52 protein-coding genes and 1 tRNA gene (1 of these 53 only partly in view) are annotated in these 56,751 nt (G+C 72.4%); 17 read left to right on the top strand and 36 right to left on the bottom strand.

The genetic code is table 11. The features are described 5' to 3' along the window. The 3 genes in view from galK to galT are tightly spaced (each overlapping or abutting the next) and all read right to left on the bottom strand, a layout consistent with a single transcriptional unit that may run on beyond the window. On the bottom strand, positions 1 to 1,145 hold the 5' portion of the coding sequence (gene galK / locus ACN6LD_RS26970) for a galactokinase (protein ID WP_445044529.1). Its footprint begins 10 nt before the window's first position; 1,145 of the gene's 1,155 nt are visible here — the first part of the coding sequence; it begins with the start codon at positions 1,143 to 1,145; its stop codon lies beyond the left edge, outside the window. Then, positions 1,145 to 2,128: a UDP-glucose 4-epimerase GalE gene (galE, locus tag ACN6LD_RS26965; protein WP_445044528.1), complete on the bottom strand. Its 984-nt coding sequence runs from the start codon at positions 2,126 to 2,128 to the stop codon at positions 1,145 to 1,147. Before galE ends, galK begins: the two co-directional genes overlap by 1 nt. Beyond that, a complete protein-coding gene (gene galT, locus ACN6LD_RS26960; RefSeq protein WP_319194281.1) occupies positions 2,128 to 3,210 on the bottom strand; it encodes a galactose-1-phosphate uridylyltransferase in 1,083 nt (360 codons plus the stop codon). The genes galE and galT overlap by 1 nt, the downstream gene beginning before the upstream one ends. A gap of 149 nt (positions 3,211 to 3,359) precedes the next feature. Here galT and ACN6LD_RS26955 point away from each other — a divergent pair, with 149 nt between their 5' ends. Together ACN6LD_RS26955 and ACN6LD_RS26950 are read left to right on the top strand one after the other, a co-directional pair. Next, positions 3,360 to 5,039 carry a sodium:solute symporter family protein gene (locus ACN6LD_RS26955; protein ID WP_319194279.1) on the top strand — a complete coding sequence of 560 codons (1,680 nt, stop codon included), beginning with the start codon at positions 3,360 to 3,362 and terminating at the stop codon, positions 5,037 to 5,039. Between the two features lie 34 nt (positions 5,040 to 5,073). Beyond that, positions 5,074 to 5,454 (top strand): hypothetical protein, encoded by a 381-nt coding sequence (locus tag ACN6LD_RS26950; protein ID WP_319194277.1) that lies wholly within the window; start codon positions 5,074 to 5,076, stop codon positions 5,452 to 5,454. A gap of 167 nt (positions 5,455 to 5,621) precedes the next feature. Here the strand turns inward: ACN6LD_RS26950 and ACN6LD_RS26945 are convergent, their stop codons facing one another. The 8 genes from ACN6LD_RS26945 to ACN6LD_RS26910 form a co-directional block, all read right to left on the bottom strand. Beyond that, positions 5,622 to 5,894, bottom strand: a complete 273-nt coding sequence (locus tag ACN6LD_RS26945) for a hypothetical protein (RefSeq protein WP_319194275.1) — start codon at positions 5,892 to 5,894, stop codon at positions 5,622 to 5,624. A 125-nt stretch (positions 5,895 to 6,019) separates the two neighbouring features. Then, positions 6,020 to 6,784: a GNAT family N-acetyltransferase gene (locus ACN6LD_RS26940; RefSeq protein ID WP_445044527.1), complete on the bottom strand. Its 765-nt coding sequence runs from the start codon at positions 6,782 to 6,784 to the stop codon at positions 6,020 to 6,022. A gap of 40 nt (positions 6,785 to 6,824) precedes the next feature. Then, on the bottom strand, positions 6,825 to 7,025 hold the full coding sequence (locus ACN6LD_RS26935; RefSeq protein ID WP_445044526.1) for a hypothetical protein: 201 nt from the start codon (positions 7,023 to 7,025) through the stop codon (positions 6,825 to 6,827). Between the two features lie 13 nt (positions 7,026 to 7,038). Continuing rightward, a complete protein-coding gene (locus ACN6LD_RS26930; protein WP_319194269.1) occupies positions 7,039 to 7,572 on the bottom strand; it encodes a hypothetical protein in 534 nt (177 codons plus the stop codon). A gap of 5 nt (positions 7,573 to 7,577) precedes the next feature. Further along, entirely contained in the window at positions 7,578 to 8,282 is a 705-nt protein-coding gene (locus tag ACN6LD_RS26925) for a helix-turn-helix transcriptional regulator (RefSeq protein WP_319194268.1), read from the bottom strand. Between the two features lie 282 nt (positions 8,283 to 8,564). Next, positions 8,565 to 10,712 (bottom strand): outer membrane protein assembly factor BamB family protein, encoded by a 2,148-nt coding sequence (locus tag ACN6LD_RS26920; protein WP_445044525.1) that lies wholly within the window; start codon positions 10,710 to 10,712, stop codon positions 8,565 to 8,567. Positions 10,713 to 10,871: 159 nt separating this feature from the next. Next, positions 10,872 to 12,656: an outer membrane protein assembly factor BamB family protein gene (locus ACN6LD_RS26915; protein WP_319192215.1), complete on the bottom strand. Its 1,785-nt coding sequence runs from the start codon at positions 12,654 to 12,656 to the stop codon at positions 10,872 to 10,874. 189 nt (positions 12,657 to 12,845) lie between these two features. After that, complete coding sequence (locus tag ACN6LD_RS26910) at positions 12,846 to 14,654, bottom strand: ABC-F family ATP-binding cassette domain-containing protein (RefSeq protein ID WP_445044524.1); 1,809 nt, start codon at positions 14,652 to 14,654, stop codon at positions 12,846 to 12,848. Positions 14,655 to 14,771: 117 nt separating this feature from the next. Between ACN6LD_RS26910 and ACN6LD_RS26905 the strand changes: the two genes are divergently transcribed. Beyond that, positions 14,772 to 14,921 carry a hypothetical protein gene (locus ACN6LD_RS26905; RefSeq protein ID WP_445044523.1) on the top strand — a complete coding sequence of 50 codons (150 nt, stop codon included), beginning with the start codon at positions 14,772 to 14,774 and terminating at the stop codon, positions 14,919 to 14,921. Between the two features lie 37 nt (positions 14,922 to 14,958). On the opposite strand, the gene ACN6LD_RS26900 is transcribed toward ACN6LD_RS26905, so the two are convergent. The 6 genes from ACN6LD_RS26900 to rsmI all read right to left on the bottom strand — a co-directional run bounded on the left by ACN6LD_RS26900 (position 14,959) and on the right by rsmI (position 21,050). Continuing rightward, a complete protein-coding gene (locus ACN6LD_RS26900) occupies positions 14,959 to 15,858 on the bottom strand; it encodes a 4-(cytidine 5'-diphospho)-2-C-methyl-D-erythritol kinase (protein ID WP_445044522.1) in 900 nt (299 codons plus the stop codon). Beyond that, positions 15,855 to 16,730: a 16S rRNA (adenine(1518)-N(6)/adenine(1519)-N(6))-dimethyltransferase RsmA gene (rsmA, locus tag ACN6LD_RS26895; RefSeq protein WP_319192210.1), complete on the bottom strand. Its 876-nt coding sequence runs from the start codon at positions 16,728 to 16,730 to the stop codon at positions 15,855 to 15,857. The genes ACN6LD_RS26900 and rsmA overlap by 4 nt, the downstream gene beginning before the upstream one ends. 241 nt (positions 16,731 to 16,971) lie before the next feature. Then, a complete protein-coding gene (locus tag ACN6LD_RS26890; RefSeq protein ID WP_445044521.1) occupies positions 16,972 to 18,381 on the bottom strand; it encodes a ubiquitin-like domain-containing protein in 1,410 nt (469 codons plus the stop codon). A 112-nt stretch (positions 18,382 to 18,493) separates the two neighbouring features. Continuing rightward, on the bottom strand, positions 18,494 to 19,387 hold the full coding sequence (locus tag ACN6LD_RS26885; protein ID WP_445044520.1) for a TatD family hydrolase: 894 nt from the start codon (positions 19,385 to 19,387) through the stop codon (positions 18,494 to 18,496). Positions 19,388 to 19,444: 57 nt separating this feature from the next. Beyond that, on the bottom strand, positions 19,445 to 19,864 hold the full coding sequence (locus tag ACN6LD_RS26880) for a hypothetical protein (protein WP_445044519.1): 420 nt from the start codon (positions 19,862 to 19,864) through the stop codon (positions 19,445 to 19,447). A 313-nt stretch (positions 19,865 to 20,177) separates the two neighbouring features. After that, entirely contained in the window at positions 20,178 to 21,050 is an 873-nt protein-coding gene (gene rsmI / locus ACN6LD_RS26875) for a 16S rRNA (cytidine(1402)-2'-O)-methyltransferase (RefSeq protein WP_445044518.1), read from the bottom strand. 63 nt (positions 21,051 to 21,113) lie between these two features. On the opposite strand from rsmI, the gene ACN6LD_RS26870 reads away from it, so the two are divergent. The 3 genes from ACN6LD_RS26870 to ACN6LD_RS26860 all read left to right on the top strand — a co-directional run bounded on the left by ACN6LD_RS26870 (position 21,114) and on the right by ACN6LD_RS26860 (position 26,452). Then, positions 21,114 to 22,865, top strand: coding sequence for a dolichyl-phosphate-mannose--protein mannosyltransferase (locus ACN6LD_RS26870; RefSeq protein WP_445044517.1), 1,752 nt, complete (start codon positions 21,114 to 21,116; stop codon positions 22,863 to 22,865). Positions 22,866 to 22,991: 126 nt separating this feature from the next. Beyond that, entirely contained in the window at positions 22,992 to 24,626 is a 1,635-nt protein-coding gene (locus ACN6LD_RS26865; RefSeq protein WP_319192198.1) for a penicillin-binding transpeptidase domain-containing protein, read from the top strand. A 143-nt stretch (positions 24,627 to 24,769) separates the two neighbouring features. Beyond that, positions 24,770 to 26,452, top strand: a complete 1,683-nt coding sequence (locus ACN6LD_RS26860; RefSeq protein ID WP_445044516.1) for a penicillin-binding transpeptidase domain-containing protein — start codon at positions 24,770 to 24,772, stop codon at positions 26,450 to 26,452. A 119-nt stretch (positions 26,453 to 26,571) separates the two neighbouring features. Here ACN6LD_RS26860 and ACN6LD_RS26855 read toward each other — a convergent pair whose 3' ends face one another. Then, positions 26,572 to 26,955, bottom strand: a complete 384-nt coding sequence (locus ACN6LD_RS26855) for an SsgA family sporulation/cell division regulator (RefSeq protein ID WP_319192194.1) — start codon at positions 26,953 to 26,955, stop codon at positions 26,572 to 26,574. A 263-nt stretch (positions 26,956 to 27,218) separates the two neighbouring features. Between ACN6LD_RS26855 and ACN6LD_RS26850 the strand changes: the two genes are divergently transcribed. The 6 genes from ACN6LD_RS26850 (at position 27,219) to ACN6LD_RS26825 (ending at position 32,300) form a co-directional block, all read left to right on the top strand. Beyond that, positions 27,219 to 28,286: an energy-coupling factor ABC transporter permease gene (locus tag ACN6LD_RS26850; protein ID WP_445044515.1), complete on the top strand. Its 1,068-nt coding sequence runs from the start codon at positions 27,219 to 27,221 to the stop codon at positions 28,284 to 28,286. 5 nt (positions 28,287 to 28,291) lie between these two features. Continuing rightward, on the top strand, positions 28,292 to 29,053 hold the full coding sequence (gene cbiQ, locus ACN6LD_RS26845; RefSeq protein ID WP_445044514.1) for a cobalt ECF transporter T component CbiQ: 762 nt from the start codon (positions 28,292 to 28,294) through the stop codon (positions 29,051 to 29,053). Next, complete coding sequence (locus tag ACN6LD_RS26840) at positions 29,041 to 29,862, top strand: energy-coupling factor ABC transporter ATP-binding protein (RefSeq protein WP_319192188.1); 822 nt, start codon at positions 29,041 to 29,043, stop codon at positions 29,860 to 29,862. The genes cbiQ and ACN6LD_RS26840 overlap by 13 nt, the downstream gene beginning before the upstream one ends. Then, complete coding sequence (locus tag ACN6LD_RS26835; protein ID WP_319192186.1) at positions 29,859 to 30,329, top strand: MarR family winged helix-turn-helix transcriptional regulator; 471 nt, start codon at positions 29,859 to 29,861, stop codon at positions 30,327 to 30,329. The genes ACN6LD_RS26840 and ACN6LD_RS26835 overlap by 4 nt, the downstream gene beginning before the upstream one ends. Positions 30,330 to 30,619: 290 nt before the next feature. Continuing rightward, the gene (locus ACN6LD_RS26830) at positions 30,620 to 31,024 is read left to right on the top strand and encodes an organic hydroperoxide resistance protein (RefSeq protein WP_057579357.1); all 405 of its coding nucleotides are present in this window, start codon (positions 30,620 to 30,622) and stop codon (positions 31,022 to 31,024) included. A 106-nt stretch (positions 31,025 to 31,130) separates the two neighbouring features. Next, entirely contained in the window at positions 31,131 to 32,300 is a 1,170-nt protein-coding gene (locus ACN6LD_RS26825) for a serine hydrolase domain-containing protein (protein ID WP_445044513.1), read from the top strand. Positions 32,301 to 32,426: 126 nt separating this feature from the next. On the opposite strand, the gene ACN6LD_RS26820 is transcribed toward ACN6LD_RS26825, so the two are convergent. The 3 genes from ACN6LD_RS26820 to ACN6LD_RS26810 form a co-directional block, all read right to left on the bottom strand. Continuing rightward, positions 32,427 to 32,714, bottom strand: a complete 288-nt coding sequence (locus tag ACN6LD_RS26820; RefSeq protein ID WP_445044512.1) for a DUF1876 domain-containing protein — start codon at positions 32,712 to 32,714, stop codon at positions 32,427 to 32,429. A gap of 129 nt (positions 32,715 to 32,843) precedes the next feature. Beyond that, a complete protein-coding gene (locus ACN6LD_RS26815; RefSeq protein ID WP_445044511.1) occupies positions 32,844 to 33,689 on the bottom strand; it encodes an EamA family transporter in 846 nt (281 codons plus the stop codon). Further along, the gene (locus ACN6LD_RS26810) at positions 33,686 to 34,177 is read right to left on the bottom strand and encodes a YbaK/EbsC family protein (RefSeq protein WP_319192178.1); all 492 of its coding nucleotides are present in this window, start codon (positions 34,175 to 34,177) and stop codon (positions 33,686 to 33,688) included. Before ACN6LD_RS26810 ends, ACN6LD_RS26815 begins: the two co-directional genes overlap by 4 nt. Positions 34,178 to 34,482: 305 nt before the next feature. Between ACN6LD_RS26810 and ACN6LD_RS26805 the strand changes: the two genes are divergently transcribed. After that, entirely contained in the window at positions 34,483 to 36,360 is a 1,878-nt protein-coding gene (locus ACN6LD_RS26805) for a YncE family protein (protein WP_445044510.1), read from the top strand. An 87-nt stretch (positions 36,361 to 36,447) separates the two neighbouring features. Here the strand turns inward: ACN6LD_RS26805 and ACN6LD_RS26800 are convergent, their stop codons facing one another. The 3 genes from ACN6LD_RS26800 to ACN6LD_RS26790 form a co-directional block, all read right to left on the bottom strand. Then, the gene (locus ACN6LD_RS26800) at positions 36,448 to 37,041 is read right to left on the bottom strand and encodes a lamin tail domain-containing protein (RefSeq protein WP_445044509.1); all 594 of its coding nucleotides are present in this window, start codon (positions 37,039 to 37,041) and stop codon (positions 36,448 to 36,450) included. A gap of 307 nt (positions 37,042 to 37,348) precedes the next feature. Beyond that, positions 37,349 to 39,559 carry an MMPL family transporter gene (locus tag ACN6LD_RS26795; RefSeq protein ID WP_445044508.1) on the bottom strand — a complete coding sequence of 737 codons (2,211 nt, stop codon included), beginning with the start codon at positions 39,557 to 39,559 and terminating at the stop codon, positions 37,349 to 37,351. 149 nt (positions 39,560 to 39,708) lie between these two features. Continuing rightward, positions 39,709 to 40,317, bottom strand: coding sequence for a TetR/AcrR family transcriptional regulator (locus ACN6LD_RS26790; protein ID WP_319192062.1), 609 nt, complete (start codon positions 40,315 to 40,317; stop codon positions 39,709 to 39,711). A gap of 196 nt (positions 40,318 to 40,513) precedes the next feature. On the opposite strand from ACN6LD_RS26790, the gene ACN6LD_RS26785 reads away from it, so the two are divergent. Continuing rightward, the gene (locus ACN6LD_RS26785; RefSeq protein WP_319192061.1) at positions 40,514 to 43,822 is read left to right on the top strand and encodes a S41 family peptidase; all 3,309 of its coding nucleotides are present in this window, start codon (positions 40,514 to 40,516) and stop codon (positions 43,820 to 43,822) included. 134 nt (positions 43,823 to 43,956) lie between these two features. Here ACN6LD_RS26785 and ACN6LD_RS26780 read toward each other — a convergent pair whose 3' ends face one another. From ACN6LD_RS26780 to ACN6LD_RS26765, 4 genes are all read right to left on the bottom strand, one after another. Next, positions 43,957 to 44,229 (bottom strand): hypothetical protein, encoded by a 273-nt coding sequence (locus ACN6LD_RS26780; protein ID WP_319192059.1) that lies wholly within the window; start codon positions 44,227 to 44,229, stop codon positions 43,957 to 43,959. A 92-nt stretch (positions 44,230 to 44,321) separates the two neighbouring features. After that, the gene (locus ACN6LD_RS26775) at positions 44,322 to 45,206 is read right to left on the bottom strand and encodes an SDR family oxidoreductase (RefSeq protein WP_445044507.1); all 885 of its coding nucleotides are present in this window, start codon (positions 45,204 to 45,206) and stop codon (positions 44,322 to 44,324) included. After that, positions 45,203 to 46,078 carry an alpha/beta fold hydrolase gene (locus tag ACN6LD_RS26770; protein WP_445044506.1) on the bottom strand — a complete coding sequence of 292 codons (876 nt, stop codon included), beginning with the start codon at positions 46,076 to 46,078 and terminating at the stop codon, positions 45,203 to 45,205. The genes ACN6LD_RS26775 and ACN6LD_RS26770 overlap by 4 nt, the downstream gene beginning before the upstream one ends. Further along, positions 46,075 to 47,586 (bottom strand): flavin-containing monooxygenase, encoded by a 1,512-nt coding sequence (locus tag ACN6LD_RS26765; RefSeq protein ID WP_445044505.1) that lies wholly within the window; start codon positions 47,584 to 47,586, stop codon positions 46,075 to 46,077. Before ACN6LD_RS26765 ends, ACN6LD_RS26770 begins: the two co-directional genes overlap by 4 nt. A 134-nt stretch (positions 47,587 to 47,720) precedes the next feature. On the opposite strand from ACN6LD_RS26765, the gene ACN6LD_RS26760 reads away from it, so the two are divergent. Further along, positions 47,721 to 48,395 carry a MerR family transcriptional regulator gene (locus ACN6LD_RS26760; RefSeq protein WP_445044504.1) on the top strand — a complete coding sequence of 225 codons (675 nt, stop codon included), beginning with the start codon at positions 47,721 to 47,723 and terminating at the stop codon, positions 48,393 to 48,395. Positions 48,396 to 48,489: 94 nt separating this feature from the next. Here ACN6LD_RS26760 and ACN6LD_RS26755 read toward each other — a convergent pair whose 3' ends face one another. Further along, positions 48,490 to 49,293 (bottom strand): exodeoxyribonuclease III, encoded by an 804-nt coding sequence (locus tag ACN6LD_RS26755; protein ID WP_319192051.1) that lies wholly within the window; start codon positions 49,291 to 49,293, stop codon positions 48,490 to 48,492. Positions 49,294 to 49,426: 133 nt separating this feature from the next. Here ACN6LD_RS26755 and ACN6LD_RS26750 point away from each other — a divergent pair, with 133 nt between their 5' ends. Beyond that, on the top strand, positions 49,427 to 49,909 hold the full coding sequence (locus ACN6LD_RS26750; RefSeq protein ID WP_266721177.1) for a GNAT family N-acetyltransferase: 483 nt from the start codon (positions 49,427 to 49,429) through the stop codon (positions 49,907 to 49,909). 165 nt (positions 49,910 to 50,074) lie between these two features. On the opposite strand, the gene ACN6LD_RS26745 is transcribed toward ACN6LD_RS26750, so the two are convergent. The 7 genes from ACN6LD_RS26745 to galU all read right to left on the bottom strand — a co-directional run bounded on the left by ACN6LD_RS26745 (position 50,075) and on the right by galU (position 55,959). Further along, positions 50,075 to 50,148 (bottom strand) — tRNA-Ala (locus ACN6LD_RS26745). An 80-nt stretch (positions 50,149 to 50,228) separates the two neighbouring features. Further along, entirely contained in the window at positions 50,229 to 51,689 is a 1,461-nt protein-coding gene (gene sepX / locus ACN6LD_RS26740) for a divisome protein SepX/GlpR (protein ID WP_445044503.1), read from the bottom strand. 278 nt (positions 51,690 to 51,967) lie between these two features. Further along, positions 51,968 to 52,588: a GNAT family N-acetyltransferase gene (locus ACN6LD_RS26735; RefSeq protein ID WP_445044502.1), complete on the bottom strand. Its 621-nt coding sequence runs from the start codon at positions 52,586 to 52,588 to the stop codon at positions 51,968 to 51,970. A gap of 17 nt (positions 52,589 to 52,605) precedes the next feature. Further along, the gene (locus ACN6LD_RS26730) at positions 52,606 to 53,163 is read right to left on the bottom strand and encodes a MogA/MoaB family molybdenum cofactor biosynthesis protein (protein ID WP_319192047.1); all 558 of its coding nucleotides are present in this window, start codon (positions 53,161 to 53,163) and stop codon (positions 52,606 to 52,608) included. Then, on the bottom strand, positions 53,160 to 53,639 hold the full coding sequence (moaC, locus tag ACN6LD_RS26725; RefSeq protein WP_266721171.1) for a cyclic pyranopterin monophosphate synthase MoaC: 480 nt from the start codon (positions 53,637 to 53,639) through the stop codon (positions 53,160 to 53,162). Before moaC ends, ACN6LD_RS26730 begins: the two co-directional genes overlap by 4 nt. A gap of 86 nt (positions 53,640 to 53,725) precedes the next feature. Further along, entirely contained in the window at positions 53,726 to 55,051 is a 1,326-nt protein-coding gene (gene glp, locus ACN6LD_RS26720; protein ID WP_319192046.1) for a molybdotransferase-like divisome protein Glp, read from the bottom strand. Continuing rightward, a complete protein-coding gene (gene galU / locus ACN6LD_RS26715; protein ID WP_057578796.1) occupies positions 55,048 to 55,959 on the bottom strand; it encodes a UTP--glucose-1-phosphate uridylyltransferase GalU in 912 nt (303 codons plus the stop codon). Before galU ends, glp begins: the two co-directional genes overlap by 4 nt. Positions 55,960 to 56,085: 126 nt before the next feature. Between galU and ACN6LD_RS26710 the strand changes: the two genes are divergently transcribed. Next, positions 56,086 to 56,700 (top strand): 5-formyltetrahydrofolate cyclo-ligase, encoded by a 615-nt coding sequence (locus ACN6LD_RS26710; protein ID WP_445044501.1) that lies wholly within the window; start codon positions 56,086 to 56,088, stop codon positions 56,698 to 56,700. Positions 56,701 to 56,751: the final 51 nt, after the last annotated feature.

The raw sequence follows: 56,751 nt of genomic DNA, 5'->3' as shown, positions 1-56,751 counted from the left end.
CGGCGGGCACCTGCCGACGGCACCGCCTCGAACACACGCGGGGCCTTGTACCCGGCGGCCGCGAAGGCCTCCTCGACGGCCTTGGTCAGGGTGTCGACGTCGGCGGCGTCCGCGAGGACGATCGCCGAGCCGCCGAAGCCGCCGCCGGTCATCCGCGCGCCGAGGGCGCCGGCCGCGACGGCGGTCTCGACGACCAGGTCCAGCTCGGGGCAGGAGACCCGGAAGTCGTCCCGGAGGGAGGCGTGGCCCTCGGTGAGGACCGGGCCGACGGCGCGGGTGTCGCCCGACTCCAGCAGCCGCACCACGCGTTCGACGCGCTCGTCCTCGCTGACCACGTGCCGGACCAGCCTGCGGACCTCGTCCTCGTCGCCGAGGCGGGCCAGTGCCGCGTCGAGTCCGTCGAACGGGACGTCGCGCAGCGCGTCGACGCCGAGCAGGGCCGCGCCCTTCTCGCAGCCGGCCCGCCGCTTGCCGTACTCGCCGCCGCTGTGCGCGTGCGTGACCTGGGTGTCCACCACCAGCAGGCGCATGCCCTCGGCCGCGAGGTCGAGGGGGATCTGCTTCTGGGAGAGGTCGCGGGTGTCGAGGAACAGCGCGTGGCCGCTCTCGCAGCAGGCGGAGGCGGTCTGGTCCATGATGCCGGTGGGCGCGCCGACGTAGACGTTCTCCGCGCGCTGGCACAGCCGGGCCAGTTTCCAGCCCGGCAGCCCCAGTGCGTACAGGTCGTTGAGCGCGAGCGCCACCACGACCTCCAGGGCCGCCGACGAGGACAGGCCGGCGCCGGTCGGCACCGTCGAGGCGAGATGGACGTCCGCGCCGGTGACGGGGTGACCGGCCTCGCGCAGCGCCCAGACGACGCCGGCGGGGTAGGAGGCCCAGCCGGCGTCCGACCCGGGCGTCAAGGACTCCAGCTCCAGCTCGACGACGCCGCCCTCGATGTCGGACGAGTGCAGGCGCAGCCGGCCGTCCGTACGCCGGGAGACCGCGGCGACCGCGGTGTGCGGCAGCGCGAAGGGCATCACGAAGCCGTCGTTGTAGTCGGTGTGCTCACCGATGAGGTTGACGCGGCCGGGCGCCGCCCAGACGCCCTCGGGCTCCGCGCCGTACAGCTCGACGAAGCCGTCCCGTACCCGCTGTGCCCCCATTACCGCTCCCTCGTCGTGCTGTCGGCGATCTGCTGGGCGAACGCCCAGGCGTCCGCGACGATGCCCGCGAGGTCCGCGCGGGACGGGTTCCAGCCCAGTTGTTCGCGGGCGGCGGCCGCCGAGGCGACCAGGACGGCCGGGTCGCCGCCGCGGCGCGGGGCCATGACCTCGGGGATCGGGTGGCCGGTGACCTTGCGGACCGTCTCGACGACCTCACGGACGGAGAAGCCGTTGCCGTTGCCGAGGTTGCAGATGAGGTGCTCGCCGGGCTCGGCGGCGGCGACGGCGAGGAGGTGCGCCTCGGCGAGGTCGGCGACGTGGATGTAGTCGCGGATGCAGGTGCCGTCGGGGGTCGGGTAGTCGTCGCCGAAGACGGAGACGGCCTCGCGGCGGCCCTGCGCGACCTGGAGGACGAGCGGGATGAGGTGCGTCTCCGGCTCGTGGCGCTCGCCCTGCGCGCCGTACGCGCCCGCCACGTTGAAGTACCTCAGCGAGACGGCGCCCAGCCCGTGGGCGGCGGCCTCGCCGCTGATCATGTGGTCGACGGCGAGCTTGGAGGCGCCGTACGGGTTGGTCGGCCTCGTGGGAGCCGACTCGACGATCGGGACCTGCTCCGGCTCGCCGTAGGTGGCCGCCGTGGAGGAGAAGACCAGCTTGCGCACGCCGGCCTCGCGCATCGCGGCGAGCAGCGCCATGGTGCCGCCGACGTTGTTGTCCCAGTACTTCTCGGGCTTCACGACGGACTCGCCGACCTGCGAGAACGCGGCGAAGTGCAGCACGGCGTCGAAGGAGGCGTCGAGGTGCTTGGCCGCGTCGCGGATGTCGCCCTCGACGAAGGCGGCGCCGGCGGGGACGCCTTCGCGGAAGCCGGTGGAGAGGTTGTCCAGGACGACGACCTCGTGCCCCGCCTCCAGCAGGTGCTGGGCGACCACGCTGCCGACGTATCCCGCGCCGCCCGTGACCAGATACTTGCCGCTGCTCATCAACTCGCTACCTCTCGCAGTCGCTCGGCCGCGCGCTCCGGCGGCACGTCGTTGATGAAGACGTCCATGCCGGACTCGGAGCCCGCGAGGAACTTCAGCTTGCCGGACGTGCGGCGGATGGTGAAAAGCTCGAGGTGCAGCGCGAAGTCGTCGCGGTTGACGCCCTCGAACTCCTCCAGCGCGCCGAACGGCGCCTGGTGCCAGGCGGAGATGTACGGCGTCTGGGACTCACCGTCGCCTCCCTTTCCTCCGTTGCCCTCGTCGAAGATCCGGTCGAAGCGCCTCAAGAGTTCCAGATACACCTGGGGGAACTCTGTGCGCGCGTCCTCGTCGAGGGCCAGCAGGTCCGGCACCCGGCGTCTGGGGTAGAGGTGCACCTCGTACGGCCAGTGGGCGGCGTACGGCACGAACGCGACCCAGTGTTCACCCTCCAGGACGACCCGCGTCCCGGCGAGTTCACGCTTGAGGACGGCGTCGAAGAGGTTCTCGCCGCCGGTCGCCTCCTTGTGCGCGGCCACCGAACGCAGCATCAGCGCGGTGCGCGGAGTGGTGAACGGGTAGGCGTAGATCTGCCCGTGCGGGTGACCCAGCGTCACACCGATCTCGGCGCCGCGGTTCTCGAAGCAGAACACCTGTTCCACGGAGGGCAGATGCGACAGCTCGGACGTCCGGTCCGTCCACGCCTCGAGGACCAGTCCCGCCTGCTCCTCGGTGAGGTCGGCGAAGGACGCGTTGTGGTCGGAGGTGAAGCAGACCACCTCGCAGCGCCCGGAGTCGCCGGCGAGGGAGGGGAACCGGTTCTCGAAGACGACGGCGTCGTACGACGAGTCCGGGATCTCGCTCAGCCGGTCGCCCTCGGAGGGGCAGAGCGGGCACTCGTCGGCCGGCGGGTGGTACGTGCGCCCCTGCCGGTGCGAGGCGATGGCGACGGAATCCCCGAGCAGCGGGTCGCGTCGTACCTCCGAAGTGGTGACCGTGCGCTCGAGCGGACGCTTGTCCACCGCGTCGCGCACCACGTCGTCGCGCCGGTCGTAGTAGATCAGCTCACGACCGTCGGCCAGCCGGGTCGAGGTCTTCTTCACCGCGACTCTCCATCCGTACCCCGGGCCCGCGGACCCGGATCAGTACACCTAGCGAAGCTTCAAACAGAACCGAACACATAAAACCATAAACCCCCACGCCGAGTCACCGTCACAACCAAACAAAGAACACCAAGCGAAGCGAGCGGTACATGCGAACCCCCACCTCCCTGGCGGCAGAGCTACGGCTCCCCACGAACTGGCTCGACTACACGATCCTCGGCATCTACTTCGTCGTGGTCCTCGGCATCGGCTTCGCCGCCCGGCGCTCGGTGAAGACCACCCTCGACTTCTTCCTCTCGGGCCGCTCGCTGCCCGCCTGGATCACCGGCCTCGCGTTCATCTCGGCGAACCTGGCCGCCACCGAGATCCTGGGCATGGCCGCCAACAGCGCCCAGTACGGCGCGTACACCGTCCACTGGTACTGGATCGGCGCCATCCCGGCCATGGTGTTCCTGGGCCTGGTGATGATGCCGTTCTACTACGGCAGCAAGGTCCGCTCGGTCCCGGAGATGCTGCTGCTGCGCTTCGACAAGGCGGCCCACCTGCTGAGCTCGATCCTGTTCGCGTTCGCCGCCATCCTGATCGCCGGGGTGAACCTGTACGCGCTGGCCATCGTCGTCGAGGCGCTGCTGGGCTGGCCGCAGTGGGTCGCGATCGTGGTCGCGGGCTTCTTCGTGCTGGCGTACATCACGCTCGGCGGCCTGTCCTCGGCGATCTACAACGAGGTCCTGCAGTTCTTCGTGATCCTCGCGGCCCTGATCCCGCTGTCGGTGCTGGGGCTGAAGAAGGTCGGCGGCTGGGACGGCCTGACCGACAAGCTGACCGCGACACACGGGGACGACTTCGTGAGCGCGTGGGGCGGCACGGGCATCGGCAGCGCCAACCCGCTCGGCGCGAACTGGCTGACGATCGTGCTGGGCCTCGGCTTCGTGCTGTCGTTCGGCTACTGGACGACGAACTTCGCGGAGGTGCAGCGGGCCCTGTCGGCGAAGAACCTCTCGGCGGCCCAGCGCACCCCGCTCATCGCGGCCTTCCCGAAGATCTTCATGGTCTTCCTGGTGATGATCCCGGGCCTGGTGGCGGCGGTGCTGGTGCCGAAGATCGGCACCGCCGACTCCGACCTCCAGTACAACGACGCCATCCCGTACCTGATGGAGCGGCTTCTGCCGAACGGCGTGCTGGGCATCGCGGTGACGGGCCTGCTGGCGGCGTTCATGGCCGGCATGGCCGCGAACGTGTCGTCCTTCAACACGGTGTTCACCACCGACATCTGGGCGAAGTACGTGGTGCGGGGGCGGGAGGACGCGTACTACGTGCGCTTCGGCCGGCTGATCACGGCGATCGGCGTGGCGGCCTCGGTGGGCACGGCGTTCCTGGCGTCGTCCTTCTCGAACATCATGAGCTACCTGCAGACGCTGTTCAGCTTCTTCAACGTGCCGATGTTCGTGGTCTTCATCGTCGGCATGTTCTGGAAGCGGGCGTCGAAGAAGTCGGGCTTCTGGGGTCTCCTCGCGGGCACCACGGCGGCGATGGTCAACTACTTCGTCCTCTACAAGCAGGACGTCATCGGCATCCCCACCGACCAGGGCGCCAACTTCGTCTCCGCGATCGCCGGCTTCGTGGCGGGCGCGGTCGTGATGGTGGCGGTGTCGCTGTTCACGGCCCCCAAGACGGACGAGGAGCTGCAGGGCCTGGTCTACGGCACCGTCTCCCCCGGGATGGCCGAGCCGCCCGCGGCGGGCGACGACGCCTGGTACCGCCGGCCCGCGCTGCTGGGCTGGAGCGCGGTGATCCTGGCCGCCCTCTGCTACATCCCGTTCTCGTTCTGAGCCCTCGCGACACCTGCGGGAGGATGGAGACACCATGTCCGAGCACTTCGAACCGTCCGAGCGCGACGAGGCCGCCGAGCGGCTGCGGCGGGCGGGCTGGTCCGAGGCCGACGTCCAGCGCGAGGTCACGGAACTCGAGGAGAAGTCCGCGACCGCGGCCCGGATCTTCGACCTGCGCCGCATCATCGGCGGCCTGTTCGTCCTGTACGGCGTGATCCTCACGATCACCGGCCTCACCGACGGCGACGCGGAGATCGACAAGGCCCAGGGAATCAACATCAACCTGTGGACGGGCCTCGGGATGCTGGCCCTCGGCCTCTTCTTCCTGGCGTGGCTGAAGCTGCGGCCCGCGGCGCCGGTCACCCCGAAGCTCCCGCCCGAGGCGGTGGAGGGGGAACCGCCGCGGGGCGGATAGCGGCAGGACGGGCACGAGCGCGGCGGGTACGGGCGCGCGCTGCGGGTGTCGGCGAGCGCGGCGGCCGCGCCGGTCGTGCAGCGGGGCGGCTCCGGGATCCGTGCGTACGGAACCCGGGGCCGCCCCACGTCAGGACGCGACCGACCGTACCGGACCGGTCCTCGGTCCTAGTCCTCCCGGTCGGCGACGTTCACGTTGACGGCGTCGTCACCGTTGTTGCAGATCTGCTGGGTCGCCGTCTGGTTCGACGAGGAGCCGAGGAGGGGGAGGTTCAGGTTCGGGATGTTGATGAGACCGAACGAGATGTTCTCCACGTGGTTGGCGCACTGCCGGGAGTCCCCGTCGGAGCCGGCTACGCCGGCTGAGGCGATCCCGGCTCCGGCCATGCCGAGGCTCGCGATCATGGCAGCCACGAGAGCGGTCTGGTGAAGCTTGCGCATTGCATTCCCTTTTCGGCTGAGTGGCATGTTTCGACACCGAGTGACGCGATCCGTCACTGTACGAAACGGTACGGTTACACACCGTATATGGCGATTGTCCGATTCGCACCTCAGCCGGCGCGGAGTCAGCTCCGTTCGAAGCAGTGCGAGCGGCCGACGACGCGGAAGCCGCGACGCTCGTACCAGTGGCGCGGCCAGTCCGCCGCGTCCGCGACCAGGAACCGGGTTCCGCAGCCCTGATCGGCGGCCATGCGCAGGGCGGTGCTCAGGACCGCGTCGCCGTGGCCGCGCCTGAGATGGGCCTCCGAGGTGACCAGGTCCTCGATCTGGGCCGTGCCCGCCGCCGGGTCCATATAGAGGTCCGCCCAGGAGGCGACCTCGCCCTCCTCCGTATGGGCGCCGAGGAAGCGGACGACGTCGGCCCCGCGGCGACGCGCCTCGCGCCGGTCGACGAGGTGGCGGACGACCTCGTCGTCGACGTCCGGGAGGAAGCCCCGCCAGCGCCGGGCCAGGGGGACCCGGAGCGCGTCGAGGTCCACTTCCCGCGCCGCTCCGCCACCGGCCGGCACCGGCCCCGTGTGCAGCATGACCAGCAGGACGGACTGCGTGTACCCGGCCCGGATCAGCGGCTGCGCGCACGCGGCGGCGACAGCGTCGTCCAGCACGGAGACCATGCGGAACGGCAGATGCCCCAGTGCCCGCTCCGCGAGAGCGGGCAGCGCCTCGGGATCCACGGCCGCGTCGACGACGACCTGGTTGTCCGCGTGGGAATGCGCGAAGGAGTCGTCGTGGACGGCGAACCCGCCCGGGAGGTCGACGACGCGCGCGGCCTGGCGGCGGGCGAAGGCCGACAGAAAGGCGTGGATCCGCTGCAGTTCCGGGGTGGGCATGGCGAGAGCCTAGACAGCCCAGGCACCGGCCCGCCTCGAATTACCCCGCGCCCGGGTCCCGTGCGGGCGACGGAGACCCGGGCGTCGGCACGAACAGGCACAGCCGGTACGTGGTGGGACGGTCCGAGCGGCCGCACAGGGTGTCGATACGCACCGCCGCCGCGTCGATCCGCGGCCGCGCCGCACGCACGCGCAGCAGCGCCGCGCGCAGCTCGGACCGGTCCTGCGTCTCGAGCAGCACGTCCCAGCGGCCGTCAGTGCGCTGTTCCGGCGCCCCGCTCCGCTGCCGCTTCCGCTTCCGCTGACCCGGCATCGCCGCTCGCCCCGTTCGTCGTCGCATCGGCGCCGCACCCGGCGATCTCACCGCTTCGTGCCGCCGCCACCAGGGCGATCGTCAGGATGACCGCCCAGCCGACGAAGTGCGTCGACAGCGGGTAACTCGCCAGGGTGCAGCCCTCTGCGGTCAGGAAGGCGACGTACAGCGCCGCGACCGGCAGCCCCGCGGTGAGTGCCGCCAGCAGGCCGCGCAGCGGGGCCCGCGCCAGCAGGCGGCGCGGGGCGATCGCCAGGGCGACACCGGTGGCCGTGCCGAGGACGACGCCCACCGCCATGCTGCCCAGCGCCGCGTACACGCCCGCCGTCGTCAGCGCCCACGCGGTCGCGTACAGGCCGCCGGTCAGGAAGACGAACGCCGTCACCAGGCACAGCAGGCCGAGCGTCCCCGCGGGCCACGCCCCGATGAGGACGCCGAGGCGCGCACCCCGCCCGATGACCCTGCGTGCTCGCATGCGCCCTACTCCGCTTCCGCCGCCCGGTCGCGGGAGGCGTGCGGCAACGGTCCCGCCCGGTCCAGCAGACCCGTGCGCGCCGCGAGCGCCGCCGCCTCCAGGCGGGAACCCACGCCGAGCTTCATCAGGACCCGCTGCACATGGGTGCGGGCCGTGGACGGGGCGATGCCCATACCGGCGGCGATCAGCCGGGTGTCCTCGCCCTCGGCGACGCGGACCAGGACCTCCACCTCCCGCGGGGTCAGCATCTGCAGCAGCCGCTGGCCCTCGTCGTCCGGCTGGGCCGCCGGGTTCAGCAGTTCGCCGAACGCGCCCTGGAGCAGCTGCGGCGCCACCGCCGCCTCGCCCGCCCGCGCCTTCATGATGGCCCGCTCCACACCCTCTATGCGCTCGTCATGACGTACGTAGCCGGAGGCGCCCGCCGCGAAGGCCGCGGCGATCCCGCGCGGGCTCGGCACCGGTCCGAGGACCAGGACCGCGACCTGCGGGCGCTCCCGCTTGATGCGGACCACGGGGTCGAAGACGCCCGGTTCGGCCGGGGCCGCCGTGCCCAGCAGACACACCTCGGGCGCACGGGTGATCACCAGCTCGGCCGCCCCCGCCGTCGGCGCCGCCGCGGCGAGCACCCGGTGCCCCCGCAGTTTGAGCGCCGAGGCCAGCGCCTCGGCGAGCAGGCGGTGGTCGTCGACCACCATCAGCCGCACTCCCATCGAGCAACCCCCCAGTCCCCCCATGGATGCCCACACGGATCCACGCGGACCCACACGCACCCACGAAGACCCACGCGGACGAACAAAGGGCGCCCCCCGGCACCCCTGTCTTCATGCCCCCGGAAGCTACACGCTTGTTCGACGTTGCGCTCCCCCTACCGGCGAGAACTGCCCGGATCGCCGAAATTCCTCTCACGAGGGCGACGTTGGCGATAAATGAGCGGGCCCGGCCCCCGAGCGCGCATCTGCTCGGGGTCGGGGCCGTCACGACGATCCGTACGATCAGCTGCCCGCGGTGCCGAATCCGACCGCGAGGTACTCGGGGTCGCCGCCCGAGGAGGCGTCGTCGTCGACGTACACCTCCGACATGTACAGGCGTCCCTGCGCGAAGAGGACCTCGGAGTACTCCGGGGACAGGCCGGACTCCAGGTCGTGCACCGCGTCCGTGGCCGCGTTCTCCAGCAGCACGGTCTCCTTGAAGGAGCCGCCGTCGACGCTGACGACCTGTCCGCCCTTGTCGTACGGCGGCCTCTTGTACGCGATCAGGTTGCTGCCGTCCATGCGCAGCGGGTAGATCGTGTAGCCGTCGCCGGCGTCCGCGCGCTGGCCGGTCTGCTTTCCGGTGGCCAGGTCGAAGGCGACGACCTCGTTCGTCCGGCCGTGGCTGCCGCTGCCGTCGTGCTCCTCGGTGGGCACGTAGATGCGGTCGTTGCCGACGGCCAGGCCCGTGCAGGCCTCGATCCTGGTGATGCCCTCGCAGTCGGCCGCGTACTCGGCCCCCGGCACCGAGATGCGGGTGCGCAGCTTGCCGGTCTTGTTGTCGATGGAGAAGAAGTCCGAGATGCCGCTGCCGTCCCCGGCGCTGTCGCCGACGTCGGCGGCCACCACCAGGGGCTCGGTGGAGACGACGGACGCGTATTCGATGCCCGTCGCCAGCTTGTACTCGGAGAGCACCTTCCCGGAGACCGGGTCGATGGTCTGGATGTGCAGCTCGGGGTTGTCGTACGCGCCGCACTTGCGCACCGCCACCAGCTTGGGGCCGCCGCCGTATCCGGCGTCGTAGCAGGTGTCGGCCGGCTTCGGCGACCACAGCACCTTGCCGGAGTCGACGTCGAAGGCGGCGCCGCCCTCCGTGCTGCCCACGGCGACCGTGTTCGCGCTGACCGTGACGTTGTCGAAGTCGATCGCGTAGTCCCCGGAGGTGACGGTCTTCTTCCACAGTTGCTTGCCGGCGGCGAGGTCGATCGCCGCGATCTGGTCGCAGCGGGCCGTCTTGGCGGTGCTCGACTGGAAGACGACCGCCGTGCGGTGGTCGTCGGTGGCGAACTTGCTGGCCTCGCACACCGGGCCCGGCAGCGCGATCGACCAGAGCTTGACGCCCTTCTCCGGGTCGTAGCCGGTGATCCCGTTGACGCCCGTCTTCACGTACGCCTTGTCGGTCAGCCAGGAACCCCGGACGCCGACGTTGTCGTCCTTCTTGACCACCGGCATCGCAAGCTTGAAGAGCACGTCGGAGGACGGGTCGGCCGGCGCCTTCTCGCTGCCGCCCGAGGTCGTGCCGCCGGTGCCTCCCCCCGTGTCTCCCTTGTCGCCCCCGCCGCCGTTCGCGCCGCCGGAGCTCGCCTCCTCCTTCTTGCCGCCGCTGTCGGAGTTCGCGTACCAGACGCCGCCGCCGACGATCAGCGCGATCGCGACGACCGCCGCGACGATGATCGCCACCTGCGCGTTGATCTTCCCGCCGGAACCCGTCGGGCCGCCGCTCCCGACGACCTGCGGCTGCATGGGCACGGTCGGCTGCCCCGGGTAGCCGTAACCCGGCTGACCGAGCTGACCGGGCTGACCGGGCTGACCGGGCTGACCGGGCTGACCGGGATAGCCGTAGCCCGGCGGCTGGCCGTAGGGGTTCGTCTGCGGCTGGCCGTAGGGGCTGGGCTGCGGCTGACCGTAGGGGCTCGGCTGCGGGTGGCCGTACGCGGACGGGCCCGGAGCGGGAGCTCCCGGCTGGGCCGGATAGCCGTAACCGGGGCCGGCCGGGGGCGCGGCGGGCCCGCCCGGTCCGCCGGGGACCTGCGGGTAGCCGTAGCCCGGCTGGGGCTGCGGCGGCCCGGACGGAGCCGGCGGCGCAGGCGTCGTCGGCGTGGCCTGGGGCGCCTGCCCCTGGGCCGGGGGCCGGTCCTGAACCGGGGCCGGGGGCTGGGGCGGAGACTGCGGCTCCGGGGCCTTCGACAGGTTCGGCGCGGGCGACTGCGGCACAGCGTCGTGCGGTGCGGAGTCCTGGGGGACGGGCTCCTGCCGACCGGAGTCCTGGGGGACGGCCTGGGACGTCGCGTCCTGCGGCGGCTGCGGCGGGCCGAAGCCGCCCTGCTGCGGGGGCTGGTTCGGGGGCTGGTTCGGGGGTTGGTTCGGCGGCGGGGGCGGCGGCTGCGTCATGGTGTGGGTACCTCAGGAGAAAACTCGGGAAGCCCGGAAAGGCGGAGAAGACGGAGAAGAGGGAGAAGAGGGAGAAACGGGGTAGCGCGCAAGGCGGCCCGGGCGGCCCGCCGTGGCGGGCCCGGACGACGGCTGAAGCCGGGAGGACGGCGGCTCGCCTCACTTGCCGTAGGCGAGCATCAGCTTCTCCTTCGTGTCGTCGTTGCCCGTCAGCCGGGTGGTGGAGATGTAGAAGCGCCCGCCGACCCAGTCGACGGCACGCGAGTAGAAGCCGTCCTCGATCTTGACCGTGCTCTCGGGCAGTTGAAGCAGCTTCGTGGGCGTGTGCGCGGACCCCGCCGTGGGGATCGCCACCACCTGACCGGGCGCGTCGTACGAGGGCTGGACGTACGCCACGAGGTTCCCGCCCTCGACCCGCACCGGCTGCATGGCCTCGTCGGCCGGGGACTTCACCCGCCACTTCTCCTTGCCGGTGGCCAGGTCGATCGCCACGATCTCGTTGGGACCGCTCTTCGCGTCGGTCGGCAGGTAGAGCGTGTCGGCGTCGGACGCCGTGCCCTGACAGCCGGTCAGATTGCGCTGCAGGAAGCCGGAGGCACAGTCGGGCGCGAAGTCCTCGTCGAAGCCGACCTGCGAGCGGTAGGAGCCGTTCGCCTTGAACGTCGAGATGTTCCAGGAGTTCTTGTCCTTGTTGGTGCTGTAGACGACCAGCGGGTCGACGGAGTACGTCTTGCCGACGCTCCACCCCTTGTCGAACTTCTGGGTCCACTTGACCTTGCCGGTGGCCGGGTCCAGCTCCTGCATCTCGTCGTGCTCGGTGGTCTTGGTCGCGTCGCAGGACGCCACCGAGATGAGCCGGGTTCCGCCCGCGAACGCCGTCGGGAAGCACGCGTCACCGTACTTCTGCTTGTCGTACAGCTTCTTGCCCGTGCGGACGTCGTACGCCGTGCCGGACTGCGAGCGGCCCACCATCAGCGTGTTGCCGGCCAGCGACAGTTCGATGCTGGTCGCGCTGTCGAACAGCGCGCCGTCCCCGACCACGCCCGTCCAGCCCTTGGCGCCGGTGCCGAGGTCGACCTGCTGGAGCTGGTTGCACTTGGCGCGGTCGCTGGTGCCGCTCATGTAGGCGACGACGACCTTGTCGTCGGCCGTCCGCTGCGGGGTGACGGCGCAGATCTTCTGCGGGAACGTGAGGGCGGGCCAGGTCGGCCTGCCGTCCGCCACGTTGTACGCGACGACCTGCTTGTAGGCGGCCTTCACGGCGGCCTTCGAAGTGATCCACATGCCGGGGGCGTCGGCGCCGGAGGCGGGCGCGTCAGGCGCCTCCTTGTACCAGAGCACCTTCGCCTCGCCGGACTTGCGGCCGGCGTTGAAGTCCTGGTCGTCCCCGCCGCCGTCGCCGCTGCCGTCACCGGGGTTGACCGGGGCAGCGCTGGTGGCCTTGTCGTCGCCGCTCGGTCCGGCGACGGGCTTCTTCGGGTCCTCGTCCCCGCCGTTCGTGACCGCGAACACCGCGCCGCCGATCACCAGCAGCGCCACGACCGCGGCCCCGACGACCAGCGCGGGCCGGCCCTTGAAGGGGTTGCGTCCGCCCGCCGGGGCGCCGGGCGCGCCGGGGAACTGGGGCTGCTGGGGGTAGCCGTAGCCGGGCTGCGGGGCGTAGGGGCCGCCGGCCTGACCGTACGGGCCCTGCTGCCCGTAGGGGCCGGGCTGCCCGTACGGGCCGGGCTGCTGGGGCTGTTGCCCGTAGGGGCCGGGCTGCTGCGGGTAGCCGTAGCCGGGCTGCGGCGGCTGGGCCGGCGGGCCCTGGGGCGGCTGCGGCGGCATCTGCGGAGCGCCGAAGCCGCCTTGCGGCTGCTGCTGCGGCGGCTGCTGGTGCGGCGGCTGATCCTGCGGTGCTCCGAAACCGCCGGGCTGCGGCGGCTGACTGGGCGGCTGGGCCATCGGCGTGTTCCCCCTGGTCACTGATTTTTAGCCACGCCTCCGGGCCAGTGACCACCCGGAGCCGTCCTCAGAAGGTTCTCGGACGGCTCTTTCTATCACCCGGCGCCGACGGCCTCCGGGGCCGCTCCACCCCTGTTCCCAAGGGAGGACCGCCCCGTGATGCCGTCGTTATGCGTCTTCACGCACCCTTCACGCGTCCTCGGCGAGATCCAGCCATCGCAGCTCCAGTTCCTCCCGCTCGCCGGCCAACGCGCGCAGTTCGGCGTCGAGTTCGGCCACCTTCGCGAAGTCGGTGGCGTGGGCGGCGATCCGGTCGTGCAGCTTGGTCTCCTTCTCGGAGACCTTGTCCAACTGCCGCTCGATCTTCTGGAGTTCCTTCTTGGCGGCGCGCTGGTCGGCGGCGCTCTTGTCGGGCGCGGCCTTCTGCGCGACCGCCGGGGCGGCGGAAGCGGCGGCGGCCTCCTCCATGCGCTGCCGGCGCTCGATGTACTCGTCGATGCCGCGCGGGAGCATCCGCAGCGCGGCGTCGCCGAGGAGGGCGAAGACGCGGTCCGTCGTGCGCTCGACGAAGAATCGGTCGTGAGAGATGACGATCATCGAGCCGGGCCAGCCGTCGAGCAGGTCCTCGAGCTGGGTGAGGGTCTCGATGTCCAGGTCGTTGGTGGGCTCGTCGAGGAAGAGGACGTTGGGCTCGTCCATCAGCAGCCGCAGGATCTGCAGCCGGCGGCGTTCCCCGCCGGACAGGTCGCCGACCGGCGTCCACTGCTTGTCCTTGTTGAAGCCGAACGTCTCGCAGAGCTGCCCGGCGGTCATCTCCCGGCCCTTGCCGAGATCGACGCGTTCACGCACCTGTTGCACGGCTTCCAGCACCCGCAGGTTCGGGTCGAGTTCGGCGACCTCCTGGGAGAGGTAGGCGAGCTTCACCGTCCTGCCGACGACGATCCGGCCGCCCACGGGCTGGGTCTCGCCCTCGGTGCGCGCGGCCTCGGCCAGGGCCCTCAGCAGGGAGGTCTTGCCGGCGCCGTTGACGCCGACCAGACCGATGCGGTCGCCGGGGCCGAGGTGCCAGGTGATGTGCTTCAGCAGTACCTTGGGGCCGGCCTGCACGGTGACGTCCTCGAGGTCGAAGACCGTCCGGCCGAGCCGCGAGGAGGCGAACTTCATCAGTTCGCTGCTGTCGCGCGGCGGCGGCACGTCCGCGATGAGCTCGTTGGCGGCCTCGACGCGGAAGCGCGGCTTGGACGTGCGCGCGGGCGCGCCGCGCCGCAGCCAGGCCAGCTCCTTGCGGACCAGGTTCTGCCGCTTGGTCTCCTCCGTCGCGGCGATCCGCTCACGCTCCGCGCGCGCGAAGACGTAGTCGGAGTACCCGCCCTCGTACTCGTGGACGGCGCCCCGCTGCACGTCCCACATGCGTGTGCAGACCTGGTCGAGGAACCAGCGGTCGTGGGTGACGCAGACGAGCGCGGAACGGCGCTCGCGCAGATGCCGGGCGAGCCACGAGATGCCCTCGACGTCGAGGTGGTTGGTCGGCTCGTCCAGGACGATGAGGTCCTGCTCCTCGATCAGCAGCTTGGCGAGCGCGATCCGGCGGCGCTCACCACCGGAGAGCGGGCCGATGACGGTGTCCAGGCCCTGCGGGAAGCCGGGCAGGTCGAGTCCGCCGAAGAGCCCGGTGAGCACGTCCCGGACCTTCGCGTTGCCGGCCCACTCGTGGTCGGCCATGTCCCGGATGACCTCGTGACGCACGGTCGCGGCCGAGTCGAGCGAGTCGTGCTGGGTGAGCACGCCGAGGCGCACCCCGCCGGAGTGCGTGACCCGGCCGGAGTCCGCCTCCTCCAGCTTGGCGAGCATGCGGATCAGCGTGGTCTTCCCGTCGCCGTTGCGGCCGACGACGCCGATCCGGTCCCCTTCGGACACGCCGAGCGAGATGCCGTCGAGCAGCGCACGCGTCCCGTACACCTTGCTGACGTTCTCGACATTGACCAGATTGACGGCCATTTCACTCCTGCGCATCGGGGTCGGACAGCCTTTAAGCCTACGGCCTGCCGGGTGAGGCGCCGGGCGCGAGGGGGTGGTCACTCTTTGTGATGACGTGATCGGGACCGGGCCGCTGCCGTGGAGGACGGGCAGCAGGACCCCTTCCGTGTCTACGAACGCGGCGAGGCCACCGGCGCCTACGCGCTGACCGGCATCTGCCACGACCACGTCAAGGTCAGCGTGCCGTACGACATCGACATCGACCTGACCTCGATCGACGCTCTGTGAGACCCCGGTGAGACCTCCCTGAGACCGGGCGGCGGTCTCAGAGGACCGTCGCCCCGGGGACCGGCCCGGACGCCGTCCGCACCGCACTGCACGCGCCCGACGCCCGCAACGCCTCCGCCGTCCTGTGCGCCGACTTCGCGTCCCGCACGAGGAACGCCGTCGTCGGGCCCGAGCCCGAGACGAGCGCGGCCAGCGCCCCCGCCCCGCGCCCCGCCGCCAGGGCGGCGGCGAGTTCCGGGAAGAGCGACAGCGCGGCGGGCTGGAGGTCGTTGGAGACGGTGGCCGCGAGGGCGTCGGGGTCGCCCGCGGCGAGGGCGTCCAGGAGCGCGCCGGAGGCGACCGGTTCGGGGACGTCCGTTCCCCGGGTGAGCCGGTCGAACTCGCGGAACACCGCCGGAGTCGACAGCCCCCGTCCGGCCATCGCGAACACCCAGTGGAAGGCGCCGCCGGTCTCCAGGGCCGTCAGCTTCTCGCCGCGTCCGGTGCCGAGGGCCGCCCCGCCGACCAGGCTGAACGGCACGTCGCTGCCCAACTCGGCGCAGATGTCGAGGAGTTCGTCCCGGGTGGCGCCGGTGCCCCACAGCGCGTCGCAGGCCAGCAGCGCGCCCGCGCCGTCCGCGCTGCCGCCCGCCATGCCGCCGGCGACCGGGATGTCCTTGGCGATGTGCAGATGCACGTCGGGGGTGCGGCCGTACCGCTCGGCGAGGGCGATCGCGGCCCGCGCCGCCAGGTTCGTGCGGTCCAGGGGCACCTGGGCCGCGTCCGGGCCCTCGCAGGTGACGCGGAGCCCGTCGGCCGGGGTCACCGTGACCTCGTCGTACAGTCCGACCGCCAGGAACACGTTGGCCAGGTCGTGGAAGCCGTCGGGGCGGGCCGCGCCCACCGCGAGCTGCACGTTGACCTTGGCGGGCACCCGCACGGTGACGCCGGCGCTCACGCGGAGTCCTTCTGCCGGTGCTCGGCGATCCGGGCGAACTCCTCGACGGTGAGGGCCTCGCCGCGCGCCTGCGGGGAGACCCCGGCGGCGACCAGCGCCGTCTCGGCGGCGGCCGCCGACCCCGCCCACCCGGCGAGCGCGGCCCGCAGGGTCTTGCGGCGCTGGGCGAAGGCCGCGTCGACGACGGCGAAGACCTCGCGCCGGGACGCCGTGGTCACGACCGGCTCGGACCGCCGCACCAGCGAGACCAGCCCGCTGTCCACGTTCGGCGCCGGCCAGAAGACGTTGCGGCCGATGGCTCCGGCCCGCTTGACGTCGGCGTACCAGTTCGCCTTCACGGACGGCACGCCGTACACCTTCGAGCCGGGGCCCGCGGCGAGCCGGTCGGCGACCTCCGACTGGACCATGACCAGGGTGCGTTCGATGCTCGGGAACGTCTCCAGCATGTGCAGCAGCACGGGCACGGCCACGTTGTACGGCAGGTTCGCGACGAGCGCGGTGGGGGCGGGGCCCGGCAGTTCGCTCACGTGCATCGCGTCGGAGTGCACCAGCGCGAACCGCTCCGCGCGCTGCGGCATGCGGGCGGTGATCGTCGCGGGCAGCGCGCCGGCCAGGACGTCGTCGATCTCGACGGCCGTGACCCGGTCGGCGACCTCCAGCAGGGCGAGGGTGAGGGAGCCGAGTCCGGGGCCGACCTCGACGACCACGTCGTCGGGCCGGACCCCCGCGGTGCGGACGATCCGGCGGACGGTGTTCGCGTCGATCACGAAGTTCTGGCCGCGCTGCTTGGTGGGCCGCACGCCGAGGACGGCCGCCAGCTCACGGATGTCGGCGGGGCCCAGAAGGGCGTCGGAAGGGGGGCTGCTGCTCACGGGACAAGGGTACGGGGCTGCGAGGACGCCCCCGCACTCCCGCCGTCCCCGAGCACGGCCCCCGCGCCAGGAAGCGGTCCCCGAGCCCGCAGCCCCCACTCGGGGGGTGCGCCCGCCACGCCGAGGCGCGACCCCGAACCGGGGGTGGGTGCGACCCCGAACCGGGGTGTGGCCGCCTTGCGCCGTCCCGTTGCCGGGGCCGCCGTGCGCCGTCCTGCTGCCGGGCCGCCGTGTGGCGGCGTCAGCCGTGCAGTCGGCGTCCGCAGTGCGGCCAGGGGCTCGCGCCGCGTCGCACGTACAGCTTCTTCGCGCGGAGGGTCTGCTCCGCCGCCGGGGCGTCCTGGGGCCGTCCGCTGCCGCCGAGGCTCTGCCAGGTGCGGGTGTCGAACTGGTAGAGCCCGCCGTAGGTGCCCGAGGAGTCGACGGCGCCGGGCCGGCCGCCCGACTCGCAGGCGGCGAGGCCGCGCCAGTCCAGGCCGTCGGCTCCCTGCACCGACGACGGCAGCGGCTTCGTCCCGACCCGCACGCGTTGCTCGCGCGGCTCGCGCACGATCTCGTCACGGATCCGCCGGGGCTTCTGCCGCACGCCGTTCACTGAGCGCAGGGCGTAGGTGATGCGCCGCAGTCCGGGCTGTCCGGCCCGTTCCACCACCTCCGTGCCCTTGAACAGCGAGGGGTCCTCGGTGCGGCGCACGTGGAACGGGATCTGCTCCTCGCGGACCTCCTGGGAGCCGGTGATCCGCAGCACGGTGACCGTCTGGCCGTCGCGCGGGAAGCTGCCGGGCTCGACGGAGGTGGTGTCCTCGCCGCGCAGGGTGATCCCGGCTGCCGCGACCGCCTCGCGCACGGTCGCCGCGTTGGTGCGGATGGTGCGGGCCCGGCCGTCGGCCATGACGGTGACGGAACGCTCGGTGCGCACGTCCAGCGCCAGCCCCGCGCGTCCGATGCGCTGGGAGCGCGAGACGGACATGTACGCGCCTTCCGCCCGCACCCCGAGCTGGCGGAGCGCCTCCTCGACGGTGTGCGCGGTCGTCCACCACTCGTGCCGCTGCCCGTCAAGGGTGAGCCGGACGGGCCGCCCGTAGTGCACGGTGATCTCGTCGCCGCCGGCGAGGTCCGTGCCCGCGGCGGGTGCGACCACGTCGTGCTCGCCCACCAGCACGCCCTCGTCCGCGAGGAGTTCGCCCACGTCGTCGGCGAAGGTGTGCAGGGTGCGCGGCTTGCCGTCGACGGTCAGCTCCACCGCCTTGTCGTCGGCGACGAACGCGGTGGTGCCGCCGGCCAGGAACGCGACGACGAGTGCCTGCGGGAGCAGCCGGCGCATCGCGGACTCCGGACGCTCGGCGCCGCGTGCCCGGCGCCGGCGCTCGGCCCGCCGCCCCGTGCCCTGCGCCGACGCCTGGGTCGGCAGCGGCGGTTCCGGGAGCGGGAGAACCGGCTCGGTCAGCTGCAGCGTCCGTGGGGGCTCGGCCGGGGCCGGCCGCGCGTCGTACGCCTCGTCCGCCGCGTACTCCTCGTACGAGGGGCGGTAGGTGTCGTCGTACGTCCCGGGCGCCGCGTACACGCCGTACGCGACCGTCTCGGCGTTGTGCAGGTCGACCTGCGTCCCGCCGCCGTACGGCCCGTACTCGAGGTACTGCGAGTTGCTCACGCCGACACTCCAGGGGTGGGGTCCGGATCGGGCCCCCAGAACCTAGCGGAGCGACGGTCACTCTCCAAAGTGGCGCGGCTACCGAGCGTGGTGTTCGACGCGTGTGTGCGGGTCAGTACCCGAACGCGCGTGCCGTGTTGGCGGCGAGAGCGGCGGCCAGGACGTCCTCGTCGACGCCTCGCACGGCGGCCATGGCGCGCACGGTGACGGGGATGAGGTAGGGGGCGTTCGGGCGTCCGCGGTAGGGCGCCGGGGTGAGGAAGGGGGCGTCGGTCTCGACCAGGAGCAGCTCCGCGGGGGCCACGGCGACGGCGTCCCTGAGGTTCTGGGCGTTCTTGAAGGTGACGTTGCCGGCGAAGGACATGAAGTAGCCGGCGCGGGCGCAGATCTCGGCCATCTCGGCGTCGCCGGAGTAGCAGTGGAAGACGGTCCGCTCGGGAGCGCCCTCCTCCTTCAGGACGCGCAGGACGTCGGCGTGCGCGTCGCGGTCGTGGATGACCAGGGCCTTGCCGTGCCGCTTGGCCATCTCGATGTGGGCGCGGAAGGAGCTCTCCTGGGCTTCCTTGCCCTCGGGGCCGGTGCGGAAGAAGTCGAGTCCGGTCTCGCCGACGCCCTTGACGTGCGGGAGCGCGGCGAGGCGGTCGATCTCGGCGAGCGCCTCGTCGAGCGCCCCGGTGCCGCCCGGCGTCCGCGCCCCCTGCCGGGACCGGCCTCCCCCAGGGTCGCCGTGCACGATCCGCGGCGCCTCGTTCGGGTGCAGGGCGACGGCGGCGTGCACGCTGTCGTGCGCCGCCGCCGTCTCGGCCGCCCACCGGGAGCCGCGGACGTCGCAGCCGACCTGGACGACCGTGGTCACGCCGACCGACGCGGCTTTCGCGAGAGCCTCCTCCACCGTGCCCGACTGCATGTCGAGGTGGGTGTGGGAGTCCGCGACCGGCACCCCGAGGGGGGCCGGAAGCGGCGGCGCGGCACTCTTGTCGGCGCGGTCGCCGGCGTTCGAAGACATGCCCCGATCCTACGGAAAGGGCCGGGGAGGGCGCCGCCCTCCCCGCCCGGCGCCCGGCTAGCTCGCCTTGCGGAAGGGGTGCAGCAGGTCGGACAGGTGCCAGTGGTGCTGCGGCTGTCCCTCCGGGCGCCCCTCGGGCTGCCCCTCGGCCGCCGTCACCGGCGCCTGGACCGGTCCGGCCGGGGACGCCTTGCGCTGACGGGCGGCGCTCAGCACCGAGGAGACCTGACCCGCCCGCATGATGCGCACGATGTGCCCGTCGCAGTTCTGACAGGCCGGCCGGCTCAGCGGCGACGGCACGACACGCCCGTTCGCCACGTAGAGGACGAACTCGTGGCCGTCGGCGTCGGTGTGGTGCTCGATCTCGTACGACTGTTCCCAGCCGTGCCCGCAGCGCATGCAGGCGAAGGAGTACGACTCGTTGACGACGGCGCTCGCACCGCCGCGGAGGCCGGTCTGCCCTGTGATGTCACTCATGGCCGCTCCCGTGGTCCGCTGGTGGGACGGTTCACGTCCCGTCGTCCAGTGGACGCCTCCCCCGCGGCGAATGCACTCGACCTGTGCACTGTTGAAGGCGATTTGGGTGTCCCTTGCCCCAGGGCCCGGGGTCCTTTGCCCGCGCATGGGGCGCACGCTCAGACGACATGCGCCCTGCTCAGAGGGGGTGTGAGCCCCTTCACAACACCTCGGTGTCAGCCGTCACAGCACGACCGGGACGGTCCTCACCAGACGCCCGGGGCCGCCCCCGAGGACCACCGGGACAGCCGTCCCCGCGCGCCCGGGACAGCGGTCAGAGCGCACCGGAGTTCTTCGCCGCCACCACCGCGTCGAACACCTCGCGCTTGGGGAGTCCGGCCTCCGCCGCGACCGCCGCGATGGCCTCCTTGCGGCGTTCGCCCGCCTCCTCGCGCACCCGCACGCGCCGCACCAGTTCCGTCGCGTCGAGCTCCTCGGGCCCGCGTTCCGGCGCGCCGGTCACGACGACGGTGATCTCGCCCCGCACGCCCTCGGCCGCCCACTCCGCCAGTTCGCCGAGCGGACCGCGCTTCACCTCTTCGTACGTCTTGGTCAGTTCACGGCAGACGGCGGCGCGCCGGTCCGCGCCGAACACCTCGGCCATCGCGGCGAGGGTGTCGTCGAGCCGGTGGGGGGCCTCGAAGTAGACGAGCGTGCGGCGCTCGTCGGCGACGTCGCGCAGCCGCGACAGCCGTTCGCCCGCCTTGCGCGGCAGGAACCCCTCGAAGCAGAACCGGTCGACGGGCAGCCCGGACAGGGCCAGCGCGGTGAGCACCGCGGACGGGCCGGGGACGGCGGTGACGCGGACCTCCCGCTCCACGGCGGCGGCGACCAGCCGGTAGCCGGGGTCGGAGACCGAGGGCATCCCGGCGTCGGTGACCAGCAGCACCCGTGCGCCGCCGACGAGTTCCTCGACCAGTTCGGGTGTGCGGGCGGACTCGTTGCCCTCGAAGTAGGACACCACCCGTCCCTTGGGCGTCACGCCCAGGGCCTGGGTCAGCCGGCGCAGCCTGCGGGTGTCCTCGGCGGCGATGACGTCGGCGACCGTCAGTTCCTCGGCGAGGCGCGGCGGGGCGTCCGCGACGTCGCCGATCGGCGTGCCGGCGAGGACGAGGACTCCGGGGGCGGTTCGGGGCGTAGCTGTCACGTTTCCATCCTCGCAGGGCGAGAGACACGGGACTCACACAGAGGTGTTCCCTACGATGGCGCGGTGACCAGTACCGCGTCCTCCATGGACTCCACGGACTACAGGCAGGACCCGGCGCCGCACGACCGGCGGCCGCCGTGGCAGCAGCGGCTGCGCCGTTTCGGCCACCCGGCGCAGTCCTCCGCCGATGTCCGGGAGCGTCTGCTGCCGCCGTTCGCGCAGCCCGGCCCGCGGCTGTGGCAGGCGCTCGGCGTCCCGTACGGGTGGGCGGACCGCATCGTCCGCTGGTCGCCCTGGCTCGGTCCGCTGCTGGTCACGCTGCTGGCGGGCGTGCTGCGGTTCTGGCGCCTGGGCAGCCCCAGGGCGGTGATATTCGACGAGACGTACTACGCGAAGGACGCGTGGGCGCTCGTCCACCGCGGGTTCGAGGTCAACTGGGACAAGAACGCCAACGACGCCATCCTCTCCTCGGGCGGTCATGTCACGATCCCTGGGGACGCGGCGTACGTCGTGCATCCGCCGGTCGGCAAGTACGTGATCGGGCTCGGCGAACTGCTCTTCGGGTTCGATCCGTTCGGCTGGCGGTTCATGACGGCGGTGCTCGGCACGCTCAGCGTGCTGATGCTGTGCCGGATCGGCCGCCGCCTCTTCCGCTCCACGTTCCTCGGCTGCCTCGCGGGCGCGCTGATGGCGGTGGACGGCCTGCACTTCGTGATGAGCCGCACGGCCCTGCTCGACGGGGTGCTGATGTTCTTCGTGCTGGCGGCGTTCGGCTGTCTGGTGGCCGACCGGGACTGGGCGCGCGCCCGGCTCGCCGCGGCGCTCGAGCCGGACGCGGACGGCCGCTGCCGCCCGGACGCCCACATCGCGGAGACGACCCGCATCGGGTGGCGCCCCTGGCGCTGGGGGGCGGGCCTGATGCTGGGCCTGGCCATCGGCACGAAGTGGAACGGCCTGTACATCATGGTCGCGTTCTGCCTGATGACGGTGTTGTGGGACGTCGGCTCGCGCAAGGTGGCGGGCGCCCGGCGTCCGCTCCTGGCGGTGCTGAAGCGGGACACGGGCTTCGCGTTCCTCGCGACGGTGCCGGTCGCGCTGGTCACGTACCTGGTGTCGTGGACGGGCTGGATCCTGTCCGCCACGGACGGCAAGGGCGGTTACTACCGCAACTGGGCGGCCACCGACGGCAAGGGCGGCAGCTGGACGTGGCTGTTCCCCGACTGGTGGCGCAGCCTGTGGCACTACGAGCACGAGGTGTACGAGTTCCACACCCACCTCACGTCGCCGCACACGTACCAGTCGAACCCGTGGAGCTGGCTCGTCCTGGGCCGCCCGGTCTCCTACTTCTACGAGTCCCCGGCGCCCGGCGCGGACGGCTGTCCGACGGACGCGGGCGAGAAGTGCGCGCGCGAGGTGCTGGCCATCGGCACCCCGCTCCTGTGGTGGGCGGCCTGTTTCGCGGTGCTGTTCGTGCTGTGGCGCTGGCTGTTCCGTCGTGACTGGCGTGCGGGGGCGATCGTCTGCGGCATCGCGGCCGGCTACCTGCCGTGGTTCATGTACCAGGAACGCACGATCTTCCTCTTCTACGCCGTCGTCTTCCTGCCCTTCCTGTGTCTGGCCGTGGCCATGATGATCGGCGCCCTCGTCGGTCCCCCGGGCTCCAGCGACACCCGCCGCGTCGCGGGCGCCACGGGCGCGGGCGTCCTGGTCCTCCTGATCGCCTGGAACTTCATCTACTTCTTCCCCCTGTACACCGGCCAGGCCATCCCGATCGACGACTGGCGTTCACGTATGTGGCTGGACACATGGGTCTAACGATTGCGGAAACTCCCGCCCCGTGCGCCACGTCAGCGCTTACTGTGAGGCTGAGCGCGGTTTTCTGAACGCGTTCAGAAAAGACCCGCGAGGGTCGCCACGGGGATGACGGGGAGGACGCGGACCATGCGCAAGGGGGCCAAGGCGGCCATAGTCGGCTCGGTGTTCGCCGTGATGGTGGGCGGGGCCGGCTACGGGGCGTACAACGTCGTGAACGCGCTGAGCGACACGGGCGGGAGCGGCGGTTCGGGAGGCGCCGAGCCGGTGGCCGTGAAGAGCGGGCCACCGAGCGACTCCGAGGTGAAGGACACCAGCGCCGCGTTCTTCGCCGCCTGGGCGAAGGGGCAGGCCAGCGCCGCCGCCGATCTCACCAACAACGCGGCGAAGGCCGGGCCGCTGCTGACCTCGTACGGCCAGACCGCGCACATCACGGGCGTGAAGATCACACCGGGCAGAGCGGCCGGCGACAGCGTGCCCTTCTCCGTGCAGGCGACGGTGTCGTTCGACGGGAAGTCCAAGCCGCTCGCCTACCGGAGCCGGCTGACGGTCGTGCGGGGCGTCACCACCGGCAAGGCGCTCGTCGACTGGCAGCCGTCGGTCGTCCATCCCGCGCTCAAGAACATGGACGACACCCTGGTCACGGGCGACTCGTCGGCGCCGTCGATCGAGGCCGTGGACCGGGACGGCAAGGTGCTGACGAAGGAGAAGTACCCCTCCCTCGGTCCGGTCCTGGACCAGTTGCGCGCCAAGTACGGGGCGAAGGCGGGCGGGACGCCGGGCATCGAGCTGGCGATCCGGCACGCCGCCGCCGAAACCGCCGACACCCCGCTGCTGACCCTCGCCGAGGGCAAGGCGGGCAGGCTCCCCACCACCCTCAGCGCGAACGTGCAGGCGGCGGCGGAGAAGGCGGTCCAGAAGTACCCCGAGTCGTCGGTGGTGGCGGTCAAACCGAGCACGGGCGAGATCCTGGCCGTCGCCAACAACCGCGCCGACGGCTGGAACGCCGCGTTCCTGGGCGAGGTCGCGCCCGGCTCCACGATGAAGATCGTCAGCGCGGCCACCCTCATCGACAACGGGCTCACCACCGCGAACGGTCCCGCGCCCTGCCCCTCCTCGGCCGTCTCCGAGAGCCAGACCTTCAAGAACATCAAGGGCATGAAGCCCGACGAGGGGGCGACTCTCTCCGAGAGCTTCGCCCGCTCCTGCAACACGGCGTTCGTGAAGTTCGCGGACGAGGTGAAGGTCGACTCGCTGACGAACGAGGCCCGGGACCACTTCGGCATCGGCCTCGACTGGCAGACCGGCGTCCCGTCGTTCGACGGCTCCGTCCCGGCGGCCGGCGGTCCGGACACCGCGGCAGGTCTGATCGGTCAGGGCAAGGTCCAGATGAACCCGCTGAACATGGCCTCGGTGACCGCGACCGCGATGACCGGCGCCTTCCGGCAGCCGGTGATCGTGCCGCTGAGCCTCGACGGCCGCGACCCGGCCCACGCGAAGGGGCTGTCCGCGGGCACCGTCCAGCAGCTGCGCTCCATGATGAACCGGACCGCGACCAGCGGCACCGCGGCCCCGATCATGGCCGGTCTGAGCGGCCGCATCGGCGCGAAGACCGGCTCCGCCGAGGTCGACGGACAGGCCCGGTCCGACAGCTGGTTCACCGGCTACCGGGGCGATGTCGCGGCCGCCGCCATGACCCAGGACGGCGGCCACGGCGTCGACGCGTCGGGGCCGATCGTCGTGGAGGTGCTGCGGGTCGGCTGAACCGGAACCGAAGTGGCCGACGTCACCTATGACGTCACACCCACAGGACGGGACTCTAGGCTGTTGCCGTCGTTGGGGTCGGTGAGGGCAACGAGGGCAGCGGGGCGGGGGGAAGCCCCAGGGGATCCGGAGGATCGCACGCAGTGGGCAAGAGAAGGCGCGTCGAAGAGCAGCGCGGCAAGCGGCGTCCCGCCGTGGCCGGAGGCATGATCGCCGTCGTGGTCGCGGGCGCCGGGTTCGGCGCCTACGCGCTGTACGGCGGCGGCGGGGCGGCGGCCGACGACGGTTCCGCCGCGGCCGCCAACGGCAAGCAGGTGCCGCGGGTCAGGGCAGACCCGCCGTCGGCGGCCGAGGCCAAGGCCGTGGCCGAGCGGTTCCTCACGGCCTGGCAGGGGGGCAAGGTGGCCCAGGCGGCCGCCGCCACGGACGACGCCGCGGCCGCCTCCGCCCTGCTGACCGGCTACGGCAAGGACGCCCATGTCGTGGGCGTCGCCCTCGGTGCGGGCGAGGCCAAGGGCGCCAGGGTCCCGTTCTCGGTGAAGGGCACGGTGACGTACAAGGACGTCAGCAAGCCGCTGTCGTACGCCAGTGCGCTCACCGTGGTCCGCAATCCGAAGAACGGGAAGGCGCAGGTCGACTGGCACGCCGCGGTCGTCCACCCGGACATGCAGGACGGCGACCGGCTCGTCACCGGCGCGTCGGGGACGCCGCCGGTCAAGGCCGTCGACCGCGACGGCGGTGAGCTGACGACCGCGAAGTACCCCTCCCTGGCGCCGGTGCTCGACGGACTGCGGGAGAAGTACGGCAAGAAGGCCGGCGGCAAGGCGGGCGTCGAGCTCCAGGTCGTCCGAGGCAAGGCCGCCAAGGCGAAGAAGGCCTCCGACAAGACGCTGCTGGAGCTCAGCAAGGGCACGCCGGGCACCGTGAAGACCACGCTGAGCCCGGCCCTCCAGGCGGCCGCCGAGCAGCAGGTGGCGAAGACCGCGAAGTCGTCGGTCGTCGTGCTGCGCCCCTCCACGGGCGAGATCCTCGCCGTGGCCAACGCCGGTCACGGCTTCAACACCGCGTTCAACGGCTCGCTGGCGCCCGGCTCCACGATGAAGGTCGTCACGTCGTCGCTGCTCATCGAGAAGGACCTGGCGTCGGCGGACAAGACGCACCCCTGCCCCAAGACGTTCGCCTACGGCGGCTGGAAGTTCCACAACGACGACGACTTCGAGATCACCAAGGGCACGTTCAAGGCGAGTTTCGCGCGCTCCTGCAACACCGCCTTCATCAGCCAGGCGCCGGAGCTGGACGACGACAGCCTGACCAAGCAGGCGCAGCAGGTGTTCGGTCTGTCGATGAACAACTGGGCGATCGGCGTCCCGTCCTTCGACGGTTCGGTGCCGGTGCAGTCGAAGGCGCAGATGGCGGCCTCGCTGATCGGTCAGGGCGGGGTCCGGATGAACCCGCTGAACATGGCCTCGGTCGCCGCGACCGTGAAGTCGGGCTCCTTCCACCAGCCGTACCTGGTCGCCCCGTCCGTGGACGGCCGCACGCTGGCGAAGGCCTCACGCACGATGTCGGCGGCCACGCTGTCCCAGCTGCGGGAGCTGATGAACTACACCGCCGCGGCCGGCACCGCCGCCGAGGCGATGTCCGGCCTCGGCCCCGACTACGGCGCCAAGACGGGCTCCGCCGAGGTCGACAACCAGGACAAGCCCAACGGCTGGTTCACCGCCTACCGCGGCGACCTGGCGGCCGCGGGCGTCGTCCAGGCGGGCGGCCACGGCGGGGACACGGCCGGCCCGATCGTGGCGTCGCTGCTGCGGCTGGGCGGCTGACAGCCCGGACCGCGCGTACGGACGGCGGACCCGTTCCCGCGGCCCCGAAGCCCTCCGGGGCTTCGGGGCCCTCTCGGCGGGGCCTTCGGAAGGGCAGCCTCGGAGGCGTTCAACCCGCCCTAGTGGCTGACGGTCTGCTGCCGCGACGTGGCCGGGGCCTTGGCGGCGGTGGCCGTGTAGGTGCGGCGCAGGAACCGCAGCAGCGTCTTCGACTCGAACTGGACGACCGATACGCCGTGCGCGGAATGGAACTCCACGATCGCCTGGACGCGCCCGCACGGCCAGACCCGGACCTCTCCGGTGCCGGTCGGGGCGCGCAGGCCCTGCTCGAGGAGCGTGCGGGAGAACGTCCACTCGTGCCGGTCGGGCAGTCCGACCCGCACCGATCGGGGGTCGCTGTCCGGGTCGTAGCGCAGGACGACGGGAACGGCCGTCCGTTCCTCCTCGACCTGATCGGCGTCGGTGACGATATGGGCTCGCGCGTACTGTTCGACTACGGACATCGGCCGACCCTCTCACGCAGCGTGACCTGTGCGGAAGCTGTGCGTCCACTCCCCTCCAATGTCCCACATTTTCCGCAATACGCTCCTTCGAGCAGGCGTATCTCATGTGTGCGATGCACGGCAGATGCATCGCGATGCACGGCAGACGAGCGGGAGACGCGCGGGAGACGCGCGGCGACGTGCTCCGGCGCGCTGCGATGCTCTGCGATGCACAAGCTCCTCGCTCTTGCGAACGATTCGCATCAAGCCACTATCATCGTCGGGTGCACGTACCCGACGGATTCATCAACGCCCCGACCTCCGCCGTGACCGCAGTCGTCGCCGCCGGCGCCATCGCCGTGAGCCTGCGGGGTGCTCGGCGCGAGCTCGACGACCGGACCGCGCCGCTGGCCGGCCTCGTCGCGGCCTTCATCTTCGCCGTGCAGATGCTCAACTTCCCCGTCGCGGCGGGGACCAGCGGCCATCTGCTCGGCGGTGCGCTCGCCGCGATCCTGGTGGGCCCCTTCACCGGGGTCCTGTGCGTGTCCGTCGTCCTGCTCATGCAGGGCGTCCTCTTCGCCGACGGCGGACTCACCGCCCTCGGCGTGAACATCACCGACATGGCCATCGTGACGACGGTCGTCGCGTACGCCGTCTTCCGCGGCCTGGTGAAGGTGCTGCCGCGCAGCCGCCGGTCCGTCACGGCCGCGTCCTTCGTCGCCGCCGTGCTGTCCGTGCCCGCCGCCGCCGTGGCCTTCACGTTCCTGTACTGGATCGGCGGCACCACCGACGTGGCCATCGGCAAGGTCGCCACCGCCATGATCGGCGTGCATGTGCTGATCGGCATCGGCGAGGCCGTGATCACCGCGCTGACCGTGGGCGCCGTGCTCGCGGTGCGGCCGGACCTCGTCCACGGCGCACGCGACCTGCGGCAGACCCTCCGGCTGCGGGTGAACGGCGAACTCGTCGACGCCCCGCCGGCCGACAAGGGCCCCGCGGGGCCCGCCGTCCCGGTGGCGGCGCGCACGTCCCGGCGCACGCTGTGGGCGACGGGCCTGGTCACCTCCCTCGTGCTGGCCGGATTCGTCAGCTTCTACGCCTCCGCGAGCCCCGACGGCCTGGAGAAGGTCGCCGCCGACAAGGGCATCGACGCGAAGACCGGGAAGCACGCGGCCTCCGACTCCCCGCTCGCCGACTACGGCGTCAAGGACGTGACGAACGCCCGCCTGTCCGGCGGCCTCGCCGGCGTCATCGGCGTCGGCGTGACCGTCGTCGGGGGCAGCGCGATGTTCTGGGCGGTGCGCAGGCGACGCGGCGCGGACGCGTCGCCCACGGTCGTAGAGAACGTCTGACGGCCATGGGAGCAGGTCACGCGCACCGGCTCTACCTGCACGGGCACTCGCCCGTGCACGGTCTGCCGCCGCACACCAAACTGGCCGCCGTCCTCGCGTTCGTGGTCGTCGTGGTGTCGACGCCCCGGGAGGCGATGTGGGCGTTCGGCCTGTACGCGCTGCTGCTGGGCTTCGTCGCGCGTCGCGCGCGCGTGCCCGCCGGCCTCCTGCTGAAGCGGCTGCTGATCGAGGCGCCGTTCGTCGCGTTCGCCCTGCTGATGCCGTTCGTGGCGGAGGGCGCACGGGTGGACGTCCTCGGACTGTCCCTCAGCGTCGACGGACTGTGGGGCGCCTGGAACGTGCTCGCGAAGGGCACCCTGGGCGTCGCCGCGTCCGTGCTGCTGGCGTCGACCACCGAACTGCGCGAGCTGCTGCTCGGGTTGCAGCGGCTGAGACTGCCGCCGCTGCTCGTGCAGATCGCCTCCTTCATGATCCGCTACGGCGACGTCATCACGGACGAGATGCGGCGCATGCGGATCGCCCGGGAGTCACGCGGCTTCGAGGCCCGGGGAGTGCGGCACTGGGGGGTCCTCGCGAAGTCGGCGGGCGCGCTGTTCATCCGCTCCTACGAGCGCGGCGAACGCGTCCACCTGGCCATGATCAGCCGGGGGTACGCGGGTTCCATGCCGGTGATCGACGAGGTGACCGCGTCCCGGGCCCAGTGGTCGTACGCGCTGACCCTCCCGTTCACCGCTCTCGTCGTCTGCGTGTTGGGATGGGCCCTGTGACTGATGTGACGCCATCCCCCGACCTGACGGCCTCCCCCGGCGCGACGCCCTCCTCCGACGCGACGCCCTCCCTCGACGTGGCCGGCCTCGCCTTCGCCTACCCTGACGGCCACCAGGCCCTGTTCGGGGTGGACTTCTCCGTCGCGCGCGGGGAGCGGGTCGCGCTGCTCGGGCCGAACGGCGCCGGCAAGACGACGCTCGTGCTGCACCTCAACGGCATCCTGACCGGCGGAACCGGCACGGTGACGGTGGCCGGGCTGCCCGTGGACAAGCGGCACATGGCCGAGATCCGGCGCAAGGTCGGCATCGTCTTCCAGGACCCGGACGACCAGCTGTTCATGCCGACCGTCCGCGAGGACGTGGCGTTCGGTCCGGCGGCCGCAGGACTGAAGGGGGCCGCGCTGGAGGCGCGGGTCGACCACGCGCTCACGCAGGTGGGCATGGCGGAGTTCAAGGACCGTCCGCCGCACCACCTCTCCTTCGGGCAGCGGCGCCGGGTGGCCGTCGCGACGGTCCTCGCGATGGAACCGGAGATCCTCGTCCTGGACGAGCCGTCCTCCAATCTCGACCCCGCCTCACGCCGCGAACTGGCGGACATCCTGCGGGCGTTGGACGTCACGGTGCTGATGGTCACGCACGACCTGCCGTACGCCCTGGAGCTCTGCCCGCGCGCCCTGGTCCTCAGCGAGGGCGTGATCGCGGCGGACGGCCCGACGGGCGAGCTGCTCGCCGACGACGCCCTCATGCGCGCCCACCGTCTGGAGCTGCCCTTCGGGTTCGACCCGCGCTCCGCGACAATGGGCGCGTGACTGACGAGGAACCCGCCGCCGACCGTTCGCTGCTGCTCCTCGACGAGCAGCTCTGCTTCGCGCTGTACGCGGCCCAGCGCGCGGTGACCGCCGCCTACCGGCCGCTGCTGGACGAGCTGGGCCTGACCTATCCGCAGTACCTCGTGCTGCTGGTGCTGTGGGAGCGCGGCGAGACGAGGGTCAAGGACCTGGCGTCGGCGCTGCGGCTGGACTACGGCACGATGTCGCCGCTGCTGAAGCGCCTGGAGGCGGCGGGGCTGGTGCGCCGGGAGCGCGCGGCGCACGACGAGCGCTCGGTGCTGGTGGCGTGCACCGGCCCCGGCGAGGAGCTGAGGAGGCGCGCGGAGCGCGTCCCCGAGGCGCTGCTCGCGTCGACGGGACTGGAGACGGCGGAGATCGCGCGGCTGCGCGAGGAGCTGTGGGGTCTCGCCGAGCGGGCACACCCGACGGCGGACCGCACCCACTAGGACCCACCCTCTGCGCGCCCGCGGGGACCCGCCCCCGTGCGCCCGCCGGGCCTCTTGTGCGGCGGCCTGTCCGGCCGGCCGGACAGGCCCGCGAACGAACCGAAGTTACCGCGGGTTACCTGGCCCTGCCGGGGACGCGCCTACCTACCGGCCGGTACCTTGTGCACGATGTAATTGGGGAAGATGTTTGGGGAGGGACCGCCGTGACAGAGGGCGCCGCAGCCGGTACGACCGAGACCGCCGGGACGGACGGGACGGCCGGTACCGCCGACACCCGTCCGACGAAGATCATGTACGTCGCCGAGGCCACCGCGCACGGGGGCCGCGACGGCTTCGTGACCAGCCAGGACGGCCAGATCGAGCTGAAGGTGGCGATGCCGCCGCAGCTGGGCGGCGACGGCAACGGCACCAACCCCGAGCAGCTCTTCGCGGCCGGCTACAGCTCCTGCTTCCACAACGCGCTGATCCTGGTCGGCAACCGGGCGGGCTACGACCTGACGGGGTCGACGGTGGCGGCGAAGGTCGGGATCGGCCCCAACAGCACCAAGGGCTACGGGCTCGCGGTGGCGCTCAGCGTCTCGCTCCCCGTCCTGGACCCGGGCCTCGCGGAGAAGCTGGTGGACGCGGCGCACCAGGTGTGCCCGTACTCGAATGCCACCCGCGGCAACATCGATGTAACGATCATTCTCGGCTGACGTGGCGTAGGAATCGCAGGCTCGCCCAGGGCGTTCCCCGAAGAGTCGAAGGCGCTGGAGGGGAAGGCGCTGGAGTAGAAGGCGAACTGCGGAAGGGCGTGCGGGCGTGGACGTGAGCGGTGCGGTGGCCGAGGGCTTCGAGCCGGTCCGGGAGGCGTTCGCACGGAACTTCGAGACGCTCGGCGACCGGGGCGCGGCGGTCGCCGTCTACCGGGACGGCCGCAAGGTCGTCGACCTGTGGGGCGGCACGAAGGACGTCGACGGCACGGCCCCCTGGGAGCGCGGCACCGCCCAGATCGTGCGCTCGGCGACCAAAGGCGTGGTCGCCGCCGGCCTCCTGCTGCTGCACCAGCGCGGCGAGCTGGACCTGGACGCTCCCGTGGGAACGTACTGGCCCGAGTACAAGGCGGCCGGCAAGGAGCGCACCCTCGTACGGCATGTCCTCGCGCACCGCGCGGGCGTGCCGGTCCTCGACCGGCCGCTGACGCCCGCCGAGGCCGCCGACCCCGACATCGGCGCGGCGGCGGTCGCGGCGCAGACCCCGGTCTGGGAGCCCGGGACGGACCACGGGTACCACGCGCAGACCTACAGCTGGCTGGCCGGCGAGCTGGTGCGGCGGGTCACCGGGCGGCCGGTCGGCGAGTGGATCGCCGACGAGATCGCCCGGCCGGTCGGCGCCGACCTGTGGCTCGGACTGCCGGCGGCGCGGCGCGGGCGGGCGGGGCGTGTGGGGAAGGTGGAGGCGCCGGCGCAGACCGGCGCGCTGAGAACCCGGCCCAAGCCCGCCGTCACCGCCGCCTACGCCGATCCGGCCTCCCTCACCCGGCGCGCCTTCGCCGCGATCACCCCGCTGCCCGACGAGAACGACGCCGCGTACCGGGCCGCCGCCCTGCCCGCCTCCAACGGCATCGCGACCGCCGAGGGCCTGGCCCGCTTCTACGCTTCGCTGATCGGCGAGGTGGAGGGCGGGGTGCGGCTGCTGCGGCCGGAGACGGTGGAGCTCGCGCGCGGCGAGCAGTCGTCGGGACCGGACCGGGTCCTGGTGGTGAACACCCGGTTCGGCCTCGGCCCCATGCTGCACGGCGCCGCCTCCCCGCTGCTGTCGCCCCGCGCCTTCGGCCACCCGGGCCGTGGCGGCGCCCTCGGCCTCGCCGACCCGGAGTCGGGGATCGCCTTCGCCTATGTCACCAACGGCTTTCGCACGAGCGTGACGGCGGACCCGCGGGCGCAGGCCCTGCTCCGGGCGCTGCGGACGGCGACCGCGACGACTGCGTGACGCCGGCGGTGGCGGTCGCGGTGGCGGCAGCCGCGACCGCGGCGTCGAAGCCGACGCCTGTGCCTATGCACGTCCCTATGCATGTGCCCATGCCTCCGCTCACGCCCACACCGACGTCGGCGGCGTCTACACGTTGATCGAGTGCGACGTCCGTCCCGAGGCGTCGTCGATCTCGGTGTGCGCCTTGGTCAGCAGCTGCATGGCGATCTCGTTGAGCGCGCGGGCGCCGGCGATCTCCTCGCCTACCCGGGGCTGGTCCACGTCCACGGTGTGCCGGCTGGCGTGCCCCTGGGACCGCACCTCGGTCCCGTCGGGCAGCCGCACCAGCGCGGCTGCGCGCGTGTGCCGGTCGTCCTCCTCGAACTCCAGCTCGACATGCCAGCCGACTGCGGTGCGCGTTGCGGTGCGGGTCATGACGGTCACCTCCGAAGCCTCTGGTTCCAGGGTGCTCCTCGGAGCGGACGGCCGCACCCAGCGGACGGCCACCAGCGGACGGCCGCACCCAGCGGACGGCCACCAGCGGACGGGCCGGGCCGAGGGGCGTCAGCCGGGGTGGAGCATCAGACCGATGCCGACGACCAGCAGCCCGGCGGCGACGAGACGGGGCGCCCCGAACCGCTCCTTGAAGAACAGCGCCCCGATAGCGGCCCCGACCAGGACCGACGACTCGCGCAGGGCGGCGACCAGGGCGAGTTCGGCGCGGGTCTGCGCCCACAGCACGAGGGCGTACGCGAGGACGGACAGGGCCGAGCCGAGCAGGCCGAGGGCGGCGAAGGGGCGCAGGGCGGCGAAGGTCCGCCCGCGCCACCGGTGGGCCGCATAGGCCGGGACCACGGCTCCCTGCACGGCCATCAGCCAGGCGATGTATCCCAGGGAGGAGCCCGAGGCGCGGACGCCGAGGCCGTCGACGACCGTGTACGCCGCGATGGTCGCCCCGGTCGCGAGGGCGGCCCCGATCGCCGCCCGGTCGGGCCGCGGCCCGCGCAGTCCCCACAGGGCCACGCCGGTCAGCCCCGCGCAGGACAGCGCGATCCCGGCGGCCGCCCGGCCGTCGGGCGCCTCGTGCGCGAAGACGGCGGCGAGGACGGTGACGACGAGGGGCGCGGAGCCGCGTGCGAGCGGGTAGGCCTGCCCGAAGTCGCCGAGCCGGAACGACCGCATGAGCAGCGCGTAGTAGGCGATGTGGATCACCGCGGAGCACAGCAGGTACGGCCAGGCGCGGGCCGCCGGGAACGCGGTGAACGGGGCGAGCGCGAGGCCGATGAGCATCCCGCCGCCGCTGATGAGCGCGAACCCGGCGAGCTTGTCGGTGATCCGGTGCGCGATGGCGTTCCAGCCGGCGTGGGTGACGGCGGCGAGCAGGACGGCAGCGGTGACCAGCGGGGTCACGCGGTGCGTTCGCGGACGTCCACGAGGGCCGCGCCTGCGTGGTGGATCAGGGCGTCGGGGGCGATGGGGAAGACGGCGTGCGGATCGCCGGCGGCCGCCCAGACGACGCCGTGCGCCAGGAGGCCCCGGTCGGCGAGGACACGCGTGCGCGTGCGGTGTCCGAAGGGCGGCACTCCGCCGATCGCATACCCCGTCGTCTCCCGAACGACGTCGGCGGCGGCCCGGGTCACACGCTGCGCGCCGAGTTCCTGCCGTACCCGCTCGACGTCGACCCGGGAGGCTCCGTCCATCAGCACGAGGACCGGCGCGCCGTCCGCCGCGAAGACGAGGGACTTGCAGATCTCGGCCGGTGCGCAGCCGATCGCGGCGGCGGCCTCGGCGGCGGTGCGGGTCGCGTCGGGGAAGCGGCGGACTCGCGGGGTCAGCTCGTCGAGGCCGAGCTCGCTCAGGGCCTGGGCGAAACGGGGGTGGGCGCCGGTGGTCGTCATGCGCGGCACGCTAGCGAGGGCTGCGCCGGGCACGCGAGCAGGTTTGTCCGGTAAGTGTCCCGGGCGGGGCGGAAATCCCGTCCCTGTTGTCATTGGCATGCCATACGCTGCTGCTCTGCCGCGTTCACGCGCCCGCTGCGGGCGCGAAGGGGGGACGCAGGCGTTTCATCACGCCCGGCGGACACACCGGGCTCTTTTTCCTGGGGGTTCCCATTTCTGTGCGCAGGCGCAGCATCTCGGTCGCGACGACGCTCGCGGTCGCTCTCAGCTCCGCGGTACTCGCCGCGGGTTCTGCGGGAGTGGCCGTGGCCGACTCCGCCAACATCCTTCCGGTGGAGTCGGTCGGCGACATGGTCGTGGACGGCGCCCACCAGCGGGTCTACGTCTCCGACCCGCGCGGCGGCAAGATCGTCGTCACCGACTACGCGGGCGCCGTCAAGGCGACCCTGACCGGGCTGTCCGGCGTGAGCGGCCTCGCGCTGTCCGCCGACTCCGGGCACGTGTACGCGGCCGTCACGAACGGCAGCAGGATCGTCTCGGTGGAGACGGGGACGTACACCGAGACCGCCAGCTACCCGGTGGGTGCGGCTCCGGGCGACCTGGAGGTCGTGGACGGCCGGATCTGGTTCGGCTACGGCTCCGACTTCGGCTCGCTCGACGTCTCCGGCGCCGAACCCGTCGTCCGCCTCTCCCAGCGCGGGGACGGCGACTTCTCCGGCACCGCGCTCCTGGGCGCCGACCCGGCCGTCCCGGGCGTCCTGGTGGCCGGCAGCGGCGGCCGGGTCGCCGTCTACGACCTCTCGGCCGACGGGGCCACGCTGCGGGCCAAGGGCGACATGGACGGGTCCGTGAAGCAGCTGGACCTGACGCCCGACGGCAAGCAGGTCCTCACCTCGTGGGGCTCGCCCGGCTTCGGCTACGGCATCGGCGCCTACTCGGCCTCCGACCTCGCCGAGCAGTCCGGCTACCCCATCGACGCGTACCCGAACGCCGTGCGGGTCGCATCCGACGGCAGCATCGCGGGCGGCAGCTTCTCCTGGTACGACCCCGACGTCCACATCATCCGGCCGGGCGCGACGACGCCGGTGCGCGAGTACGACTTCCCCAACACCGGCAACAGCAGCGGCGCCGACACCCTCGTCGACGGCGCGCTCGCCTGGGCGCCGGACAGCAGCCGGGTGTTCGCGGTCTCCGTGAACACCGCGGACGTCTTCACCCTGCGCGCGCTGACGGACCCGACCAAGGAGGTTCCGGCGCTGAAGGTGACGGCTCCGGTCAAGGCGGAACGCGCCAAGCAGCTCACCGTCACCGGCAGACTGACCTCGGCGACGCCGCTTCCGGCCGGCACCGCCCTCAAGGTGACCCGGGCGGACCTGGAGTCGCCCGGCGGCAAGGTCCTCGCCCCGGTCAAGACCAAGGCCGACGGCTCGTTCGCGTTCACGGACGTCCCGCCCGCCGGCGGCAAGGTCACCTACCGGGTGTTCTTCGCGGGCGACGCCGGCCACGCGGCCACCGTCGGCTCCGACGTGGTCGCCGTCTCGCGCAAGGCGACCGCGCTCAGCGTCACCAACAACGGCAAGCTGTACGCGTACGGCAAGGACGTCACGTTCACGGCGCACCTGGGCGCGACGTACAAGAACCGCACGGTGGCGATCTACGTCGACCCGGCCGGCTCCGACAAGCCCAAGAAGCTGGTCAAGAACGCCAAGGTCAACTCGCAGGGCAACCTGTCGGTGGTCGTCGACATGACCCGCGACACGGCGGTCACCGCCGTCTTCGCGGGCGACTCGCGCAGCGCCGACAAGACCGCGAAGTCCACCGCGGGCGCCTACGCGAAGGTGTCGACCGCCGTCTCCCGGCACTACAAGACGGGGCGGATCGGCTCCACGACGTACTCCTACTTCCGCAAGAACACCGACCCGCTGTTCACCACGACCATGAACTACTACGCGGGCCGCCAGCAGCGCCTGCAGGTCCAGGTCTACTACCAGGGTTCCTGGTACGACTCCGGGTCCGAGTACTTCCCCGTGGGCGCCGACGGGAAGTCCGCCGTCACGCTGGAGGCGCCCGGCGAGGCGGGCATCCGCGCCCGGATCCGCTCGTCGTACATCGACGGCTCCTCCGGCGACAACGTCAACGCGACGACGCACGGCGCCTGGAAGTACATCGCCTTCACCAACTGAGCACGGGCCGCGGGAGGATCCGCGGCATGACACGGCGACGCGCCCGCCCCGGAAGGGGTCGGGCGCGCCGCGCGTGATGGGTCCGGGTCAGTGGCGGTCGTTGCCGTGGTGACGGTCGTTCCCGTGGTGACGGTCGTTGCCGTGGCCGCGGTCGTTCCCGTGGCGGCGGTCGTCGCCGTGGCCGCGGTCGTTCCCGTGGCGGCGGTCGTCGCCGTGGTGACGGTTGTGGCCCCAGGACTCCTGGTCCACGCGGCGGCCGTGGTCGTCGCGCAGGGTGGCGGTGTCGGAGCGGTTGTCCCACACCTCGCGACGGCGGTCCTGGTACAGGTCGGTGCGGGTGTCGCGGCCGATGCCGGTGTGGACGCGCACCGTGGAGCGCGGGGCCAGACGGTAGTTGCGGAAGGTGTACTTGTCGCCGCGGTCGTCCGAGAGCGTCCACCCGTCCAGGTTGACGGCGTGACGCGTGGTGTTGGTCAGCTCCACCCACTCCTTGTTCAGGGAGAAGGCCGAGCGGTCGTCGCGACCCGGTGCGTCGTAGTGCACGGCGCTGATCTCCACCTGCGACCGGTTCGGACGCGAGGCGGCGGTGGCCGACGCCGGCAGTGTCGCCGCTCCGGTCACAGCGGCGGCGATGATCGCGACGGCGGTGAGACGACGGGCGGAAACAGAGGAAACGGACACAAGGTCTCCTTGCTTGGTGCGGTGTGCGGCCCCTCGGCCGCAGAACCAGATTGCCCACCCGGCCCGCCCCAAGTGGCTCAATACCGCTGCACGTTACGAATCATGCACATTCCGGTGACAGTAGCCTTCCATGTCCATCTATGTCCTGAACACACCGGATCCGTTGGGCCACCGGCCCCGTGCGGCCCGAGCGCGTGACGCCGTCACCCGATAGTGGGTCACGAAACGGGTCGTGAAGAAAAAAGCCGGTGAGGGCGCCCCGTCCCCACGGAGCCCTCACCGGCGGTCTTTCGGACGGTCCGACGTGTCAGACGCGGACCAGTTCGCGGTCCTCTTCGCCCGCGTCGGACGAGGTGCGCAGCCCCTCGCCCTCGACGTCCACGTTGGGCAGGGCGCGGTCCAGCCACTTCGGCAGCCACCAGGCCCGCTTGCCGAGCAGCGCGAGCACCGCCGGGACGATCGCCATGCGGACGACGAACGCGTCGAAGAAGACGGCGATCGCGAGGCCGAAGCCGATCATCTTGATCATGGACTCGCTGGAGCTGATGAAACCGCCGAACACGGCCATCATGATGACCGCGGCGGCGGCCACCACCCTGGCGCTGTGCCGGAAGCCGGTGACCACGGCCTGACTCGGGCTCTCGCCGTGGACGTACGCCTCCCGCATCCGGGTCACGAGGAACACCTCGTAGTCCATCGCGAGGCCGAACACCACGCCCACCATGAAGATCGGCATCATCGACATGATCGGGCCGGTCTCCTCCACGCCGATCAGGCCGCCGAGCCAGCCCCACTGGAAGACCGCGACCACGGCGCCGAGCGCGGCGAGCACGCTGAGCAGGAAGCCGAGGGCCGCCTTCAGCGGGACCAGGACGGAGCGGAAGACCACGATCAGCAGCAGGAAGGCCAGACCGACGACCAGGCCCAGGTACGGGATCAGCGCGTCGTTGAGCTTCTGCGAGAAGTCGATGTTCATCGCGGTGGTGCCGGTGACCAGCACCTGCGCGCCGGTGTCGGCCCTGACGTCGGCGCCCTGGTCACGGATGGCGTGCACCAGGTCCTCGGTCTGGATCGAGGACGGCTTGGAGCCGGGGATCACGGTGATGGTGGCGGTGTCGCCGGCCTTGTTGAACATCGCCGGGGTGACCGTCGCGACGTCCCCGAGCTTCTTGATCCCGTCGGTCACCGAGGTGGCCGCGGCCTTGGGGTCGTCGCTGTTCGCGGCGTCGACCACGATCATCAGAGGACCGTTGAAACCGGGTCCGAAGCCCTCCGACAGCAGGTCGTAGGCCCGGCGCTGCGTGGTCGACGTCGGCTGCGAGCCGTCGTCGGGCAGACCCAGTTCCAGCTGGGTGGCGGGGACGGCGATCGCACCGAGACCGACCACGCCGAGCAGCAGCACGGCGGCCGGACGGCGGATGACGAAGCTCGCCCAGCGGACGCCCAGGCCGGGCTTGGTCCGCTCGTCCTGCTCGCCCTTCGCGGCGGTCGGCCTGCGCTTCTCGCCGGTGGGCCTGACCTTCCTGCCGGCATAGCCGAGCAGCGCCGGGATCATGGTCAGCGCGATGAGGACGGCGACCACGACCGTGCCCGCCGCGGCGAGGCCCATCTTGGTCAGCATCGGCACGTTGACGACCGCGAGGCCCGCCAGGGCGATGACGACGGTGAGGCCGGCGAAGACGACGGCCGAGCCGGCGGTGCCGGTGGCGCGGCCGACCGCCTCCTCGCGGTCCCGGCCCTCGGCGAGCTCGCCGCGGTAGCGGGAGACGATGAACAGCGCGTAGTCGATGCCGACGGCGAGGCCGATCATCAGCGCGAGGGTGGAGGTGGTGTCGCCGAGGTCGAGCGCCTTGGCGAGGGCGGTGATGGTGGAGACGCCGATGCCGACGCCGATGATCGCGGTGAGCAGCGGCAGCCCGGCCGCGACCAGCGAGCCCAGGGTGAGGACGAGGACGACGGCGGCGATCGCGAGACCGATGACCTCGCCGATCGCACCCGGCTCCGCGCCGGCCTGGAGGGCGTCGCCTCCGACGTCGACGGTCAGCCCGGTGGCCCGTGCCGTGTCGCCGGCCGCTTCCAGGGCGTCCCGGGTCGAGTCCTGCAGCTCCATGCCGGGGACGTCGTACTTGACGGAGGTGTACGCGACCGTCCCGTCCTTGCTGACGGCGTTCGTCGTGAAGGGGTCGGTGACGGAGGTGACCTCGGAGCCGTCACGGAGGGCCTTGACGGTCTTGTCGACGGTCGCCCGGTTGGCGGCGTCGGTCATCTTCTGCCCTTCGGGCGCCTTGAAGACGATGCGCCCGGTCCCGCCGTCGGCGCTGGCTCCGGGGAAGCGCTGTTCCAGCAGGTCGAAGGCCTTCTGGGCCTCGACTCCCGGTATGGAGAAGGAGGTTGTCCCGGCGGCGGGCGCGGAGGCGGCGCCGACGCCGGCGAGGGTCAGCAGCGCCACCCATATGAGGGCGACGAAGTGGCGGCGGCGGAAGGCGAGCCGGCCGAGTCGGTAAAGGAACGTGGCCACGGAGGCGTACTCCCGGTCAGGTCGTGGTGTAGGGGCCGCGGTTCCGGCACGGGCCCCGGGGGCAGGGTTGACCAACCCGGCGGGGAGGCAGGGGTGATCGGCCCGACGACGTGAGCGGTGACGTCAGGTTGGGCGGACCGTGGGGACGGTCAGACGGCGGGATTCGGCGCGCAGAGGGCGGGGAGCACCACGGCGTCGATGTACGACAGGAGGAATGCCTGCGTCGGGGGCTGCTCGTCGAGCAGTGTCCGGGCTGCGAACGCCCCGATCATCATGTGCATCACGAACTCAGTCGCGGGGTTGTCCGCGCGGACTTCCCCCCGGTCGATCGCCCGTGACAGCACCCGGCGGAACTCGGCCAGCTCCGGTTCGATGAGGTGTTCCTTGAACGCCTTCAGCAGGTCCGGGTTGTCGTGGACGGCCATGGCCAGCCCTCGCATGAGCGCGGAGTTCTGCTCCATCTGGCAGTCGTCCGAGCGCAGGGTGAGGGCGTGCATGTCGCCTCTGAGCGACCCGGTGTCGATCGCGTCGACGGAGCCGCCCGGCTTGCTGTGCCGGACCGCCTTCGCCACCAGTTCGGGCTTGCCGCCCCACTGGCGGTAGAGCGTCGCCTTGCTGGACCTGGTGCGGGCGGCGACGGCGTCCATGGTGAGGGCGTCGTAGCCGACTTCACGGAGGAGTTCGAGCACGGCCTCGTACAGCTCGGCCTCACGCTCGGGAGTGATGCGGCTGCGACGCGCCGTCGAGACCTCGGTCATTCCGCTCACCTTCCCACTCCGCACCGCCACAGTCTCCTGTTTCGTACACGCCGAATGTAGCGCATCCCGCTGCGAAACGAAACAGTTTCGTACGTGTCGTGGCTCACGCGGTCTCCAGGTGATCGTCCACGTGATCGTCCGCGACGCGCCTATGTCATAAGTTGCTCCGGTCCATCCCCCGGAAAAGCATGGGGAGGTGAGCTATCTGCGTCTGCCCCATCTCAGCGGTGACCTGTTGTGCTTCGTGGCCGAGGACGACCTCTGGCTGACCCCTCTCGACGACCCGGGGCGGGCCTGGCGGCTCACCGTCGACCGCACCAAGGCCGGGCACCCCCGCTTCTCCCCCGACGGCCGCCACATCGCGTACACGACCTGGCGCAGTCTCGTGCCGGAGATCCACGTGGTCCCGGTGGACGGCGGTCCGGGTCGGCGCCTCACGTACTGGGGCAGTTCCGACACCCAGGTCCGCGGCTGGACGCCCCCCGACGCGGACGGGAACGCCGACGTCCTCGCCGTCGCCTCCCACGGCGAGCCGTTCTCCTACTTCACCTGGTCCTACAAGGTCCCCACCGACGGCTCGCCCGGCCGCAAGCTCCCCTGGGGCCCCGTCTCCGACCTCCAGGTCGCCGACCTCGACGGCGAGCGCCGCACCCTGCTGCTCACCGGCACTCCCCCGCACGAGCCGGCCGCCTGGAAGCGCTACCGCGGCGGCGCCACCGGACGTCTGTGGCTGCACGGGCGGCGCCTGCTGGAAGGCCTCGACGGGCACCTCGCCTGCCCGCTCTTCGTCGGCGACCGCATCGCCTTCCTCTCCGACCACGAGGGCGTCGGAAACCTGTACTCCTGCGCCCACGACGGCTCCGACCTGCGCCGGCACACCGACCACGACGCCTTCTACGCCCGGCACGCCGCCGGCGACGGCGCCCGCGTCGTCTACCAGTGCGCGGGCGAGCTGTGGATCGTCGACGACCTCGCCGCCGGCTCCGCGCCGCGCCGCCTCGACGTGCGCCTCGGCGGGCCGCGGGCCGGACGGCGGCCGTACCAGATCCCGGCCGCCCAGCACGTGGACGGCATCTCCGTCGACGAGACCGGACGGGCGAGCGCCGTCGTCGTCCGCGGCAGCCTCTACTGGCTCACCCACCGGGACGGGCCCGCCCGGACCATCTGCGACACGCCCGGGGTTCGGGTGCGGCTGCCGGAGATGCTCGGCTCGGGCGGCCAGGTCGCCTACGTCACCGACGCGGACGGCGAGGACGCCGTCGAGATCGCCTACCTGCCGCGCGCCAGCGGCGACCGCGCGCCGCGCCGGCTGGCCGCCGGGAGGCTCGGGCGGGTCCTCGAGATGGTGTCCGACCCGGAGGGCGAACGGCTCGCGATCGCCTCGCACGACGGCCGGCTGCTGCTCGTGGACGTGAGCGAGGACCCCGAGGACGGCTCCCCCGCGGAGCCCGGTGAGGACGGGGTCACCGAGCTGATCGCCTCGGTCAACGGTCCCGTCCGCGACCTGGCGTTCTCGCCGGACGGCAGCTGGCTGACCTGGTCGCACCCCGGCATCGGCCGTTCCCTGCGGCAGATCAAGATGGCCCGCGTCCCGGGCGTGGCGAAGGGCGAACGGCTGATCGTCGACGTCACCGACGGACGGTTCGAGGACGAGAACCCGGTCTTCACCCGGGACGGCCGCTACCTCGCGTTCCTGTCCTGGCGCGGCTTCGACCCGGTGTACGACGTGCACACCGGCGACCTGTCCTTCCCGCTGGGCTGCCGCCCCTACCTGGTGCCGCTGTCCTCGGCCACCCCTTCGCCCTTCGCGCTGACCCCGGAGGGCCGTCCGGCCGCCGGCGGGCTGGACCCGCTGCAGGACGGCGAGGGCGGTGAGGCCGGCGACGGCACCGTGACCGTCGAGGCCGAGGGGCTGGAGAGCCGGGTCACCCCCTTCCCCGTGCCGGCGTCCAAGTACTCCGCCCTGTACCCGGTCGCGGGCGGCGGACTGGTGTGGCTGCGCTGGCCGATCTCCGGCGCGCTGGGCGAGACGTTCGCGAACCCGGACGACACCAGCGGCCGTCCGACGCTGGAGCACTTCAGCATCGGCAAGGCCCGCAAGTCCGAACTCGTCGACCACCTCGACTGGTTCGCGCTCAGCGGTGACGGCACCCGGCTGGTCGTCGTCGACGAGGGCGACCTGCGGGCGGTGCCGTCGGCCGAGACCGGGGACCCGGACTCCACGGTCTGGATCGACCTGCGGCGCATCCTGCACGAGGTGGACCCCGGCGCCGAATGGCGACAGGCGTACGAGGAGGCCGGCCGGCTGATCCGCGCCTACTTCTGGGACCCCGGGATGTGCGGCATCGACTGGGACGCGGTGCTCGACCAGTACCGCCCGCTCGTCGAACGCGTCGCGTCCCCGGACGAGTTCGCGGATCTGCTGCGCGAGGTGCTGGGCGAACTCGGGACCTCCCACGCCTATGTCACCGCCGCCCGCCGCAACGAGGGACCGCCGCACTACCAGCGCCTCCAGGGCCTGCTGGGCGCCAACCTCGTCCGCCGGGACGCCGGCTGGGCCGTCCGCCGGATCCTGCCCGGCGACTCCTCCGACTCCAAGGCCCGCTCACCGCTGGCCGGCACCGGCATCCGCGAGGGCGCGCTGCTCACCCACGTCGACGGCCGGCCGGTCGACCCGGTGACCGGCCCGTACCCGCTGCTGGCCGGGGCCGGCGGCACCACGGTCGAGCTGACCTTCGCCCCGGCCGAAGGCGAGGCGGGCCGGGCGCGCCGGGTGGCCGTCGTCCCGCTCGTCGACGAACGCCCCCTGCGCTACCAGGACTGGGTCGCCAAACGCCGAGCCGTCGTACGCGAGTTGAGCGGCGGCCGCTGCGGCTACCTGCACATCCCCGACATGGGCGGCTCGGGCTGGGCGCAGTTCAACCGAGACCTGCGCATGGAGGTGTCCAGGCCCGCGCTGATCGTGGACGTGCGGGGCAACGCGGGCGGCCACATCAGCGAGCTGGTCGTGGAGAAGCTGACGCGCACCATCCTCGGCTGGGACCTCACCCGCAACGCCCAGCCGGTGTCGTACGCCTCGAACGCGCCGCGAGGTCCGGTGGTGGCGCTCGCCGACGAGGCGACCTCCTCGGACGGCGACATGATCGCGGCCGCGTTCAAACTGCTGAAGCTGGGCCCGGTGGTAGGCCAGCGCACATGGGGCGGCGTGGTCGGCATGACCGGCCGCCATCAGCTCGGCGACGGCACCGTCATCACCGTCCCGATGAACGCGGCCTGGTTCGACGCGTACGGCTGGTCGGTGGAGAACCGGGGCGTCACCCCCGACCTGGAGGCCCTGCGCACCCCGCTCGACTGGGCCGAGGGCCGGTACGCCCAGCTCGACGACGCCGTGCGGCTGGCTCTCGACCTCCTCGCCCTGACACCCCCGGCGACCCCGCCGGACCTCACCGACGTCCCCGACCGGTCCCGTCCGCGACTGCCGCCGCGCCACGGCGCGCAGAGCTGAGGACGGGAGGCCGGGACGCAAGGCCCAGACGCGCCGCCCGGACGCATCGCCGAGAAGCAACGCGCTCGGGGCGCCCCTCCGCAGAAGGGCGCCCCGAGCAGCCGGCCTGGGCCGACTCGACTCATAAGCAACGACTACATGTCGTAGTCGTGCGCGAGACGGTCGTCGTCCTCGCGCCGCATCCGCTCGGTGTCCTGACCGGGACGCTCACCGGGACGCTGACCGGAGCGCTCGCCCGGGCGCTCACCGGGGCGGTCGCCCGAGCGGTCCGCGGGCCGCTCGCCGGGGCGCTCGCCCGGGCGCTGCTTGCCGCGCTGCTGGACCTGCTCCTTGGCCTGCTGGGCCTTCTGCTTGGCCTGCTGCGCCATGTGCTCGGTCTGGTCCTGGAACTTGTCCTTCATACCCATGTGGGTTCACTCCTGTAGGAGATGAGGGGGTTCGAGGCCCCTTGGTGGGGCCTCGACCAGATTCACACGGGCGGTCACGGTGCGCATGTCGATCAACTACGCTGCGTAGCCCTCGTCTCCTCGTCGGCGGACCCGCCCGCGCCCACCAGCCCCGTCCGCATCCCCTGCAGCCGGGGCGCGAACCGCCGCATCTCGCGCTGTCCGACGGTCCCGATGAGACCCGGCAGATATCCGCGCACGCCCTGCATGCCGCGCAGCCATCCCTGCCCGTACACGTGCGCCGAACGCCGCTCGATGCCGGCCACGATCCGGTCGACGGCCGGGCCGAGCGGGTACGTCTTGTTCGCCGGCCAGGGCAGCCGCTGGCGCAACTCCCGCATCACCTCGTCCTGATCGGCCCCGCGCACCATGTCGGTGTCGGTCCACGACAGGTAACCGACGCCCACCCGCACGCCCTGGTGGCCGACTTCGGCGCGCAGACAGTGCGCGTACGCCTCCACGCCCGCCTTGGACGCGCAGTACGCGCTCATCATCGGCGCCGGGGTGATCGCGGCCAGCGAGGCGATCTGCAGGAGATAGCCGCGGCTCTCCTTCAGCAACGGCAGGAAGGCGCGCGCGGTGACCGCCGAACCGATCAGGTTCACCTCGACGACCCGCCGCCACGACTGCGGATCGGAGTCGGCGAACGGACCGCCGTTGGCCACGCCCGCGTTGGCGACCACGAGGTCCACCTTGCCGAAGCGCTCCTTCACCTCCGCCGCGACCCGGGTCATCGCCTCGTGGTCGGTGACATCGGCGTGCCAGTGGTCGCTGTCGCCGTGCAGCCGCTCGGAGACCTGCTTGAGCGCGTCCGGCTCCAGACCGACCAGCGCGATCTTCGCGCCTCGCGCGGAGAGCTTGCGGGCCAGCAGCTCGCCCACGCCGCGCGCGGCCCCCGTGACGACGGCGACCTGTCCCTCGAGGCTCACCCTGCTCATGCGCCCTCCTTCAACTGCGAGTAGGTGCTGACGAGTTCCCGGATCCGTCCGGTGACGAGACCGGGCGCCTCGACCGGTGTCATGTGGCCGAGGCCGGGCAGTTCGGTGACGCCCAGGCAGTGCGGCAGCGCCGCGGCGATCCGGTGGGCGTGCACCGGCGGCGTCAGCCGGTCGCCGGTGCCGACGATCAACGCCGTCGGCACGCTCAACTCCCGTACGCGGTGGTCGAGGTCGAGCAGACTCAGCACGCGGGACCAGGCGTGGCGCACCTTGCGCGGGCAGGCGTGCACGATGCCGGCGCAGGCGTCCACCATGTGCGGGGCCGAACCGGCCCCCATCGTGGCGTACTTGAGGATCCGCTTCGCGACGGGCGTGACCGGCCCGAGGGGCGCCCTCGAGCCGAGGACGTGCCCGGTCAGCCAGGTCCGCAGCCGGCCGGCCCGCAGGGGCAGCACCGTGGACTCGGCGACCAGCCCCGAGGCGCCGGTGCTGCACAGCAGGACCGCCGCCGCATGCTCCCGGAAGGCGTCCCCGGTGGCCGACGCGAGGATCGTCATGCCGCCCATGGAGTGCCCGGCGATCACGGCTTTCTCGCCGCGCGCGAGCGTCGCGGTGAGCACCGCCTCCAGGTCGTCGGCCAGCGTGTCCGTGCTGCACGCCCCACTCGCCGGGGTGCGGCCGTGGCCGCGCTGGTCGTAGGCGATGACGCGGTGGTCGGCGGCGAGGTCCCGGATCTGGTCCGCCCAGAACGCGGTCGAGCAGGTCCAGCCGTGCGCGAGGACGACGGCGGGCGCGCCCTGCGGCCCGTACACCTCGACGTGCAGGGACGTGCCGTCGGCGGAGACGGCGGTCAGGTCGCGGCGGGCGCTCACGCCGTCACCCCGCTGTCCGCGGTGCGGGGGCCGGCCGGGGCCACGGGCGCGCGCAGGACCTCGTACTCGGCGAGGTCCACCTCTCGCGTCGCCCGCCGGAACTCGGAGGTCGTGCCCGGCCAGACGGTGGTGTTGCGGCCGTTCGCGTCCAGGTACCAGCTGGTGCAGCCGCCGGTGTTCCACACCGTGCGCCGCATCCGGTCCTGCACCCGGCGGTTCCAGGCGTGCACGGCGCTCGGGCGGGCGTCCAGGGCCACCCGGCCCCCGAGGACGTCCATCCGGCGCAGATAGTCGGCCAGGTAGTTCAGCTGGGACTCGATCATGAGGATCATGGAGGAGTTCCCGAGGCCCGTGTTGGGGCCGATGATGGTCATCCAGTTGGGGAAGCCCGCGGCGGAGGCGCCGCGCAGGGCCTCCATGCCGTCCTTCCAGCTCTCCGCCAGCGTCCGCCCGTCGGCGCCCACCACCCGGTCGGCGATCGGCATGTCGGTCACGTGGAAGCCGGTGCCGAAGACGATCACGTCCGCCTCGGCCTCGCTGCCGTCGGCGGCGACCAGCGTGGACCCCCGCACCTCGCTCAGCCCGCTCGCGACGACGTCCACGTTGGGCTGCGCGAGGGCCGGATAGTAGGCGCTGGAGAGCAGGATCCGCTTGCAGCCGATGCGGTAGTCCGGGGTGAGCCTGGCCCGCAGGGCGGGGTCCTTGATGACTCGGGCCATGTTCTGCCGGGCGAGCTTCTCGACGAGACCGAGTTGGTTCGGCCGCTTGGTGAACGCCCCGACCTGCAGCTCCCGGATGCCCCACAGCAGCCCGCGGCGCGCCTTGGCGGTGACGGGCAGGGCCCGGTGCAGGGCGCGCTCCGCGCTGCTGATCGCCCGGTCGACGCGGGGCATCACCCACGGCGGGGTGCGCTGGAACAGCGTCAGCCGGGAGACGTCGGGCTGCAGCGCGGGCACGATCTGGATGGCGGAGGCGCCGGTGCCGATCACGGCGACGCGCTTCCCGGTGAGGTCGGCGTCGTGGTCCCAGCGGGCCGAGTGGAAGACCTCGCCGGGGAAGGAGTCGAGGCCGGGGATCTCGGGGACCTTCGGGTCGGACAGCGGCCCGGTGGCCGACACGACGACGTCGGCGAAGTAGCGCCCCGCGCTCGTCTCGACGTCCCAGCGCAGCTCCTGCGCGTCCCAGGTCATCCGCAGCACCTCGGAGTCGAGCCGCAGGTGCGGCCGCAGCCCGAACACGTCCGTGACGTGCTCCAGATAGGCGCGGATGTGCTCCTGCCCGGAGAAGGTGCGCGGCCAGTCGGGGTTCGGGGCGAAGGAGAAGGAGTACAGGTGGGAGGGCACGTCGCAGGCGCATCCCGGGTAGCTGTTGTCCCGCCAGGTCCCGCCGACGCTGCTCGCGCGTTCCAGGATCACGAAGTCGGTGATCCCCTCCCGGCGCAGCCGCACGGCGGCCCCCAGCCCGCCGAAGCCGGACCCGATCACCGCCACCCGTACGTGTGGGGTCATCCCGACACCTCCTGCCGTGCGACTCTCGCGACTCTGCCAGTGAATACTGGCGCAATGGGAGCGTAGAGCAGCTCCGTACCGATGGGTAGGCCCTGGGAAGGAAAGTTACCCGCGGTACAACATAGGCTTCGGCCGTGACGGAGAAGAGGGAGTACCGAACGGAGGAGCTGGCCGCGAAGGCCGGCATCACGGTGCGCACCCTGCGCTTCTACCGCGAACGCAAACTGCTCGCGCCGCCCCGCCGCGAGGGCCGCATCGCCTGGTACGACGACCACCACCTGGCCCGTCTGCGCACCATCGCCGCCTTGCTGGAACGCGGCCACACCCTCACCGGCATCGCGGAGCTGGCGGACGCCCTCGACCAGGGCCGCGACGTCGCCGAGCTCATCGGCGTCGGCGGCCCCACCGAGGAGGAGCCGGTCCGCCTCACCCCCGAGGAGCTCGCCGCCCGCTTCGAGGGCCAGGCCACCCCCGAGAACCTCGCCGCCGCCCTCCAACTCGGCTACCTGGGCACCGACGGCGACGAGATCGTCCACATCAGCCGCCGTCTGCTGGACGTCTCCACCGCCCTGGTCCGCGAGGGCATCCCGCTCGCGGAGGTACTGGCGGCGGGCGTCCGCGTCCGCGCCCACGCCGACGCGCTCGCCGAACTCTTCACCGAACTGATCCTCCGCCACGCCACCGAAGAGGAACTCCCCCGCCTGCGCCCGCTGGCCCGCAGCGTCGTCGAGGCGGAGGTCTCCCTCGCCATGGACCGACGGCTGCGCAAGGAGCCGCCGGAAGCCAAGAACGACGGCGCTCGGCCCTAGGTGCATTGATCACGAGCGGGCATCTCACGCCCCACGGCCCACAAGTGGACGGCCCGATGGCGTCGCGGTCCGCGGCGCCCGACGCCCGTCCTCGTCACAACGCGAAGACCACGGTCACCGGGGCATGGTCCGACCACCGTTCCTCATGGCTTGCCGCGCGTTCCACGACCGTCTTGACGGCCCGCGCCGCAAGACCGGGCGTCGCGACGGCGAGGTCGATCCGCCAACCGGAGTCGTTGTCGAAGGCACGCCCACGGTACGACCACCACGTGTACGGGCCCGTCGCCTCCGGGTGGAGTTCGCGGACGACGTCGACGTAGCCGCCGTCCGTCGGGGTGAGGACGCGGGTGAGCCAGGCGCGCTCCTCGGGCAGGAAGCCGGAGCTCTTGGCGTTGGCGCGCCAGTTCTTCAGGTCCGCCTGCTGGTGGGCGATGTTCCAGTCGCCGCAGACGAGGACCTCGCGGCCGTCGGCGGCGGCCCGAGCGCGCAACTCCTTGAGGTACGCGAGGAACTCGCCCATGAAGCGGAGCTTCTCGTCCTGCCGCTCGGTGCCCACCTCGCCGGAGGGCAGATAGAGGGAGGCGACCGTCACACCGGGCAGGTCGGCCTCCAGATAGCGGCCGGACCCGTCGAACTCGGACGAGCCGAAGCCGACGCGGACGGCGTCCGGCTCACGGCGGGTGTAGAGGGACACGCCGGCGCGGCCCTTGGCTGCGGCCGGGGCATGGGTGACGTGCCAGCCCTCGGGAGCCCGGACCGCCTCCGGCAGTTGCTCCGGCTCGGCTCGCACCTCCTGCAGGCACAACACGTCGGCGGAGGTGTCCGCGAGCCACTCGACGAAGCCCTTCTTCGCGGCGGCGCGGAGCCCATTCACGTTCACAGAGGTCACGGTCAGCACCCGGGCACGATACCGGCCGCAGAGCGCCGCGCCGGACCTGGTCCCGATCCCGGCCCTACGGGGCCGCGGGGCATGGGGCCACGGACACGGGGACGTCGAAGGTTCCGTTGTGCCTACACGTACTGTGTTCGGCGTGAGAATACGTCCGGTCCCCTTCGACCATCCCGACGCGGTCAAGCTCAACGACGAGGTCCAGGCCGAGTACCACGAGCGCTACGGCGACGGCGGCGACGCCACCGTCCTCGCGCCCGCCGACTTCCAGCCGCCGCGCGGCGTCTATCTGATCGCCTACGACGAGGCCGACCGCCCGGTCGCCACCGGCGGCTGGCGCAGCCAGGACGAGAACGGCGAGGGCAACCAGGACGGCGACGCCGAACTGAAGCGGATGTTCGTGGTCCGGGACATGCGCGGACGCGGCCTGGCGCGGCGGATGCTCACCGCGCTGGAGGAGAGCGCGCGGGACGCGGGCCGTGTCCGGATGGTGCTGGAGACCGGCACCGAACAGCCGGAGGCGATCGCCCTGTACACCTCCAGCGGGTACGAGCCGTGCACGAAGTTCGGCTACTACCGCGCGTACGACGCGAGCCGCTGCTTCGCCAAGCCGCTCGCCCCGTGAGGCCGCTCGCCCGCTGAGGGCGCTCGCCGCCCCGGACTTCCTCCGCGCCTGGGGCCGCACACGCGGCCTCAGGCCCCGCCCCGGGCGGCCGGTTGCCGCACTTCACCGCCGTACGACATGGCCAAAGCCCCGGTCGGGAATCCCGACCGGGGCTTTGAGCTGCAGTGGACCTGTGGGGATTTGAACCCCAGACCCCCTCGATGCGAACGAGGTGCGCTACCGGACTGCGCCACAGGCCCTTGCAACGAGTGAAACTCTAGCATCCCCGTCGGCGTGCTTGGAAATCCGTTCCCCGAGGCCGGGGGCGGGGAGCCGGAGATCATTCGTTGGCGGCCCGCGGCCGCTCGCCGTCCTCGTACTGGTCGAACAGCGGGGTGCGTCCGCGCTCGCGGGAGCGCCGGGCCGAGGCCGCGCGCCGGGCGTCGCTGCGTTCGCCGTCCTCCTCCGCGCCCCTGTCCTCCCCGGCCGCGTCGTCCCGGGCACGGTCGGGGTCGTCCGATCCGCTGCCCGTCGCGTCCCCGGCGTCCCCCGTGTCGTGCTCGGGGGCGACCGAACTGGAGCGCGCCGAGCTCCAGGCGTCCGCCGCTCCGAGATCGACGTCGGAGGTCGCCCGGGGCGCGACCGGGGCGGTCACGTACGTCGGCAGCGGCACCGGGACCGGGTCCCAGCTGTCGCCGTGGCCGGGGCGGCGCTGCCGCTCGCGCTGCTGGTCGATCCACTCCGCGTGGTCGGTCTGTTCGACGAGCGCCCTGCGGTCCGCGGCGAGCGCCAGCAGTCCCGGGTCGGTCTGCGGTTCGGGACCCGCGTGGGGTTCCTCTGCGCCGGCGTCGGGGCCGGGGTCGGCGGACGACGCGTTCACCGGAGCGGGCGCGCGCCTGCGCGGCTGACGCTCCCGCAGCCGCTGCGCGGCGACCTCGGCGCGCCTGCGGTCCATCTGGAACGCGAAGCGGCGGCGCTCCTGGGCGCGCAGGTGTCCGATGTACGCGCTGAGCAGGACGGCGGGCACGGCGGGCGCCCAGAGGAAGGCGAGACCGCCGACCGCCGCGACGATCGCGCCGATCGTGAAGGCGAAGAAGAGCATCACGGTGGTGCGCCGGCGGCGGGCGAGCGACTTCGAGCGCTGGGCGCGGGCTGCGGCCGCCTGCGCGGCGGCCCCGCGCCGGGCGTCCGGCACCCGCCTGCCCGCGGCAGCGGAGCCGTGGGCCGAGCCCCCTTCACGGGCGGCGGCGGAAGCCGTGCCGGAGGCGGCGGACGCATGACCCGCGGAAGCATGGCCTGCGGACGCGTGGTCGTGCGTCTGCCGGGCGTTGTGGTCGCGCTGTTCCCGGGCGGACCTGCCCGCCTGCTCGCGCACCGGTTCGCGCACCGGTTCGCGCACCGGTTCGCGCACCTGCTCACGGGACTGCTCCCGCGCCGGTTCCGAGCGGCCTGGCGCTCGCTCCTGGCCGCGATCCGCGCCGCGATCCTGGCCGCGTTCATGGACGTGCGACGTCACCTGCGGACGGGTCGGGGGCATGGCGAAGGACCGGACGTCCACCGACTCGGTGACGGCGTCCGAGGCGTCGGCGACGGGCTCCCCCTCCTCGGTGGAGCGCGACTTCAGGTCCCTGGCGTACCGGCGCTCCATACCCGCCCGTCCGGACAGCAGCCGGATGGCGGTGCTGAAGCGTTCCGTAGGACGGGCCTCGTTCAGCTCGTCCTGCCTACGGAGCCACATAGGCACCAAGTAGGCGGCCCAGGCCCCGACGATGACTGCGTAGATGAGGCCGCTGCTGCTCACGCCTCACACGGTAGAGGGGTTTGCGTGAGGCCATCCGCCAATTGAGTCGGTGTGTCGCACGATCCGGCTGATATTTCGAACTTTTTTTGTGACCGATGCGATCAGCAGGCCGCCGAGGGCGCGAATTCCCCGCCCCAGACGGTCAACCTTCGATCACTTTCGAACATTTATTCAATTTCCCGGACCCCGGCGATTCCCGTCGGCATTCCCCGGTGTTCGGATTCGGCCGTTCGGCGTCAGAGTCTCGGGATCGGGCGCTCGGCGTCGGGCGCTCGGCCTCAGGCGTTGCGGTGGTCGCGGGGCACGCTGGTGGAGCGGGTGCGCCGCCACCGGCTCAGCAGACCCTCCGCGACCTCCTCCGCCGTCAGCGCGAACACGAGGTGGTCCCGCCAGGCCCCGTCGATGTGGAGATAGCGCGGCCGCAGCCCTTCCTCGCGGAATCCGAGTTTCTCCACCACCCTGCGGCTCGGCCCGTTCTCGGGCCGAATGCAGACCTCGATGCGGTGCAGTCCGACGGTGCGGAAACAGTGGTCGACGGCGAGCGCCACGGCAGTCGGCATCACTCCCCGGCCGGCCACCGACTCGTCCACCCAGTAACCGACGTGCCCGGAGCACATGGAGCCCCAGGTGATCCCCGCGACGGTCAACTGCCCGACGAGTCGCCCCTGGTACTCGATGACGAACGGCAGCATCCGTCCAGCGTGCGCCTCGGTGCGCAGGTGCCGGACCATCTGACGGTAGGTCGGCCGGTGCGCGATCGGTCCGCTCGGCGCGGGCGGCGGGATGGTCGCCTCCCAGGGGCGCAGCCAGTCCCGGTTGCGCCGGTTGACCTCGCGCCAGACCCGCTGGTCGCGCAGCTTTATCGGCCGCAGGACGATGTCGCCCTCTACCAGTTCCACGGGCCAGGACGGGCTGTTCAGCTCGCACCTCCCCGGCTCGGTCCGGGGTGGTCGCCGCCCCGGATCTGGTCGACGGCGTGGATCAGCAGGGGCTCGAGGACGGCGAGGCCGTCCTTCACCCCACCGGTCGATCCCGGCAGGTTGACGATCAGTGTGCCGCCCGCCACGCCGGCCAGGCCGCGGGAGAGCGCCGAGGTGGGCACCTTGTCACGGCCGTACGCCCGGACGGCGTCGGCGATGCCCGGGATCTCCAGGTCGAGCACCGCGCGGGTCGCCTCCGGCGTGCGGTCGGTGGGCGAGACACCGGTGCCGCCGGTGGTGACGATCACGTCGTAGCCCGCCTCGACGCCGGCCCTCAGCGCGGCCTCGACCGGGTCGCCGTCCGGCACGACCTGGGGGCCGTCGACGGCGAAGCCGAAACCGCGCAGGCCCTCGGCGACCAGTGGGCCGCCCCGGTCCTCGTAGACGCCCGCTGCCGCGCGGTTGGAGGCTGTGACCACCAGCGCGCCGTACGGCGCGAGCAGCGCCGACCCCGCGTCGCCGGCCGACGCGCCGGGGTTCGCGTCCTGTGTCATGTCCGGCTCCAGTCGCCCGACTTGCCGCCCGTCTTCTCCTCCACGCGCACGTCCGTGATGACCGCTCCCTTGTCGACCGCCTTGACCATGTCGATCACGGTGAGCGCGGCGACGGAGACCGCGGTGAGGGCCTCCATCTCGACGCCCGTGCGGTCCGTCGTCTTCACCGTGGCGGTGATCTCCACGGCGTCGTCCGCGACCGACAGGTCCAGTTTCACACCGGAGACGGCGAGAGGGTGGCACAGCGGGATCAGGTCGGGAGTGCGCTTGGCGCCCATGATGCCCGCGATCCGCGCGGTGGCCAGCGCGTCACCCTTGGGGACCCCTTCGCCGCGCAGCAGCTCCACCACGCGGGGCGAGACGAGGACGCGCCCACTGGCCCGTGCGGTGCGGGAGGTGACGTCCTTGCCGGAGACGTCGACCATGCGGGCGGCGCCCGCGTCGTCGATGTGCGTCAGTCGGTCCTGCGTACTCATGGTCGTGTGGCGCTCCCGGTCCGGGCCCGGCGCGGTGCGGCGCGGAGGCCTGTTGTGCGCGACACGGTACCCCCAACCAGGAGGCCTCAGCCGAGGAGGACCACCTCGACGTCGGCGCCCGGCTCGACGGACTCCGTGTCCTCGGGGACGACGATCAGCGCGTCGGCGTGCGCGAGGGCGGCGACCAGGTGGGAGCCGGCGCCGCCGACCGGGCGGACGGCGCCGTCGGCGTACGTGGCGCGCAGGAACTGTCTGCGGCCCTTCGGCGAGGTCAGCGCCTTCTCGGCGGTCAGTTTCGCGCGCGTGGTGGGACGGTGGACGTCCTCGAGTCCCATGAGGGTGCGGATGGCGGGCCGCACGAAGAGCTCGAAGGAGACGTACGACGACACGGGGTTGCCGGGCAGGGCCAGCAGGGGGGTGTGGTCGGGGCCGACGGTGCCGAAGCCCTGGGGTTTGCCGGGCTGCATGGCGAGCTTGCGGAAGTCGACGCCGCCGCCCTCCTCGTCCTCGTCGCCGACGTGCTCCAGGGCCTCCTTGACGACGTCGTACGCGCCTACGCTGACCCCGCCGGTGGTGACCAGGAGGTCGGCGCGGACGAGCTGGTCCTCGATGGTGGAGCGCAGGGTGTCGGCGTCGTCGGCGACCGCGCCGACCCGGTAGGCGATGGCCCCGGCGTCGCGGGCGGCGGCGGTGAGGGCGAAGCTGTTGGAGTCGTAGATCTGGCCGCTGCCGAGCGGCTCGCCGGGCTGGACGAGTTCGCTGCCGGTGGACATCACGACCACGCGGGGGCGCGGGTGCACGCGCACCGAGCCGCGGCCGATCGCGGCGAGCAGGGCGATCTGGGGCGGGCCGAGGACGGTGCCGGCTTCGAGGGCCCGGTCGCCCGCCCGCACGTCGCTGCCCTTCGCGCGGACGTGCGCGCGTGCCGGCGCGGGCCGGTACACAAGCACCTGTCCGGAGGCCTGCTCGGGGGCGAGGCTGCGGGCCCGCATGCCGCCCACCGGGCCCTCGCCGAGCCCGCCGTCGGTCCACTCCACGGGGACGACGGTCTCCGCGCCGCCCGGCAGCGGGGCGCCGGTCATGATCCGGGCGGCCTGGCCCGGCCCCACGTGCAGCAGGTCGGCCTGGTGTCCCGCCGCGATGTCCCCGACGACGTCCAGCGCCGCGGGGAACTCCTCGCCGGCTCCCGCGATGTCCGCGACCCGTACCGCGTAGCCGTCCATGGAGCTGTTGTCGAAGGGCGGCAGCGAGACCGGCACCATGACGTCCTCGACGAGCACGCAGCCCTGGGCGTCGGGCAGTTGCAGCTCGATGGGCTCCAGCGGGCGGACGGCGGCGAGGATGTCGTCCAGATGCTCGTCGACCGACCAGAGTCGGTCCTGGCCGGCGGGGCGGGGCGCGGCGGTGCTCAAAGTTGCTGCATCTCCTCGGTGACGTAACGGCGAAGCCAGGACCGGAAGTCCGGACCCAGATCCTCACGTTCGCACGCGAGTCTGACAATGGCACGGAGATAGTCGCCGCGGTCGCCGGTGTCATAGCGGCGGCCCTTGAAGACGACGCCGTGGACCGGACCGCCGACCTTCTCGTCCAGCGCGAGCTGCTGGAGGGCGTCGGTCAGCTGGATCTCGCCGCCGCGGCCGGGCTCGGTCTCGCGCAGCACGCCGAACACGCCCGGGTCGAGCACATAGCGGCCGATGATGGCGTAGTTCGAGGGGGCGTCCGCCGGGTCCGGCTTCTCCACGAGGCCCGTCACCTTGACGACGTCGCCGTCCACCGTGGTCTCCACGGCCGCGCAGCCGTAGAGGTGGATCTGCTCGGGGGCGACCTCCATGAGGGCGACGACGCTGCCGCCGTGCTGCTCCCGCACCTCGATCATCCGCCGGAGCAGCGGGTCGCGGGGGTCGATCAGGTCGTCGCCGAGCAGGACGGCGAACGGCTCCTGACCGACGTGCGGGGCCGCGCACAGGACGGCGTGGCCGAGGCCCCTGGGGTCGCCCTGGCGGACGTAGTGCATCGTCGCGAGGTCGCTCGACTGCTGCACCTTGGCGAGCCGCGCGGCGTCGCCCTTCTTCTGCAGGGCCGACTCGAGTTCGTAGTTGCGGTCGAAGTGGTCCTCGAGGGGGCGCTTGTTGCGGCCGGTGACCATGAGGACGTCGTCGAGGCCCGCGGAGACGGCCTCCTCGACCACGTACTGGATAGCGGGCTTGTCCACGACCGGCAGCATCTCCTTGGGAGTGGCCTTGGTCGCCGGCAGGAACCGGGTGCCGAGACCGGCTGCAGGGATGACAGCCTTGCTGATCCGTGGGTGCGACTGAGTCATGGCGGCAACACTATCCGGTGACTTTGAGAGGAATCTGTGACTCTGCTCAATTCATGATCATATGAACATATTGAAGCTGTGCGGGAGTGCCGCGTGAGCGGTGCGCAAGCGGTGCGGGAGCATCACATGAGCCATCTCGAAGGCGAACCGGAGCCTGACAAACGTACGTTGCGGCGGGGTTTCCTCGCCGCGCGGAACGCGTTGACGACCGACGACGTGCGCACGGCGGCCCTCGCGCTGGCCGAGCGCGCGGGAGAGCTGCCCGAGTTGGCGCACGCGCGCACGGTGGCGGCGTACGTCTCCGTGGGCGGCGAACCCGGCACCCTGACGCTGCTGGACGCGCTGCACGCGCGGGGCGTGCGCGTCCTGCTCCCCGCACTGCTGCCGGACAACGACCTGGACTGGGGCGCCTACGCCGGGGAGGGCTCGCTCGCGCCCGTCCGGCACGGCGGCCGGACGGCCCTGCTGGAGCCGGCCGGCGAGCGCCTCGGCCCGGACGCGGTGACCGGCGCCGACGTGGTGCTGCTGCCCGGCCTCGCGGTCGACGCGGGCGGCATGCGGCTGGGGCGCGGCGGCGGATCGTACGACCGCGTGCTGGCCCGGCTGGCGGCCGCCGGCGCACGTCCCCCGCTGGTGGTGCTGCTGTACGACGACGAGGTCGTCGAGCGGCTGCCGGCGGAGGCGCACGACCGGCCGGTGCACGCGGTGGTCACGCCGTCCGGGGTGCGTCGCTTCGTCTGAGACGACGACGGGCCCTCCACGCGCGCGTGGAGGGCCCGTCGTCCGCCGAGT

The organism is Streptomyces sp. SAS_272, assembly GCF_052543235.1.
Note: the sequence above shows the minus strand (reverse complement) of the source record. Positions and strands in the feature narration are given on the sequence as shown.

Coding starts and splice junctions, on each gene's coding strand:
- galE (WP_445044528.1), bottom strand. CDS start 2,128: ATGAGCAGCGGCAAGTATCTGGTCACGGGCGGCGCGGGATACGTCGGC.
- ACN6LD_RS26955 (WP_319194279.1), top strand. CDS start 3,360: ATGCGAACCCCCACCTCCCTGGCGGCAGAGCTACGGCTCCCCACGAAC.
- ACN6LD_RS26950 (WP_319194277.1), top strand. CDS start 5,074: ATGTCCGAGCACTTCGAACCGTCCGAGCGCGACGAGGCCGCCGAGCGG.
- ACN6LD_RS26945 (WP_319194275.1), bottom strand. CDS start 5,894: ATGCGCAAGCTTCACCAGACCGCTCTCGTGGCTGCCATGATCGCGAGC.
- ACN6LD_RS26940 (WP_445044527.1), bottom strand. CDS start 6,784: ATGCCCACCCCGGAACTGCAGCGGATCCACGCCTTTCTGTCGGCCTTC.
- ACN6LD_RS26930 (WP_319194269.1), bottom strand. CDS start 7,572: ATGCGAGCACGCAGGGTCATCGGGCGGGGTGCGCGCCTCGGCGTCCTC.
- ACN6LD_RS26925 (WP_319194268.1), bottom strand. CDS start 8,282: ATGGGAGTGCGGCTGATGGTGGTCGACGACCACCGCCTGCTCGCCGAG.
- ACN6LD_RS26920 (WP_445044525.1), bottom strand. CDS start 10,712: ATGACGCAGCCGCCGCCCCCGCCGCCGAACCAACCCCCGAACCAGCCC.
- ACN6LD_RS26915 (WP_319192215.1), bottom strand. CDS start 12,656: ATGGCCCAGCCGCCCAGTCAGCCGCCGCAGCCCGGCGGTTTCGGAGCA.
- ACN6LD_RS26910 (WP_445044524.1), bottom strand. CDS start 14,654: ATGGCCGTCAATCTGGTCAATGTCGAGAACGTCAGCAAGGTGTACGGG.
- ACN6LD_RS26885 (WP_445044520.1), bottom strand. CDS start 19,387: ATGTCTTCGAACGCCGGCGACCGCGCCGACAAGAGTGCCGCGCCGCCG.
- ACN6LD_RS26880 (WP_445044519.1), bottom strand. CDS start 19,864: ATGAGTGACATCACAGGGCAGACCGGCCTCCGCGGCGGTGCGAGCGCC.
- ACN6LD_RS26865 (WP_319192198.1), top strand. CDS start 22,992: ATGCGCAAGGGGGCCAAGGCGGCCATAGTCGGCTCGGTGTTCGCCGTG.
- ACN6LD_RS26855 (WP_319192194.1), bottom strand. CDS start 26,955: ATGTCCGTAGTCGAACAGTACGCGCGAGCCCATATCGTCACCGACGCC.
- cbiQ (WP_445044514.1), top strand. CDS start 28,292: ATGGGAGCAGGTCACGCGCACCGGCTCTACCTGCACGGGCACTCGCCC.
- ACN6LD_RS26840 (WP_319192188.1), top strand. CDS start 29,041: ATGGGCCCTGTGACTGATGTGACGCCATCCCCCGACCTGACGGCCTCC.
- ACN6LD_RS26830 (WP_057579357.1), top strand. CDS start 30,620: ATGTACGTCGCCGAGGCCACCGCGCACGGGGGCCGCGACGGCTTCGTG.
- ACN6LD_RS26820 (WP_445044512.1), bottom strand. CDS start 32,714: ATGACCCGCACCGCAACGCGCACCGCAGTCGGCTGGCATGTCGAGCTG.
- ACN6LD_RS26810 (WP_319192178.1), bottom strand. CDS start 34,177: ATGACGACCACCGGCGCCCACCCCCGTTTCGCCCAGGCCCTGAGCGAG.
- ACN6LD_RS26790 (WP_319192062.1), bottom strand. CDS start 40,317: ATGACCGAGGTCTCGACGGCGCGTCGCAGCCGCATCACTCCCGAGCGT.
- ACN6LD_RS26780 (WP_319192059.1), bottom strand. CDS start 44,229: ATGGGTATGAAGGACAAGTTCCAGGACCAGACCGAGCACATGGCGCAG.
- ACN6LD_RS26775 (WP_445044507.1), bottom strand. CDS start 45,206: ATGAGCAGGGTGAGCCTCGAGGGACAGGTCGCCGTCGTCACGGGGGCC.
- ACN6LD_RS26765 (WP_445044505.1), bottom strand. CDS start 47,586: ATGACCCCACACGTACGGGTGGCGGTGATCGGGTCCGGCTTCGGCGGG.
- ACN6LD_RS26730 (WP_319192047.1), bottom strand. CDS start 53,163: ATGACACAGGACGCGAACCCCGGCGCGTCGGCCGGCGACGCGGGGTCG.
- moaC (WP_266721171.1), bottom strand. CDS start 53,639: ATGAGTACGCAGGACCGACTGACGCACATCGACGACGCGGGCGCCGCC.
- galU (WP_057578796.1), bottom strand. CDS start 55,959: ATGACTCAGTCGCACCCACGGATCAGCAAGGCTGTCATCCCTGCAGCC.
- ACN6LD_RS26710 (WP_445044501.1), top strand. CDS start 56,086: ATGAGCCATCTCGAAGGCGAACCGGAGCCTGACAAACGTACGTTGCGG.